At 64.6% G+C, this 55,113-nt stretch carries 55 protein-coding genes, 1 tRNA gene and 1 CRISPR repeat array (1 of these 57 only partly in view); of the genes, 28 read left to right on the top strand and 28 right to left on the bottom strand.

Annotation, left to right across the window (positions count from 1 at the left end; all coding sequences use genetic code 11):
* The first annotated feature begins 97 nt into the window (after positions 1–97).
* The 10 genes from KZZ07_RS18795 to allE all read left to right on the top strand — a co-directional run bounded on the left by KZZ07_RS18795 (position 98) and on the right by allE (position 10,095).
* The gene (locus tag KZZ07_RS18795) at positions 98–1,744 is read left to right on the top strand and encodes a thiamine pyrophosphate-binding protein (protein ID WP_219516403.1); all 1,647 of its coding nucleotides are present in this window, start codon (positions 98–100) and stop codon (positions 1,742–1,744) included.
* A 112-nt stretch (positions 1,745–1,856) separates the two neighbouring features.
* Positions 1,857–2,888, top strand: coding sequence for an ABC transporter substrate-binding protein (locus KZZ07_RS18790; protein ID WP_219516416.1), 1,032 nt, complete (start codon positions 1,857–1,859; stop codon positions 2,886–2,888).
* A 3-nt stretch (positions 2,889–2,891) separates the two neighbouring features.
* The gene (locus KZZ07_RS18785) at positions 2,892–3,956 is read left to right on the top strand and encodes an ABC transporter ATP-binding protein (protein WP_219516402.1); all 1,065 of its coding nucleotides are present in this window, start codon (positions 2,892–2,894) and stop codon (positions 3,954–3,956) included.
* Positions 3,953–4,807 carry an ABC transporter permease gene (locus tag KZZ07_RS18780; protein ID WP_219516401.1) on the top strand — a complete coding sequence of 285 codons (855 nt, stop codon included), beginning with the start codon at positions 3,953–3,955 and terminating at the stop codon, positions 4,805–4,807. Before KZZ07_RS18785 ends, KZZ07_RS18780 begins: the two co-directional genes overlap by 4 nt.
* Entirely contained in the window at positions 4,804–5,616 is an 813-nt protein-coding gene (locus tag KZZ07_RS18775; RefSeq protein WP_219516400.1) for an ABC transporter permease, read from the top strand. Before KZZ07_RS18780 ends, KZZ07_RS18775 begins: the two co-directional genes overlap by 4 nt.
* A gap of 36 nt (positions 5,617–5,652) precedes the next feature.
* Complete coding sequence (locus tag KZZ07_RS18770; RefSeq protein WP_219516399.1) at positions 5,653–6,399, top strand: aspartate/glutamate racemase family protein; 747 nt, start codon at positions 5,653–5,655, stop codon at positions 6,397–6,399.
* Positions 6,396–7,286, top strand: a complete 891-nt coding sequence (locus tag KZZ07_RS18765; RefSeq protein WP_219516398.1) for a polysaccharide deacetylase family protein — start codon at positions 6,396–6,398, stop codon at positions 7,284–7,286. Before KZZ07_RS18770 ends, KZZ07_RS18765 begins: the two co-directional genes overlap by 4 nt.
* Positions 7,287–7,289: 3 nt before the next feature.
* Positions 7,290–8,228: a polysaccharide deacetylase family protein gene (locus KZZ07_RS18760; protein ID WP_219516397.1), complete on the top strand. Its 939-nt coding sequence runs from the start codon at positions 7,290–7,292 to the stop codon at positions 8,226–8,228.
* A 9-nt stretch (positions 8,229–8,237) separates the two neighbouring features.
* Positions 8,238–9,356 carry a M20 family metallopeptidase gene (locus KZZ07_RS18755; RefSeq protein ID WP_219516396.1) on the top strand — a complete coding sequence of 373 codons (1,119 nt, stop codon included), beginning with the start codon at positions 8,238–8,240 and terminating at the stop codon, positions 9,354–9,356.
* A 1-nt stretch (position 9,357) separates the two neighbouring features.
* Positions 9,358–10,095 carry a (S)-ureidoglycine aminohydrolase gene (allE, locus tag KZZ07_RS18750; protein ID WP_219516395.1) on the top strand — a complete coding sequence of 246 codons (738 nt, stop codon included), beginning with the start codon at positions 9,358–9,360 and terminating at the stop codon, positions 10,093–10,095.
* A 5-nt stretch (positions 10,096–10,100) separates the two neighbouring features.
* On the opposite strand, the gene KZZ07_RS18745 is transcribed toward allE, so the two are convergent.
* Positions 10,101–11,021: a LysR family transcriptional regulator gene (locus KZZ07_RS18745; protein ID WP_219516394.1), complete on the bottom strand. Its 921-nt coding sequence runs from the start codon at positions 11,019–11,021 to the stop codon at positions 10,101–10,103.
* Between the two features lie 48 nt (positions 11,022–11,069).
* Here KZZ07_RS18745 and KZZ07_RS18740 point away from each other — a divergent pair, with 48 nt between their 5' ends.
* Entirely contained in the window at positions 11,070–12,494 is a 1,425-nt protein-coding gene (locus KZZ07_RS18740; RefSeq protein ID WP_219516393.1) for an FAD-binding oxidoreductase, read from the top strand.
* Between the two features lie 459 nt (positions 12,495–12,953).
* Positions 12,954–13,897: a CRISPR direct-repeat array (repeat unit 29 nt; unit sequence CGGTTCATCCCCGCGTGTGCGGGGAACAG).
* Positions 13,898–13,975: 78 nt separating this feature from the next.
* Here KZZ07_RS18740 and cas2e read toward each other — a convergent pair.
* From cas2e to KZZ07_RS18720, 4 genes are all read right to left on the bottom strand, one after another.
* The gene (cas2e, locus tag KZZ07_RS18735; protein WP_219516392.1) at positions 13,976–14,263 is read right to left on the bottom strand and encodes a type I-E CRISPR-associated endoribonuclease Cas2e; all 288 of its coding nucleotides are present in this window, start codon (positions 14,261–14,263) and stop codon (positions 13,976–13,978) included.
* On the bottom strand, positions 14,260–14,631 hold the full coding sequence (locus KZZ07_RS18730) for a site-specific integrase (protein WP_219516391.1): 372 nt from the start codon (positions 14,629–14,631) through the stop codon (positions 14,260–14,262). Before KZZ07_RS18730 ends, cas2e begins: the two co-directional genes overlap by 4 nt.
* A gap of 64 nt (positions 14,632–14,695) precedes the next feature.
* A complete protein-coding gene (locus tag KZZ07_RS18725; RefSeq protein WP_219516390.1) occupies positions 14,696–15,001 on the bottom strand; it encodes a site-specific integrase in 306 nt (101 codons plus the stop codon).
* A 413-nt stretch (positions 15,002–15,414) separates the two neighbouring features.
* Positions 15,415–15,499: transfer RNA gene (locus KZZ07_RS18720), tRNA-Leu, on the bottom strand.
* A gap of 151 nt (positions 15,500–15,650) precedes the next feature.
* Between KZZ07_RS18720 and KZZ07_RS18715 the strand changes: the two genes are divergently transcribed.
* Positions 15,651–16,145, top strand: a complete 495-nt coding sequence (locus tag KZZ07_RS18715) for a Hint domain-containing protein (protein ID WP_255564444.1) — start codon at positions 15,651–15,653, stop codon at positions 16,143–16,145.
* 6 nt (positions 16,146–16,151) lie between these two features.
* Here KZZ07_RS18715 and KZZ07_RS18710 read toward each other — a convergent pair whose 3' ends face one another.
* Positions 16,152–17,828 (bottom strand): NAD(P)H-hydrate dehydratase, encoded by a 1,677-nt coding sequence (locus KZZ07_RS18710; protein WP_219516389.1) that lies wholly within the window; start codon positions 17,826–17,828, stop codon positions 16,152–16,154.
* A 169-nt stretch (positions 17,829–17,997) separates the two neighbouring features.
* Between KZZ07_RS18710 and KZZ07_RS18705 the strand changes: the two genes are divergently transcribed.
* The 4 genes from KZZ07_RS18705 (at position 17,998) to KZZ07_RS18690 (ending at position 21,566) form a co-directional block, all read left to right on the top strand.
* Positions 17,998–18,336: a P-II family nitrogen regulator gene (locus KZZ07_RS18705; protein ID WP_219516388.1), complete on the top strand. Its 339-nt coding sequence runs from the start codon at positions 17,998–18,000 to the stop codon at positions 18,334–18,336.
* Between the two features lie 72 nt (positions 18,337–18,408).
* A complete protein-coding gene (gene glnA / locus KZZ07_RS18700; protein ID WP_219516387.1) occupies positions 18,409–19,812 on the top strand; it encodes a type I glutamate--ammonia ligase in 1,404 nt (467 codons plus the stop codon).
* 164 nt (positions 19,813–19,976) lie between these two features.
* Positions 19,977–20,777 carry a lytic murein transglycosylase gene (locus tag KZZ07_RS18695; protein WP_219516386.1) on the top strand — a complete coding sequence of 267 codons (801 nt, stop codon included), beginning with the start codon at positions 19,977–19,979 and terminating at the stop codon, positions 20,775–20,777.
* Positions 20,778–20,897: 120 nt separating this feature from the next.
* A complete protein-coding gene (locus KZZ07_RS18690; RefSeq protein ID WP_219516384.1) occupies positions 20,898–21,566 on the top strand; it encodes a hypothetical protein in 669 nt (222 codons plus the stop codon).
* On the opposite strand, the gene KZZ07_RS18685 is transcribed toward KZZ07_RS18690, so the two are convergent.
* A complete protein-coding gene (locus tag KZZ07_RS18685; RefSeq protein ID WP_219516383.1) occupies positions 21,547–22,287 on the bottom strand; it encodes a heme-dependent oxidative N-demethylase family protein in 741 nt (246 codons plus the stop codon). The genes KZZ07_RS18690 and KZZ07_RS18685 overlap by 20 nt on opposite strands.
* 159 nt (positions 22,288–22,446) lie before the next feature.
* Between KZZ07_RS18685 and dddP the strand changes: the two genes are divergently transcribed.
* Entirely contained in the window at positions 22,447–23,787 is a 1,341-nt protein-coding gene (gene dddP, locus KZZ07_RS18680) for a dimethylsulfonioproprionate lyase DddP (RefSeq protein ID WP_219516382.1), read from the top strand.
* A gap of 4 nt (positions 23,788–23,791) precedes the next feature.
* Here dddP and KZZ07_RS18675 read toward each other — a convergent pair whose 3' ends face one another.
* Positions 23,792–24,325 carry an NUDIX hydrolase gene (locus KZZ07_RS18675; protein ID WP_219516381.1) on the bottom strand — a complete coding sequence of 178 codons (534 nt, stop codon included), beginning with the start codon at positions 24,323–24,325 and terminating at the stop codon, positions 23,792–23,794.
* Positions 24,315–25,223, bottom strand: a complete 909-nt coding sequence (locus tag KZZ07_RS18670; RefSeq protein WP_219516380.1) for an endonuclease/exonuclease/phosphatase family protein — start codon at positions 25,221–25,223, stop codon at positions 24,315–24,317. Before KZZ07_RS18670 ends, KZZ07_RS18675 begins: the two co-directional genes overlap by 11 nt.
* An 85-nt stretch (positions 25,224–25,308) precedes the next feature.
* Between KZZ07_RS18670 and KZZ07_RS18665 the strand changes: the two genes are divergently transcribed.
* Together KZZ07_RS18665 and KZZ07_RS18660 are read left to right on the top strand one after the other, a co-directional pair.
* Complete coding sequence (locus KZZ07_RS18665; RefSeq protein WP_219516379.1) at positions 25,309–26,520, top strand: bifunctional alpha/beta hydrolase/OsmC family protein; 1,212 nt, start codon at positions 25,309–25,311, stop codon at positions 26,518–26,520.
* Between the two features lie 63 nt (positions 26,521–26,583).
* Entirely contained in the window at positions 26,584–27,831 is a 1,248-nt protein-coding gene (locus KZZ07_RS18660; protein WP_219516378.1) for an NAD(P)/FAD-dependent oxidoreductase, read from the top strand.
* A gap of 55 nt (positions 27,832–27,886) precedes the next feature.
* Here KZZ07_RS18660 and KZZ07_RS18655 read toward each other — a convergent pair whose 3' ends face one another.
* The 7 genes from KZZ07_RS18655 to KZZ07_RS18625 form a co-directional block, all read right to left on the bottom strand.
* Entirely contained in the window at positions 27,887–28,486 is a 600-nt protein-coding gene (locus KZZ07_RS18655) for a biotin transporter BioY (protein WP_219516414.1), read from the bottom strand.
* A 143-nt stretch (positions 28,487–28,629) separates the two neighbouring features.
* Complete coding sequence (locus KZZ07_RS18650; protein ID WP_219516377.1) at positions 28,630–28,935, bottom strand: hypothetical protein; 306 nt, start codon at positions 28,933–28,935, stop codon at positions 28,630–28,632.
* Positions 28,936–29,034: 99 nt separating this feature from the next.
* On the bottom strand, positions 29,035–30,468 hold the full coding sequence (locus tag KZZ07_RS18645) for an NAD(P)(+) transhydrogenase (Re/Si-specific) subunit beta (protein ID WP_219516376.1): 1,434 nt from the start codon (positions 30,466–30,468) through the stop codon (positions 29,035–29,037).
* 13 nt (positions 30,469–30,481) lie between these two features.
* Entirely contained in the window at positions 30,482–32,053 is a 1,572-nt protein-coding gene (locus KZZ07_RS18640; protein WP_219516375.1) for a Re/Si-specific NAD(P)(+) transhydrogenase subunit alpha, read from the bottom strand.
* A gap of 362 nt (positions 32,054–32,415) precedes the next feature.
* Positions 32,416–32,850, bottom strand: coding sequence for a methyltransferase family protein (locus KZZ07_RS18635; RefSeq protein WP_219516412.1), 435 nt, complete (start codon positions 32,848–32,850; stop codon positions 32,416–32,418).
* Positions 32,851–32,919: 69 nt separating this feature from the next.
* The gene (locus tag KZZ07_RS18630) at positions 32,920–33,351 is read right to left on the bottom strand and encodes a rhodanese-like domain-containing protein (protein ID WP_219516374.1); all 432 of its coding nucleotides are present in this window, start codon (positions 33,349–33,351) and stop codon (positions 32,920–32,922) included.
* Between the two features lie 90 nt (positions 33,352–33,441).
* Positions 33,442–34,395: an MBL fold metallo-hydrolase gene (locus KZZ07_RS18625; RefSeq protein ID WP_219516373.1), complete on the bottom strand. Its 954-nt coding sequence runs from the start codon at positions 34,393–34,395 to the stop codon at positions 33,442–33,444.
* 124 nt (positions 34,396–34,519) lie between these two features.
* On the opposite strand from KZZ07_RS18625, the gene KZZ07_RS18620 reads away from it, so the two are divergent.
* Entirely contained in the window at positions 34,520–35,269 is a 750-nt protein-coding gene (locus KZZ07_RS18620) for an SDR family NAD(P)-dependent oxidoreductase (protein ID WP_219516372.1), read from the top strand.
* Between the two features lie 332 nt (positions 35,270–35,601).
* Positions 35,602–36,291 (top strand): MORN repeat-containing protein, encoded by a 690-nt coding sequence (locus KZZ07_RS18615; RefSeq protein WP_219516371.1) that lies wholly within the window; start codon positions 35,602–35,604, stop codon positions 36,289–36,291.
* A 77-nt stretch (positions 36,292–36,368) separates the two neighbouring features.
* On the opposite strand, the gene KZZ07_RS18610 is transcribed toward KZZ07_RS18615, so the two are convergent.
* Positions 36,369–36,695 (bottom strand): hypothetical protein, encoded by a 327-nt coding sequence (locus tag KZZ07_RS18610; protein WP_219516369.1) that lies wholly within the window; start codon positions 36,693–36,695, stop codon positions 36,369–36,371.
* A gap of 253 nt (positions 36,696–36,948) precedes the next feature.
* Positions 36,949–37,527, bottom strand: a complete 579-nt coding sequence (locus KZZ07_RS18605; protein ID WP_219516368.1) for a TetR/AcrR family transcriptional regulator — start codon at positions 37,525–37,527, stop codon at positions 36,949–36,951.
* A gap of 90 nt (positions 37,528–37,617) precedes the next feature.
* On the opposite strand from KZZ07_RS18605, the gene KZZ07_RS18600 reads away from it, so the two are divergent.
* Both KZZ07_RS18600 and KZZ07_RS18595 read left to right on the top strand, forming a co-directional pair.
* Positions 37,618–38,073 (top strand): (2Fe-2S)-binding protein, encoded by a 456-nt coding sequence (locus KZZ07_RS18600; protein ID WP_043146821.1) that lies wholly within the window; start codon positions 37,618–37,620, stop codon positions 38,071–38,073.
* A gap of 3 nt (positions 38,074–38,076) precedes the next feature.
* The gene (locus KZZ07_RS18595) at positions 38,077–40,314 is read left to right on the top strand and encodes a xanthine dehydrogenase family protein molybdopterin-binding subunit (protein WP_219516367.1); all 2,238 of its coding nucleotides are present in this window, start codon (positions 38,077–38,079) and stop codon (positions 40,312–40,314) included.
* A gap of 228 nt (positions 40,315–40,542) precedes the next feature.
* On the opposite strand, the gene KZZ07_RS18590 is transcribed toward KZZ07_RS18595, so the two are convergent.
* Positions 40,543–41,319, bottom strand: coding sequence for a gamma-glutamyl-gamma-aminobutyrate hydrolase family protein (locus tag KZZ07_RS18590; protein WP_219516366.1), 777 nt, complete (start codon positions 41,317–41,319; stop codon positions 40,543–40,545).
* A gap of 446 nt (positions 41,320–41,765) precedes the next feature.
* On the opposite strand from KZZ07_RS18590, the gene KZZ07_RS18585 reads away from it, so the two are divergent.
* Together KZZ07_RS18585 and KZZ07_RS18580 are read left to right on the top strand one after the other, a co-directional pair.
* Complete coding sequence (locus tag KZZ07_RS18585) at positions 41,766–42,104, top strand: hypothetical protein (protein WP_219516365.1); 339 nt, start codon at positions 41,766–41,768, stop codon at positions 42,102–42,104.
* Positions 42,105–42,176: 72 nt separating this feature from the next.
* A complete protein-coding gene (locus KZZ07_RS18580) occupies positions 42,177–42,458 on the top strand; it encodes a hypothetical protein (RefSeq protein WP_219516364.1) in 282 nt (93 codons plus the stop codon).
* Between the two features lie 198 nt (positions 42,459–42,656).
* On the opposite strand, the gene KZZ07_RS18575 is transcribed toward KZZ07_RS18580, so the two are convergent.
* Positions 42,657–44,807 carry a malate synthase G gene (locus KZZ07_RS18575; RefSeq protein ID WP_219516363.1) on the bottom strand — a complete coding sequence of 717 codons (2,151 nt, stop codon included), beginning with the start codon at positions 44,805–44,807 and terminating at the stop codon, positions 42,657–42,659.
* A 154-nt stretch (positions 44,808–44,961) separates the two neighbouring features.
* Here KZZ07_RS18575 and KZZ07_RS18570 point away from each other — a divergent pair, with 154 nt between their 5' ends.
* Complete coding sequence (locus tag KZZ07_RS18570) at positions 44,962–45,591, top strand: chloramphenicol acetyltransferase (RefSeq protein ID WP_219516362.1); 630 nt, start codon at positions 44,962–44,964, stop codon at positions 45,589–45,591.
* A 98-nt stretch (positions 45,592–45,689) separates the two neighbouring features.
* On the opposite strand, the gene KZZ07_RS18565 is transcribed toward KZZ07_RS18570, so the two are convergent.
* Both KZZ07_RS18565 and KZZ07_RS28005 read right to left on the bottom strand, forming a co-directional pair.
* Positions 45,690–47,507 (bottom strand): ABCB family ABC transporter ATP-binding protein/permease, encoded by a 1,818-nt coding sequence (locus KZZ07_RS18565; RefSeq protein ID WP_219516361.1) that lies wholly within the window; start codon positions 47,505–47,507, stop codon positions 45,690–45,692.
* Between the two features lie 283 nt (positions 47,508–47,790).
* Positions 47,791–49,827, bottom strand: coding sequence for a LysM peptidoglycan-binding domain-containing protein (locus KZZ07_RS28005; RefSeq protein ID WP_219516359.1), 2,037 nt, complete (start codon positions 49,825–49,827; stop codon positions 47,791–47,793).
* 128 nt (positions 49,828–49,955) lie between these two features.
* Between KZZ07_RS28005 and KZZ07_RS18555 the strand changes: the two genes are divergently transcribed.
* Entirely contained in the window at positions 49,956–50,507 is a 552-nt protein-coding gene (locus tag KZZ07_RS18555) for an LOG family protein (RefSeq protein WP_219516358.1), read from the top strand.
* Here KZZ07_RS18555 and rarD read toward each other — a convergent pair.
* Entirely contained in the window at positions 50,450–51,364 is a 915-nt protein-coding gene (gene rarD, locus KZZ07_RS18550) for an EamA family transporter RarD (RefSeq protein ID WP_219516357.1), read from the bottom strand. The genes KZZ07_RS18555 and rarD overlap by 58 nt on opposite strands.
* Before the next feature lie 95 nt (positions 51,365–51,459).
* On the bottom strand, positions 51,460–51,984 hold the full coding sequence (locus tag KZZ07_RS18545; RefSeq protein ID WP_219516356.1) for a DUF3592 domain-containing protein: 525 nt from the start codon (positions 51,982–51,984) through the stop codon (positions 51,460–51,462).
* Between the two features lie 264 nt (positions 51,985–52,248).
* Between KZZ07_RS18545 and KZZ07_RS18540 the strand changes: the two genes are divergently transcribed.
* Complete coding sequence (locus KZZ07_RS18540) at positions 52,249–52,542, top strand: DUF1330 domain-containing protein (RefSeq protein WP_219516355.1); 294 nt, start codon at positions 52,249–52,251, stop codon at positions 52,540–52,542.
* An 82-nt stretch (positions 52,543–52,624) separates the two neighbouring features.
* Here the strand turns inward: KZZ07_RS18540 and KZZ07_RS18535 are convergent, their stop codons facing one another.
* From KZZ07_RS18535 to KZZ07_RS18520, 4 genes are all read right to left on the bottom strand, one after another.
* A complete protein-coding gene (locus tag KZZ07_RS18535) occupies positions 52,625–53,224 on the bottom strand; it encodes a superoxide dismutase (protein ID WP_219516354.1) in 600 nt (199 codons plus the stop codon).
* 92 nt (positions 53,225–53,316) lie between these two features.
* A complete protein-coding gene (locus tag KZZ07_RS18530) occupies positions 53,317–53,733 on the bottom strand; it encodes a hypothetical protein (RefSeq protein ID WP_219516353.1) in 417 nt (138 codons plus the stop codon).
* 72 nt (positions 53,734–53,805) lie between these two features.
* A complete protein-coding gene (locus tag KZZ07_RS18525; RefSeq protein WP_219516352.1) occupies positions 53,806–54,378 on the bottom strand; it encodes a sarcosine oxidase subunit gamma in 573 nt (190 codons plus the stop codon).
* A protein-coding gene (locus KZZ07_RS18520) for a sarcosine oxidase subunit alpha family protein (RefSeq protein WP_219516351.1) crosses the window boundary here: on the bottom strand, positions 54,371–55,113 show its 3' portion. 2,278 nt of this gene lie beyond the right edge of the window; only the last 743 of its 3,021 coding nucleotides appear in the window; its start codon lies off the right edge, out of view; it ends in the stop codon at positions 54,371–54,373. The genes KZZ07_RS18525 and KZZ07_RS18520 overlap by 8 nt, the downstream gene beginning before the upstream one ends.

The raw sequence follows: 55,113 nt of genomic DNA, 5'->3' as shown, positions 1-55,113 counted from the left end.
ACTTTATGGAACCTTATTCATTCCAATAATGATCTTTTTTCACCAAACCGGGCAAGTATAGTAACGGCTATCAGACGGCAACTTCGAACGGCACATCATGAAAGACACAGTCCAAACCATGAAGCTGCATCAGCGTCTCGCGCAGGCCATTTCGGGTCACGGAGTGACCCATGTCTACGGCCTTGTCGGAGATGCGAACCTGTTCATGGTGGACTCATATGTCGATGCGAGACTGGGGCGCTACGTGCCTTGCACCCATGAAGGGAACGCGGTTCTGGCCGCCATCGGGTTTGCCCAGACCACCGGGCGCACCGGGGTCGCCACCATCACCCACGGCCCGGCCCTTACAAATGTATCCACCGCATTGGCCGAGGCCGCGCGCGGCGGGATCCCCCTTGTGGTCCTTTGCGGCGACACACCTCCGGGCGATGTCCAGCACCTTCAGAAAATAGATCAGCGCGAGGTGGTCGCGGCCACGGGGGCCGTGTTCGTCGAGATGCGCCGCCCGGAGACCGCAATACATGACCTCGACCGCGCGTTTCGGATCGCCGCGCATCGCCGGTGCCCGGTCGTCTTCAACATGCGGGTAGACCTGCAATGGGAGGACGTACCGGACAGCGGGAATGTGACACCCGTTCCCGATATTACCACCGCCCCCGCCTCGGGTCAGGCGCTGGAAGACGCGGCTGGCATGCTCGCTTCGGCGCGCCGCCCGCTGATCCTGGCCGGCCGTGGCGCCATCGCTCCAGAGTCCCGCGCCGCTTTGCTGAAACTGGCCGCGCGGATCGAGGCCCCGGTGGCGACCACGCTGAAAGCTCAGGGGCTATTCCGAGGCGCACCTTTCGACTTGGGCATCTGCGGCGGCCTGAGCCACCCGACCGCAACCGATGTCATCATGCAGTCGGACTGCATCCTCGCCTTTGGCGCGAGCCTGAGCAAGCACACGACGGAAGAACGTGCCTACACCAAGGGCAAGCGCGTTGTTCAGGTTCTTGCCGATGCCGAAGAAAACCCGCGGCTGGATGACCCGACATTGCGCCTGATCGGTGACATCGCCGGCACGGCCCATGCCATGACCGAGTTGCTCGACATGGCCGAGATCCCGGGATCGGGCGCCTGTGACGCCGATCTTGCGGCCCGGCTGACAGCCGAAGCTGAGGCCTTTGCCCGTCTTCCCACGCCCTCTGTCACTGCACAGGGCACCTTTGATTTGGGTCCGGCCCTGCGCCGCCTGCACCAGGCATTGCCACAGGACCGCATTCTGGTGGCGGACCTTGGGCGTTTTGTCACCACCGCATGGCGCAACATGCCGGTCACGCGTCCGCAGGACCTTGTGTTTACCTCGCACTTTGGGGCGATCGGCTGCGCCCTGGGTCAGGCCATCGGGGCCGCGACAGCGATAGATGATCGGCCCACCGTTCTTGTTGCCGGCGACGGAGGCTTCGCGCTTTCGGGTCTCAGCGAATTGATCACCGCGGTGCAGGAAAACGTCGACCTCGTCGTGATCATCTGTAACGACGGCAGCTATGGCGCAGAGCATGTCCAGTTCACCAACAGAAAGATGAATCCCGGCCTCTCGATGATCGCCAGGATAGATTTTGCGGGCACCGCAACAGCCCTGGGGTTAAATGCGTTCCGGGTCGAAGATCCGGACAGCCTGAATGCGGCCTGCGCCGCCATCGCGACACGGACCGGCCCCATGTTGATCGACCTGCGGCTCGATCCGGAGAAAATCGAGATGTAGCCGCTCACCGTGATCCCGCCCTCACCAGGGGCGGGTCCCAAGGGGTATGCTGGCTCCTCCCCCGGCAGCCCCGCAATCTAGAATAAACGTGAAATCCAACAGGAGACATAGAATGACACTTTCCCGCCGAAACTTTCTCAAGACCTCCGCCGGTGCCGCCGCTCTCGGCGCCGTAGGCCTGCCCGCGCTTGCGCAGTCCGACACATTTATCGTCAACATGTTCGGCGGCCGCTGGGAACACGACTGGCGCCAACATGTGATGCCGAAATTCTCGGAACAGATCGGCCGCGACTTCGACCTGGACATCGGTCTCGGGATGGCCTGGATCTCGGGCTTCCGCGCGGCCGGCCCCGAGAATCCGCCTTTCCCCGCTGTCATGCTGAATGAGAAATACACGGCGATGATCCGCAATGACGGGTATTTCGCCGAGTTGACCCCGAAAAACGTGCCGAACATGGCCGATGTGATCGAACCGGCGATCCTGAAAGGCAATACCGCCGTCACCGGTATGCTGGCCCCGCTGGTCATCGCCTACCGCACCGACCTGGTGTCCGAGCCGCCGAAGGGCTGGGCAGACCTCTGGGACGACCGCTTCAAGGGACAGCTGGGTCTGTACAAGATCACCAACTCCGCCGCGACCATGATGGCCATGTGGGCGGGCGAGCACTTCGGCTCGGGGCGTGACGACGTCGAAACCGCCGTGGCAAAGTTCAAAGAGCTCGCACCCTTCCCGCAGATCGGCTACTCGGCCCAGCTGACCCCCTTGCTCACCCAGGGGCAGATCTCCGTCGCACCGATCGACCTGGGCGAGGTCAAGACCATGCAGGAACAGGGCGTGCCGATCGACTACGTCGTGCCGGAAGAAGGCATGCTGGTCTTCGATCACTCCTTCTCGGTCTTCAAGAACCACCCGGACAAGCAATTGGGCTTCGACTATATCAACTTCGTCCTGTCGCCCGAAATCCAGCTCTGGATGGCAGAGAACTGGCTGATTGCGCCGACCAACAAGACGGTGGAACTGCCCGAGGACCTGCAGAAATGGCCGCTGCAACCTGAAGTGGTCAGCCAGGCGATCCGGTTTGACTGGGACGAAACTCTGGCCATCATGCCGAGCTTGAACGACCTCTGGGAACGGACCATCTGAACTATGGCGACGGTTGAAGTCAGGGATCTGCGCAAGCGGTACCACAATTTTCTTGCGCTCGATGGCGTGTCACTCAAGGCCGAATCCGGCCAGTTGGTGACGCTGTTGGGGCCCTCCGGGTGCGGCAAGAGCACCACGCTTCGGTGCTTGGCCGGTTTCCTCGAACCCAACGGCGGGGAAATAACCGTCGAGGGGGTGTCCATCCTCTCCACCCCTGCCAACCGTCGCGGTTTCGGCGTGGTCTTTCAGAACTACGCCCTGTTTCCACATATGACCGTAGCCGAGAATATCGGCTACGGACTCAAGCTCCAGAAGGTGTCGAAGTCCGAGTTGACCACCCGCGTCAACGAAGTGATGGATCTCGTTCGCCTTGGCGGTCTGGGGGACCGTCTCCCACGCGAAGTTTCAGGTGGGCAACAGCAGCGTGTGGCCCTGGCCCGCGCACTGGTTCTGAAACCCAAACTGCTGCTTCTGGACGAACCTCTGGCCAACCTTGACGCCCGGCTGCGCGACGAGGTCCGCTGGCTGATCCGCGACCTGCAACAGCAATCGGGCATCACGGCATTCTACGTCACCCACGACCAATCCGAGGCCATGGCCATGTCGGACATGGTGGCGGTGATGAAAGCGGGGCGCGTGGCGCAATTCGCCACGCCGCGCGAGATCTACCAGAAACCGACGGAACGCTATGTCGCCGATTTCACTGGCGAAGCGAATTTCCTTCCTTGCACCGATGTCACGCCACACGGCGAAGGACACTATTCCATCGCTGCGGCGGGCACGACACTGGACCTTGACGGCGTGCCCGGGATTGCCGCTGGCGCTCCGGCCGAGCTGTTGTTGCGGCCCGAGGCGCTGGAGCTGACCGCGCCCGAGGCAGGCACCTTCCGGGGCATTGTGACAAAATCGGCGTTCCTTGGGTCCGCGCTGCACTGCGAGATCACCCTGCCCGATGACAGCGTCCTGAAACTGTCGGCAGAACCCAACACGCCTGTCACCAAGGGGGACACGGTCGGCATTGCAATCGACCGCAGCCACGCCTGGCTGATGCCCGAGGTCGCGCCATGAGACTGCCCAATCCGAGACTGCTTTTGGCGATCCCGGCCATCGCGCTGATCTTCGTGTTCATGATCCTTCCGATCACGAACATGGCCGAGATGAGCTTTCGCACGACCGGAACGAAAGATCCCTTCGGCGAGGATTACACCCTGGCGCACTACCTCCGTATCTTCGGCGATACCTACTATTGGGGCGTTCTTCTACGCTCTTTGTTGACTGCGGCCACGGTGACGGTGCTCTGCCTTCTGGTGAGCTACCCGATCGCCTGGCACATGTCGAAAGCCAAGGGGATGAAGGCGGTCTTCCTTTATGCCTGCATCGCATCGCCGCTGATGACCGGCGTGCTGGTCCGCAATTTCGGCTGGATGATCGTGGCCGCGCTCAACGGACCGCTGAATGAAACACTGATGGCCCTGGGCATTATCGAGCGGCCTTTGCGGCTGCTGTTCACCCAGGGGCTGGTGATCCTGGCACTGGTCCACGTCTTCGTGCCCTTCATGGTGCTGCCGATCAACAATGCACTGCGCAACATCTCTCCCACCCTGATCGAGGCGTCGACCGCGATGGGCGCCACCCGCCGCGACGTGTTCCGGGACATCATCCTGCCGCTCAGCTTTCCGGGCATCTATCCCGGCGTCATCCTTGTCTACGTGCTGGCCGTCGCCGCCTTCGTGACCCCTGCGCTGCTGGGTGGGCAGATGGTCAGCTATATGCCGACGCTCATCATCGGGGAACTGACGGGCACCTTCCAATGGCCCTTCGGCTCGGCCCTGGCGATTGTGCTCTCGCTCTCGACCGTTGTTGTCGTGGCGATCTTCACCGCACTGACCGCAAAACTGATGGAAAGGTCCAAGGCATGAGTGGTGCAACCTCCGCCTTCAGCCACCAGGGGCCTGTGAACATCGCCTTCGGCGCCCTGATCGTGTTGCTCTACGTCTTTCTGATGGCCCCGCTGGTGATGATCGTCGGCGCGTCCTTCACCGGCGGGTTGCTGATCGATTTCCCGCCACAGGGTCTTTCCCTGAAATGGTACTTCGAGTTCTTCGAGCGGCGGGACCTTGTCGATGGGCTGCTGATGTCGCTGCGCATCGGCGCGATCACCGCCGTGGTCACGATGACCGTCGCCATGATGGCGGCGCTCGCGGGGCAGGTCCTCTCTGGCCGGTTGTCGGGCTGGTTCCAGCTGGGCATGACCTTGCCGCTGCTGGTGCCCGAACTGCTGACCGCCGTGGGATTGCTGTTCTTCCTCTACAAGATCGAGCTGGGCAAGACCGTGGTCGGCCTTCAGATGGGCCACATCCTGATGTCCTTCCCCTATGCCTATGTCTCCATCGCTGCGGCCATGCGGCAGGTGCCGGCCTCGCTGGAAGAGGCGTCGGCCAGCCTGGGCGCGACCGGGTGGCAGACCTTCCGCCTGGTGATCTTGCCATTGGTGATGCCGGGACTGGCGATGGGCGGCATCTTTGCCTTCATCAACAGCTTCGATCTCTACACCATCTCGCTGCTGCTCAAGCCACTGGGGGGCAACACGCTGCCGCTCGCCCTGTTCGATTTCCTGACCTACGAGTTCAAGCCCACCGCGGCCGCCGCCGCCACCCTGTCGATCCTCCTGTCGATCCTGGGCGTGGCGATTGTCCAGAAACTCGTCGGCCTGCAACGCGCCTTCTGACCCGGTTTCAGTCGGCCACAACAGAAAGTTCACCCGATGCCCGATCCGTCGGACAGCCTGCCCGCGCGCCCGCGCGTCCTGTATCAGCTTGCCAGCCCGCTGCACCTGACCCGGGGGCCCGAGGTCGTGGCGCGCAGGCAGCGGATGATGCAGGCATGGGCGCCCGCGCTGCAGGTCGAAATCGCCTCACCCGACACCGGACCCGCGGCAATCGAATCCGCCGCCGACGCCACAGCGGTCTTTCCAGCCCTGCGCGACGCCGCCACCACATGGGCGGGCGCCAACTTAGAGGCGGTCCTGATCGGCTGCTTCAGCGATCCGGGCGTCGAGGCGCTGACAGAAGTTTCCGGCCTGCCGGTCATCGGTCCGGGTGAAGCCGGCATTCTGGCAGCGGTGCAACTGGGCGAGCGTTTCTCTGTCTTGTCCTCTGACCCAACGCCGCCGGGCCTGCGCCGCCGCATTCGCGGCATTGGGGTCGAGGGCAGTTTCCTCTCTGAGGTCACGTTGGGCTGTTCGGTGACCGATCTCAACCGAGATCCGGAAACCCACCTGCCCGTGATCATCGACCGCGCCCGCGCCTGCGTGGCGCAAGGAGCCGATGTGCTGGTGCTGGGCTGCTTTGCCCTTTCCTTTACCCCGGGCCTGCCGGAACGGCTCGCACGGGCCACCGGCGTGCCCATCGTAAACCCGGTCATCGCCGGACTGAAAGCTGCCGAGGCCGTGATCCAGTACCGCGCCGGCCTGCCCCGTGCCGCAACCCCTTATCTCAGGAGTGCAGAATGAACCAAACCACCCCCGCCGATGCGTTCCAGAGCCTTGTCGACACCGCACGCTTTCAGCGCCAGCGACGTATCCCGATCCCGGATTTCGCCTACCCCGAGGGTGTGAAGATCGCCGTCAACTTCACGCTCGACTTCGATGCCATGCTGCTGCGGCGCCTGCTGAACGAACCCTGGGGCCAGAGGGCCAAGGGAGAGTTCGGTGGCCGCGTCGGTGTCTGGCGCATCATGGAGATGTTCGACGAAGAAGACGTGAAGGTCACGCTCTTCACGCCGGGGCGTATCTGCGAGCTGTACCCGGACGTGCTGCACCATGTCGTCGCGCGGGGGCACGAACTGGCCGACCATATGTGGGAACACGAGGTTTATCCCGATCCGGCCATTGAAGACGCGCATTTGTCCCGCACGCTAGCCGCGCTGTCCTCGATTGCCGGAAAGCCCGTGACCGGCACCCGTTCCAGTCACACGCCGGGGCTGCTGACGTCCAAGGGCGTTGTCTACAACTCCTTCACCTCCGCCAGCTACATGCCATTCTACGAAATGGATGCCGGGGGCGAGAACGCGATCCTGCAACTGCCCTTCCACTACGCGCTGGACGACGCGATGTTTTTCAGCTTCGGCTGGCTCGACACGCCAAACCAGGCCCAGCGCGTCATGGACGTGGACGAGGTGTTCGAGATCTGGTGGGACGCTTTCGAACAGCAATACCGGCAGGGCGGATACGTCAACTTCCTGCTGCACCCATTCGTTTCCGGCCACGCCATGCGGGTCGACATGATCCAGCGTCTGATCCAGCGGATGAAAACCCTGCCCGGCGTCTGGTTTCCCACATGTGACGACCTCGCCCAGCATGTGCTCGCTCAGCACCCTTTGAAAGACCTGTCGGAGTAACCCATGCCCTGGAAAGACAACTACACCACTTCCGACGAAATCGGCATCCGTGATGGCGACGTGATCTGGCCCGACGGGCAGCAGATGGCGCTTGGCCTGACGGTCAATCTGAATCCCGCCGCAACGGCCAAGGGCATTGCGGCCAAGGACCTCGCCTATCCGACATGGCACTTTGCTCTGAACGAAGGTCTCGATGCCTTTCTGGCGCTTTTCGCCGAACTGGGACTCCGCGCCACCTTTGCCACCCCTGCCCTTGTGGCCGAGGCCTACCCGGACGTCATCGCGCGCATCCTTGACCAGGGGCATGAGATCGCCGCACAGGGGCTTTTGGGCGAGGATCCCGCGGCACTGGCCCCCGGTCAGGAGGCGGCGCACATGGAGCGTGCCACCGAGGTCCTGACCCGCGTCACCGGAACCGCGCCAAAAGGCTGGTTTGCCCTGTCGCGGCCCGATGATCGCGCCGCCACCGGATGTGCAACAGATGAGACCGTCGCCCTGCTGAAGGCTCAAGGCTACGCCTATATCGGGAACGGGCTTGCGGACGATGCCCCCTATTACTGGGTCACCGATGCCGCAAAGGCCGAGGCGCTGCTCGCCCTGCCCTATTACTATCATTTCGACGACACCTTCTTCCTGATGTTCCCTCGCGAGGGCACCGGGCTGGAACGGCCCGGGGCACTTCTGCGCAACTGGCGGGCCGAGTTCCGCGCGCAGTACCGGCGCGGACGCTATTTCAACCTGTGCGTCTCGCCCGCCCGGTCCGGCTGGGGGCACCGCTTTGAAAATCTGGCGTCCTTCCTGCGCGAGGCGCTGGCGCATCCCGGCGTATGGGCGGTCACCGGGGCCGAGATCGCTGAACACTGGACAGCGCACTATCCCTCCTCGACCCACCTGAAACTCGCGCCCTCGATCTGGCGCGACTACGCGGACAGCCTGAGCTGAACAATGAAAATGGATAGCGAAGACATCCTGAACGGCCTGCTGCGCTGGGTCGAGATCGACACACCCACCGGGTCGGTCGAAAACATTGCGTCACTCATCGACCTGATCGCCAGCGAGCTGGAGCCGCTCGGCTGTGAGATCGACCGCATCCCCGGTCGCGACGGGATGGGCGATCACCTGGTTGCCCGCTTTGCGGGTGGCGATGGACCCGGCGTGCTGGTGACCAGCCACATCGACACGGTCTGCGCCCCCGGCACGGTCGAGATCCGGCGCGACGGCGACCGGCAATACGGCCCGGGCATCGCCGACATGAAAGGGGGCGGGTATCTCGCGCTCTGCGCGATGCGTGACATCGTGGCAAGCGGCACCACCCTGCCCGGCCCGGTCACGCTGATCTACAATTCCGACGAGGAGATCGGCTCGCCCACCTCATACGAACTGATCCAGGCAGAGGCGCGGAAACACGGCGCGGCGCTGATCCCGGAACCGGCACGCGGCGACGAGGCGATCACCTTTCGCAAGGGCCGGGCCAAGTACACGCTGGACTTTCACGGACGCGAAAGCCACGCAGGCTCCGCCTTTGCCGACGGGCGCTCGGCCATTCTGGAAATGGCGCGCACCATCGGCACATTGGCAACCCTGACCGACCTCGAGACGGAAACCACCGTGAACGTGGGACGCGTGCGCGGCGGCACAAAACCCAACGTGGTTGCGGGTCATGCCGCCTGTGACATCGACGTGCGCTTTGCCGATGACGCGCTTGGCGAGGCGGTAGAGGCCCGTTTGCGCGGGCTGACCGGCTCAGACCCTGACGTGGCCATCGCGCTGTCCGGCGAGATCGAGAAACCCTGCCTTGCCCGCACGCCGGAGACATTGGCGATGTTCACGCGGGCCGTGGAGATCAACGCGGATCTCGGGGCACCGATGTTCGAGACCCGCTCCGGCGGCGGCAGCGACGGCAATTTCACCTGCGCCGCCGGCGTGCCCACTCTGGATGGCCTGGGGGCCATCGGCAACGACTGGCATTCGTCCCGGGAGCATATCCTTGTCCCGCCTCTGGCCCGCCGCGCTGCCCTGCTGCGCGGGCTGATCCTGACCTATGCGGGCACGCGCCCGACGGAGAGCTGACATGACACCGAATTTCGGCCAGACCCGATCCGACATCCAGCGCAATCACGCCCTTTTGACGCCGGAAAGCCATGAATGGATCACCCAGCCGGACTGGCCGGGAGCCGAGCTTGCCTTTCTCATCAGTCCCGACATGGGCGCAAAGTTCGCGATGGCCCTTGTCCGCGCCGAAGCCGGACTGACAGACATCGGACCCGCCGCCGAGGGCGTGGCGCGCTTCGTCTTTGTTCTGCAAGGGGCCCTGTCCTTTGAAGGGGGCAAGACCCTGCGCCCAGAGGGCTATGCCTTCCTGCCGCCCTCCCACGATGCCCTGTTGTCCACATCCCCTGAGACGCGCTTTGTCCTGTTGGAATGGCGGTTCCTGGCGCATGGAGACATCCCCGCTCCCCTGTTCGGCTCTGTCAGCGGGATCGAGGGCACACCCCTGCGCGGGGACGACTGGCTGATCGTGCAGAAGATGCTGCCCACGGACCCGGCCTTCGATGGCGAGTTCAACATCATGAACTTTCACCCCGGCGCCTCGCTTGCCTATGTCGAGACTCACTTCATGGAACACGGATTGCTCATGCTGGACGGGGGCGGCGTCTACCGGCTGGACAACCGATGGTATCCCGTGGGCGCGGGCGATGCGATCTGGATGGGGCCGCATGTGCCGCAATGGTTCGGGGCGCTTGGGCGCACGCCGTCACGTTACCTGATCTACAAGAACTATAACCGCGCGCCGCTGGCCGAGAGATGATCGGATCACCCGCCGTATTGCGCGAAGACCGTCTTGATTGCCGCTGCGAAGGCAACCGAGGACGCCGTCGGAGTACGTCCGGCCATACGACAACAAGACAAAGGCTTGTTTATGAAGGACGGGTTCTCCAGCTCGATGAAGGCGATGTTCTCACGTTTGTACTGGAGGAACCGACCGATGACGATGCTGATGCCCATTCCGTCCTCCACCATCTGCCGCAAAAGGGAAAAGCTGTTGGTGCTCAGAACCTCTTGAACATCGACATTGTTGCGCACCAGGGCGTCCTGCAACATCTGATGCAGCCCGATGGAGTGGTGGGGAAAGATGAACCTTTCGCCTGCAATGTCTTCCAACCGGATTCTGCGCATCCGCGCCATCGGGTGATCCATCGCGGTGATCACGTAGGTGCGCCTGTGCAAAGTCGCCAGCGTTTCGAGATCCGGGGAGGAGGGAAAGTTGTACCCCAAAGCGATGTCGATGTCGCCCTCGTGCATCCGCCTGAGGATTTCCGGAGTGTTCTCGACGAAGATCGTGAACATCAGGTTCGGGTGATTTCGGTTCATGTCCCGCAGGATGCCCGGCAAGAGATCCGAGGCCAGCACCTCGTTGACGCCCAACCGCAGATGGCCGCGCTGCAACCCCTGCAACTGGCCGATCTCGTCTGTCGCGATGCTGAGCTCGTTGAGCACCGAGGCGCAGCGATAAAGCAGGATTTCCCCGGCCTCGGTCAGCTCCAGCCCCTTGCGGCCCCGGTCCCGGCTGAAAAGCTCGACCTCAAGGCTCAACTCGAGGTTCTTGATCTGCTTGCTGACAGCCGAGGGCGCCACATGCAGCTTTTCCGCCGCCGCCCGGAACGAGCCCAGCCGCGCAACCTCGACGAAATGACGAAGCCCGGGCAAGCGGCTGAGGATCTTGGTGGACGACATGGCGGGCCCTCTGCCTCCGGCGGGAAAGTTACAAGGAGCGCATCATAGATGAAGAAAGCTGGCGTACAACTCGACGCCGATTGCGCGATCGGTCTGAAAGAACTTGCCGCAGCGCTCGGGACAAAGGCTTTTCTGACTGACCCGGCAGATTGCGACCGCTACGCGTCGGACCAATCGGGCCTGGTCGGGACACGCCCACTCGCTGTGCTGCGGCCGGCGACCACCGAAGAGGTGGCCCAGGCGCTGAAGATCTGCACGCGCCATCGCATCGCCCTGGTGCCACAAGGTGGCCGGACCGGCCTGTCCGGCGGCGCCTGCAGTCCGGCCGGCGCCGTGGTTCTCTCGACAGAGCGCATGACCGGGGTGATCGAACTTGATCCCGAGGGCATGACGATGACGGTTTGGGCCGGTACGCCCCTTGAGACCGTTCAGATCGCGGCCCGCGAGGCGGGGCTGGACTATCCGGTCGACATCGGCGCCCGGGGCACGGCAACCATCGGCGGCACCATTGCCACCAATGCCGGGGGCATCCGCGTGCTGCAGCACGGCATGACCCGGCAGAACGTGTTGGGACTCGAGGCGGTGCTGTCGGACGGCACCATCCTCTCGCGCCTCGGCAAAACGGTGAAGGACAATTCCGGCCTTGACCTGAAACACCTCCTGATCGGGTCCGAAGGCACATTGGGCGTGGTGACGCGGGCTGTGCTGCAATTGCGCCAGAACATTCCCGACAGTGCACTGGCGCTGATCGCCGTTCCGGATCACGCCGCGGCGCTGTCCTGTCTGTCCGTCGCACGCAGGTGGTTCGGATCGCGTATCTCCGCCTTTGAAGGCATGTGGCCGGACTATTGGGAGTTCGTGTGCCGTCAATCCCACCTCGCCAAGGCACCGATCAGCGGGCAGCACGGTTTCTACGTACTGATCGAAGTCGAAACCGATCATGCGAACCGCGAAGACGCGCTGGAGGCCTTCGTCGCCGAACTCTTCGAAAACGGCATCGCCGAGGACGGCGTCCTTGCCAAGTCTCTGGCGGAAACGCTGTCCCTGTGGAAGATCCGCGAGGCCATCGGCGAAGTCGACACGGACTTTGGCCCCCACATCAATTTCGACATCGCTGTTGCGCCGTCAGACCTCGGAAAGTTCTGCAATGCCGCCGACGCTTTGCTTGCGGGTCTGAAGGACGCGGCGGGTACGCTGAAGGCCGGCCATGTCGCGGACGGGAATGTGCATCTGCTGGTGGCCCATGACGGCAGTGCGGAAGCAGAGGAAAGGATCGAGGCGGCCATCTACGCGCTGCTCGGCAACTGGAATGGCGCCGTGACTGCGGAACATGGAGTTGGCCGTCTGAAAGCGCGATGGATCACTCACAGCCGCAGCCGCGAAGAACTAGCGGTCATGTGCGCGCTGAAAAAGCAGCTCGACCCTTTGGGGATTCTGAACCCGGGTGCGCTCTACGGGGACCTGGAGAAATAGGGCTTACTGGCTCGCCAGAGGCCTCCACTGGCGAGTTTCCATCCAGGATGCGGACTCATACTGCCTTGCCCACAGCCGTGCGCAGGCCATGAGCACTGCCGCCATCTGCATGGGCCCGGATGTCGCTGTCTTTCAGCGCATATTCGGCGGCGCCGTGACCGTGGCAGATGCGACGCCCGCTGAACTACCGCGCGGCTTTGCTCGCCTGAGCGCGGCCCCAAGCGTGGCGGAAACGTGGCTTCCCCCAAGGCGTCACGCAACTGCGCAAGCGGGTCAAATGATCAGCAGACAGCTTGATCATTTTGGTCTCGCGCACCGTTGGAAAACTCATTCCACTTGCCCGGAAACACAAAGGTAAACCCATTTGAGAGCACGAAACATGTGCAGCGCGGGTGACATCCGGGAACGCACACGTCCTGTGGTTTCGCAAGCCACAACGTCTCCGACAACGACTGTCGACGGTTCATCCCCGCGTGTACGGGGAACAGAGCGACGGCGCCGCCCTGCGGATCGGATACCACGGTTCATCCCCGCGTGTGCGGGGAACAGTTCGGACGCCGGGGCAATTCCTGTGAATGTCACGGTTCATCCCCGCGTGTGCGGGGAACAGCGCAACCGCCGAAACGACGCCTCCGGTAGCTCCGGTTCATCCCCGCGTGTGCGGGGAACAGAAATCGCCAAGGTTTTCGGCGCCGGGCAAGCGCGGTTCATCCCCGCGTGTGCGGGGAACAGGCCAGGTCATCCGGTGACCCGGCGCTGGTCACCGGTTCATCCCCGCGTGTGCGGGGAACAGGAGGGTGCGCTGCGTGGCATCGTCGGCCACCGCGGTTCATCCCCGCGTGTGCGGGGAACAGTTGAGCGACGGACCGCTGGCCTTCTCCTTTTGCGGTTCATCCCCGCGTGTGCGGGGAACAGGGCCCCGACCGCGCCCGCCTGCGCAGCCGGTCCGGTTCATCCCCGCGTGTGCGGGGAACAGAGGCGAGACGACAGCCAGCGGTCGTGCCAGAACGGTTCATCCCCGCGTGTGCGGGGAACAGGCGCTGCAACTGACCGCTGTTCCCTGCGTGATCGGTTCATCCCCGCGTGTGCGGGGAACAGACCCTCTGGGACAGCCTGAACGCCTCTGACGGCGGTTCATCCCCGCGTGTGCGGGGAACAGGCACAGACAGCGACGGTTTCGCCACCATCGCGCGGTTCATCCCCGCGTGTGCGGGGAACAGCCTGCGGGATAAGGTGGTGTAATGCGTGACACCGGTTCATCCCCGCGTGTGCGGGGAACAGTCGACCCAGGACAACATCAACATTCAGTTGCGCGGTTCATCCCCGCGTGTGCGGGGAACAGCGCCGGTCATAGAGCACATTCCCCCCGTCGCGCGGTTCATCCCCGCGTGTGCGGGGAACAGTCTTCCTGCAGACACTTGATCTACCGAGATTTCCTCGATGTCAAAGAATGTACCGACTGATCGGTGGCATTTGCCGCTTCACTTTGAACGCTCAGCGAGAAAGCTGACCAGCTTCAATCCATCGAAATCCACCGGCGGTCTCCGATTGGCTCCGGCCGTTCTGAAATCATTTCCCTGATCGGTCAGCGCTTTCCAGACCATGACCGCATCTCCCGCCTCAATACCGCCAAGGACCTGCTCCCGGATCATCTGGCGTCTGCACGCGGAATAGGTGCCGACGTAGACCCCGGCGCGAACCTCGACCAGCCAGGCCGCCAGCCGACCGCGCAGCCGGGGCGGCGCGCTGGACACGACGACGACCATCATCCCCGGTGCCCCTCGTCACCGGATTGCGGGTCGTCAAAGGCCTTGGGCGTCGCTTCGGGCGGCGCCTCGGGACGCGCGAGCCCGCCTGCGCTGAGAACCTCGTCAATCGCCGGGATGATACGGTTGAGCAATCCGGACGTTTTCGGGGTCAGCCCGCTGCTGCGCAGCCAGTCAGACAGCTTGTTGCCCACAATCTTCGCGGCCGTTTTGTACTTCACCGGGTCGGTCTCATTGTGAAACAGGGTCCCTTCGGCGGCCGCCCGCACAACGTCGACGAAGCCCTGCTCGATGATCTGGTCGTGCAACGGCACGTCGCGACAGCCACCGGCCTTGACCGTTCCCGCGCCTGGAGGGACCGCGGCACGCACCTGCCGTCCACCTGGCGAATATCGGCCTTGCGCAGCTGGACACTCTCGCCGACGCGCGCGCAGGTTACGCAAAGAGCAACGGCCCCCATCGCTTCCTATTCACCGATGTCTCCTCCTCACGGAGGCTTCGGAAGGTGTCCGTCATCGGCGCGCAAGCGCGCAGAACTTGCAGGGTTTCCTGGGCCGTGTATCCGCGCGCAGGGCTGTAGACCTTTTTCGGCTTGGGTTGCTTCACCCTGGCGGCCACGTTCTCCGGCAGCTGATCGTTCTCGACAGCCCGGGCAAACAGGGAGCGAACCGTCGACAGGCAGATGTCATTCACCGTCTTCGGCGACACCTCCTTCAACAGGTCGTCGCGCCAGGCGCTCAAAGCTCACGCGCTCCGGTGCGCTCTCCGGCGGCTGGACGTTCACGGTGATCCCTGCCGTAGGAGTACCGGTGTCCCCCTCGTCACGTTCGGAAATACGTGCCAGCGCCTCCAACTCGGCCTGGCACAGCGCGCGGACGATCGACCAACTGAACAAGTTCACCATCCCCAGAACGGCCCGCCGTGGCAGCGCGAAGGCGGTCTACCAGAAGATCGTCACTCCCGACCGGCGCGCCGCGCGGCTCGTTGCGCGGTTCTTCGTCGAAAGCGAGCCGCCGGTTGTACAGGCTCAACGCAAGTTGATCTGGCGCCGTATTGCCTGCCATCCGCGGCCCCGGATTGTAACCACCGATGCAACCACAGAACGGACTACACCCCATGTTTGCAGGGCATTCCTTAATTTCAAAGGCTTGAGATGGTGCGGGTGGAGGGACTTGAACCCCCACGCCTTGCGGCGCCAGAACCTAAATCTGGTGCGTCTACCAATTTCGCCACACCCGCAACGACGCGCTGAATAGCAAAGCGCCGGGACCGAGGCGAGCGGAAAATTCCTGTAAAAGCCTATGCAATTCCGGGCGACATAAACCGGATCTTGGCCTATCCTGCCGCAAAACAAGAAAAGACCGGCAGTAACATACAGGAATAAGAGACGATGGCCCATGACATGGTCCGGCGTGGCAGCGGCGTGGAATCCCAGCGCCGATCCCCCGCCAATCCCGCTTGCAATGCGCTTCCGCTCGGCACGGTTGTGCTGACGCTCGATGGCGCGTTGCCAGTCGAATATCTCGCCCCGGGGGACCGGATCATCACACGAGACAGCGGGACGGCGCGGCTGGTCGCCCTGCGGCCCCGGCGCAGGCGCCTGCCAGCGGTTTTCGTGGCACCCGGCAGCTTGGGGCACATGCGGCCCGACCTGACGCTGGTCCTGCCCGCCGCGCAAGAGGTGCTCTTGCGCGACTGGCGGGCACGGGCGCTGTTCGGCAAGGACCGGGCGCTGGTGCCCCTGTCGCGGCTGATCGACGGCCAGTTCATCCGCAGCGCGGGCGAGATCGACATGCAACTGGTCGAGCTGGCCTTTGACAGGCCGCATATCCTCTATGCGGACGGGCTGGAATTGGCCTCTGCCACAACCGGCGTCACCGCCTGACAGGCGTCACAGCCCCAGCGCGCGAAACACCTTGGGCAGTTCCTCGGGCAGGTCCTCGGCGATCAGGCCGGGGCCGAAACTGCGCGCAGCCTCGACGTGCAGCCATGCCGCCGCCTCCACCGCTTTGTGAACGCCAAACTCCGCCATCGGATGCGCAAGCAACCCGCCGATCATACCCGCCAAAACATCCCCCGCACCAGCGGTGCCCAGCCAAGGGGCCGCGCGATGATAAAGCGCCGGGTGCAGGCCAGTCGTCCCGTCGGGCGAGGCGATCACGGTGGCGGGACCTTTGAGGAGGACCGTTGCCCCACAGCGGGCCGCAGCCGCCTGCGCGGCGTCGATCCTGGACATCGGAGGCGCGGCCAAGGATGAATGCCTGGCGCTTTCCGACAGGTCGGGGAAAAGCCGAGCAAACTCGCCTTCGTGTGGTGTCAGAACCGCCGACGGTCCCAGTGCCTCGAAAAGCGGTTCGGGGTCATCGGCGAAACTGCTCAGCGCATCGGCGTCCAGCACCACCCGCCGGTTCACGCTGTTCAGGGCGGCCAGCACCAATTCCCGCGTTTTCGCACCGACGCCGAGGCCCGGGCCAAGCACGACGCAGCTGAGCCGGGTATCCTCCAGCATGGCGCGCAGCTCATCCGCGCCCCCAACCGGGCGCAGCATGATCGCATTCAACTGGGCGGCGTTTTCTTGAACTGCGGCGGGCGGAACCGCCAGTGTCACCAGACCGGCGCCAACGCGCAGGGCCGCGCGGGCGGCCATCCGGGCCGCACCGCCGCGCCCGACCCCGCCCCCGAGGATCAAGGTATGGCCACGATCGTATTTGTGCCCGCCCGCGCCCAGATGGGCGACATGGCGAAGCCAGAGTTTTCGCGTGCGGCCGGGCTCCGGATCGATCAACCGAATCCGGGCGGGGTCGTCGAGTGCCCCTGCAAGAAACGCCGCATTCCCGGACGACGGGCCTTCGGGAAGTCCGATGTCGACCACGACAGGAGCGCGACGCCCGGTTTTCGCCAGGTAGTGCCCCCGCTTGGCACGGTGGAAGGTGACGCAGAGGCCACACGTCAAGTTGCGAGGATAGACCTCGCGTTGCAGGAAGGTTTCGCTGCCAACTTCATCTTGGAAGTTTGGGTACAGGACTTCGCCGGAATCCATGTCCATTCCCGAGGGCGCGTCCACGGCGACAACATGGCAAGCCCTCTGGGTTGTACCCGAAACTCGTTTCCGTTGGGTGACGGCCTGAAAGGCCTGCGCGCAAATCAAGGGGATCGGGCGGGTCAGCCCGGTGCCAAACATGGCGTCGACCAGCAGGACGGGCCGCGGCCCCTGCCCGGCCTGGCCCGGTTCCATCGGCAAGATCTCTCCCGTCGCCGTCCATCGGTCATGCATGGCGCGGGCATCAGGTGACAGGCTTTCGGACTGGCCGAAGAAAAACACCTCCACGTCCCACCCGCGCTCATGCAACAGCCGCGCGACGACAAACCCGTCACCGCCATTGTTCCCCGGCCCGCAAAGGACGACCGCCCGATGCGCCCCCTGCCCCAGGTCCGGCCATTCCTCGAACACCGCCTCGACCACGCCGGCGCCTGCGCGCTCCATCAGTTCCAGGCCCGTCACGGCGCCGCTGTCGATCGCTGCCTGCTCGATCTGGCGCATCTGCGCCGCGGTCAGAAGCTCTGTCATTTTGCCCCGCGATTCAATTCTGCACAGTTATTGCGCACTTCGCTCAAAAATTGACCGCACCCGAAAAATCGCTCTGCGCTTGTGGCCCTCACAGGGCCTATCGGATTGTGGCGATCATCCAGAAGTGATCTGCCAAGTCCACGAAGAGCGCAAGGGAGAGCGAGGTCTCATGAAAAAGATCGAAGCGATCATCAAGCCATTCAAGCTTGATGAGGTGAAGGAGGCGCTGCAAGAAGCGGGCATCCAGGGTCTGTCCGTCGTCGAGGTGAAGGGCTTTGGCCGTCAGAAGGGCCATACCGAGCTGTACCGTGGCGCCGAGTACGTCGTCGACTTCCTGCCCAAGGTTAAGATCGAGATCGTGCTTGATGACGACCAGGTCGATTCCGCCATCGAGGCCATCGTCGAGGCCGCCAAGACCGACAAGATCGGCGACGGCAAGATCTTTGTCAGCCACGTCGAACAGGCCATCCGTATCCGCACCGGCGAAACCGGCTCGGACGCGCTGTAATTCCAGAAATTGACCGCGGCACAGCTGGGCCGCAGGCATCCCAACAGTATGACAGAAAGGGACTCAACAGTTATGAGCAACGCTGTTCTCGACATGATGAAGGAAGAGGACGTCGCCTACGTCGACATCCGGTTCACCGATCCGCGCGGCAGACTGCAGCACGTGACCGTGATCGCAGATGAAGTCGACGAGGATTTCCTCGACGAAGGCTTCATGTTCGACGGCTCCTCGATCGCCGGCTGGAAATCGATTGAAGCCTCGGACATGAAACTCATGCCCGACCTGGAAAGCGCCTATATCGATCCGTTCTACGCCGAAAAGACGCTCTGCCTGCACTGCTCGGTCGTCGAGCCCGACACCGGCGAACCCTACGAGCGTGACCCGCGCGGCACCGCCGAAAAGGCAGAGGCCTACCTGAAGTCCTCCGGTATCGGTGACACGTCCTTCTGGGGTCCGGAAGCCGAGTTCTTCCTGTTCGACGACGTGCGCTTCTCGAACACGATCAACAAGGTCTCCTACGAGGTCGACGCGGTCGACGCCTCCTGGAACACCGACACCGAGTACGAGACCGGCAACATGGGTCATCGTCCCGGCGTCAAGGGCGGCTATTTCCCGGTCAACCCGACCGACGACGCGCAGGACCTGCGCTCGGAAATGCTCTCGACCATGAAGCGCATCGGCATGAAGGTCGACAAGCACCACCACGAGGTGGCCTCCTGCCAGCACGAGCTTGGCCTGATCTTCGGATCGCTGACCAAGCAGGCGGACGAACTGCAGAAGTACAAGTACATCATCCACAACGTGGCGCATGCCTACGGCAAGTCGGCCACCTTCATGCCCAAGCCGATCTACGGCGACAACGGCACCGGCATGCACTGCAACATGTCGATCTGGAAGGACGGCAAGCCGCTCTTTGCGGGTGACAAGTACGCGGACCTCAGCCAAGAGGCGCTGTATTTCATCGGCGGCATCCTCAAGCATGCCAAGACGCTGAACGCCTTCACCAACCCGTCCACCAACTCGTACAAGCGCCTGATCCCCGGCTTCGAAGCCCCGGTTCTGCGCGCCTACTCGGCCCGCAACCGGTCCGGCTGCGTCCGTATTCCGTGGACCGAAAGCCCCAAGGCCAAGCGCGTCGAGGCCCGTTTCCCCGATCCGTCGGCGAACCCCTACCTGTGCTTCGCAGCTTTGCTGATGGCCGGTCTGGACGGCATCACCAATAAGATCGATCCCGGCGAGGCGATGGACAAGAACCTCTACGACCTGCCGGCCGAAGAGCTGGAAGGCATCCCCACCGTCTGCGGCAGCCTGCGCGAAGCCATCGACTGCCTGAAGGCCGACCACGAGTTCCTGCTCGCCGGCGACGTCTTCACCAAGGACCAGATCGACGGCTACATCGAGCTGAAGATGGAAGAAATCGAACTGTTCGAACACACGCCGCACCCGGTCGAGTTCGGCATGTACTACAGCTGCTGATCGCCGCGCGATCTTCAGCGGAACGGGCGCCCCCTTGGGCGCCCGTTTTCATTTCTGCGCCCTTGGCCCGCGGCGGGTGCCCGCCACCCCGCACCTTCCCCCCTTGGCGCCTCCTCTTTGCGCGGCTAACCTTTCGGGGAAACCGTCCGTACCGGAGCCCTGCCATGCGCCGCCTCGCCCCTGCCCTTGCCCTTGCCATTCTGACCGCTGTCCCCGCCTTTGCCGCGGGCTGCGGCAACACCGCCTCGGGCTTTGACGCCTGGAAAGGCGACTTTGCCGCCGAAGCCCGCCGCGCCGGGGTCGGCGACCGGGGCATCAACGCCCTCATGAACGCCCGCTATTCCACCAAGACGATCGGCGCCGACCGGAATCAGAAAGGCGTGAAATACAGCTTCGAACGGTTCGTGCAGATCCGCCTCGGCTCGCTCGACAGTTTCGCCAATGGCGCCCGCAAGCGGATCAACCAGAACAAGGCCTTTTACGACAGCCTCGAACAGCACTTTGGCGTGCCCGCGGGTGTCATCGTGGCCATTCACGGCATGGAAACGGGTTATGGTCGCACGATGGGGACCGAACCGGTGATCAACTCGATCCTGACGGTTGCCTATGACTGCCGTCGCCCGCAACTGTTCCGGCCTCACGCCATCGCCGCGCTCAAGATGGTGGATCGCGGGATGCTCTCGCCCGGCCAGAAAGGCGCCTTCCACGGAGAGCTGGGCCATACCCAGTTCCTGCCCGGCAACGCCATGCGCTATGGCGTCGATGCCAATGGCGACGGTCGGGTCGATTTCTACAACCAGGCCGATGCGCTGGCCTCGACTGCCAATTTCCTGCGCCAGAAGGGCTGGAAGCGCGGCCAGCCCTTCGGCCCCGGCACCCATAACTTCCGCGTGTTGAACGAATGGAACGCCGCCACGGTCTATCAGCAGGCCATCGCCGCGGCGGCAGAAAGGATCGGCCGCTGAGGCCGATCCGGAAACAAAGCGCCCAAAACCGCGTAATTTTCCCCGAATCGCCCGATTGTTAACATGTTTCGGGGTCAGTCTTTCCTTGTGCGGACAAAAATGCCGCCACAGGAGAGCAGAATGACCTTCGAATACCCCTACGCGGGGATGATCCTGCCGGATGTGCGGGATCTGCACCCCGATCCCTATCTCGACAGCGCCGCAAAGGTGCTGGCTCGTCTCGATCCACGCCCTGACGCCAAGGCTCCGACACGACGACAACCGGGCCGGGTCATGGGCCACCACCTGGGCATTGCCGTACTCGCCGAAGAGCAAAGCGACTATGGCCCCCGCGTGGTGCTGGAGGTCGTGACCGTGGATGGCACGCCCCCCGACGAGACCGATGCCGCGCGCCTTCTGTCAGACACGGTGCGGGCGGCGCTGGATCATTCCTCGGCCGATATCCTGGAATGGTTCGCCCCCGATACGCTGATCGACCGCGAGGATTTTATCCGCCTGCGGAATTTCGTCTCGCCGCGCCGCATCGGCCGGGTCGATACGGAAATCGAGGATGCGCTCTTTGAAAGCGCCGCCGCGGCGCAGGGCATCTGCGGCACGCTGTACCCCAAACGCCCAAAGCCGGCCGAGATCCCCAACCTGCCCGCCGTGGTGGCGGATAATGCGATGAAGCCCCGGCTTTCGCGTTTCGGCCTGAGGCGCGCCAGCCAGATGATGGCCGTCACGAGCCTGATCGCCGTGCTCGGCACGACCGGGCAGATGGACTATTTCCTCAGGCAGTTCCTGCAGTGAGTGCCGCGCTGCGCACCAGGTAGGTGTGAATCGAGAAAACCACCGCGCGGGTTCGCGGCAGGCGCAGGATGCATTGCCGCTCTGACCGCCAGAAAGGCGCAGTGGCGGGATCGACCGGCGCGCGCGGAGCGTGCAGCGAACGCGGCTGGAACAGCTCGGGCTCGGCGTAGCGCAGGGCATTGAACCGCCACAGCGGGCGCCCCGGCTGCACCCCATCGAACAGCCTTTGCACCCGGCGCGCGATGTTTTCGTCAAAACTGTCGACAGGATCGTGAATCGCCGTCATCGGACGCATGAATTTCTCGTCCAGCCGCCAGCTGGCGGGGAAACACAACACGGCCCCGGTCAGCACATGCTGATCGCCGTGCTTTTCCATCAGGCACAGGTCTTCCTGCACGATACGCCCCAGCGTTCCCAGCGGATCGGCCCGATCCAGCGCGATGCGCGCGCCGTCCGGGCAGGATACACTGTCTTCTGCCCGCGAAAACCCGTCGGGCAATGACCCAAGCACCGTTTCCAGCAGTTCTTCCGCCGCCGGAATGGCGCCAACCGACAGGGCCAGCACCTCGTCTCGGTGGTCGGACAGCAGGCGGCGGCGCTCTGCCATCTGCCCGGCATAGGCCTCGTCCACGATCAACCAGTCCGACGGATCCAGAGGCGCGATCCCAGGCAAGGGGCGCGGCGCGGTGACATCGTAGGGGATTCGGTCTTGCAGGATCATGCGCGCAGGCTAGGCCCGCCACGCGGCCATCGCCAGTCGCGCGACCCGACGTCACGCCGGTCCTTGCGGTCAAAAAACGACGCGCTGTACGGTCGCAATTCCACGCGCCAGCCATTGTGCGCCCCGGCAGGCTGACAGGATCAGCGACCGGATGACGCCATGAACACCCATTTCCGCGATACCCGCAAGATCGACCCCACCCGTGGCGCCGTCACCGGCGACAACACCCCCAACGACATGGACCGGATCGAGATCGGCCCCACGCGCCTTGCCCTGGCCGAATGGGCCGCTGTGGGGCTGGACCTGCCCGATCTGCAGGAGATGCGCCGCTATCGCTGGCAGCGGCTGACCGATCACGTCGTGGCGCGTGACCTTGCGGGGCTGCTGGTCTTCGATCCATTGAACATCCGCTACGCGACCGACAGCACCAACATGCAGCTCTGGAACACCCACAACCCGTTCCGGGCGGTGCTGGTCTGCGCCGACGGCTACATGGTGATCTGGGATTACAAGAACGCGCCCTTCCTGTCCTCGTTCAACCCGCTGGTGCGCGAGGCCCGCTCTGGCGCGGACCTGTTCTATTTCGACCGGGGCGACCGCGTCGACCTGGCCGCAGACAGCTTTGCCGCCGAGGTCGCGGACCTGCTGGCGCAGCACGCCCCCGGCAACACGCGGCTGGCGGTGGACAAACCCATGATCCACGGGCTGCGCGCGCTGGAGGCGCAGGGCCTGACCGTCTTCCCCGGCGAGGAAGTCACCGAAAAGGCCCGGTCCGTGAAAGGCCCCGACGAGATCAAGGCCATGCGCTGCGCCGTCCACGCCTGTGAGGCCGCGATGCACGAGATGGAGCGTTTCACGCGTCTGAACGTCCCCCTTGCCGACGTGTCAGAGAACGACATCTGGGCCGTCCTGCACGCCGAGAACATCCGCCGGGGCGGCGAATGGATCGAGACGCGGCTGCTGACCTCCGGCCCTCGTACCAATCCCTGGTTCCAGGAATGCGGCCCCCGGATCGTGCAGACCAATGAGATCGTCGCTTTCGACACCGATCTTGTCGGCAGTTATGGCATCTGCGTCGACATCTCGCGCACCTGGTGGGTCGGTGACCGGGCGCCCCGGCCCGACATGATCGACGCCATGCGGCACGGCCATGACCACGTCATGACCAACATGGAGATGCTGCGCCCGGGCGTGAACATTCAGGATCTTTCACGGAACACTCACCTGCTGCGGCCCGAATTCCAGCGGCTGAAATACGGTTGCCTCATGCACGGGGTGGGTCTGTGCGATGAATGGCCGCTTGTGGCCTACCCGGACCACATGGTCGAGGGCGCCTTCGACTACGAGCTGGAGCCGGGCATGACCCTCTGTGTCGAGGTTCTGGTCTCGCCCGACGGGGGCGATTTCTCGATCAAGCTGGAGGAACAGGTGCTGATCACCGAGGACGGCTACGAGAACCTCATTTCCTACCCTTTCGACCCGCAACTGATGGGGCACTAGGGCGTCACGCCCAGGCCCTCACCCGCCGCGCCATGCGCAGGACCGACTCTGCCTGCGTGTAGTCCTGTAGTCTGTCCAGCCGCGCCCATGCCAGCGCCTTCGACTCTGCCGTGGCGTTTGGCTCACCCGCCTCGGCCCGCATCAGGAAACGGACGTCGTAGTGCAGGTGCGCCGGTTCCGCACCGCGCGCCGGGATTTCGTGGATATCGATGTCGAAAACATCCTCCGACAGCAGCGCTATCCGCGTCAGCCCCGATTCCTCGTAGGCTTCTTTCAAGGCCACGAACCGCACATCCGCGATGCCGTCGCAATGTCCACCCAGTTGCAGCCAGCGGTCGAGCTTGGCGTGATGGGTCATCAGAACCGCTTGTCCATCCGGCGACAGGACAAAGGCCGAGCCGGTGACATGACCACCGATGAAGGGATCGCGCGAAAAGGCGGCAAGCCCCCACCGTGCACAAAAATCCCTCAATCGGTCCCATTCCGCCCGATCCCGCGCGTCATGCGGCACGAAACGCCCGATCCTGTCAATCCGCATCCAGGTGCACCCTTGCTAGAACGCCCGCGTGATCCGATCCCCAGAGCGGCCGGGTCTCTGCCCGCCCGCCGCCGGGCGCCCAGACCTGATCCAAGGCCAGCGGGATCGGCAACGCCTGCCCGGCGGGCCAGCCATGCGGCGCCAGCCAGTAGGTCGGTTGCAGCGGCCCGGCGCGCCGCACATCCGCCGCCCGTGTCAGGCGCCGCACCGAATGCCCCCAGGGCATCATGTTGAAATCCCCGGACAGGATCACCGGCCCCTCCAGCCCGGCCATCACCTCTTCCAGCGCCGCCGCCTGAGCCGCCTGAGGATGCGGCCAGGGCCAGCGCAGGTGCACCGACAACACCCAGACCGGCCCCTGCGGCGTGTCCAGGTGCAGCCCTGCCACTCCCTGCCCCGGCAGGCAAAGCGTCCCGCCCGGCAGAACAGGATGGCGAGAGAGCACGGCATTCCGGCTCCAGCTATAGAAAGGACAGGTGGCGCGATGCGGATACACCGGCGCCAGCCGGTCGAGGATGTCGCCGTTGCGGCTGGTCAGTTCCTGCAAGGTGATCACGTCCGGGGCCTGCGCCAGCATATCCGCCGCCAGTTCGGGAATCTGCGCGTTTCGGTACAGCAGGTTCTTTTGGTAGACGGAAAAACTGCCCGGTGACGGCGTTGCCAGCTTCATCACAACCGCCTGCCCCAGCACCACCAGCGCCGCACCCGCCAGCCCCCAGCGCAGCCAGCGCGCCCATCCGGTCCAGATCACAACCAGCGCCGCCAGCGCCACCAGCGGCAGGCGCGCCACTGCCAGCGAGTCCCCTGCGGGATGCAGGACCCCGCCCCAGGTTGCCAGCGCGGCCAACACCAGGAAACCTGCAACAATGCTCACCAGCGCGCGCATCAAACTCACCATGCCGTGACGCTCCTGACAGTTTGCTTGTGAGCCGCCCCGGCACGACCCATTCTCTGACCCAACAACAGAACGTCAGGACGCCCCAATGCCCACCGAACGCATCACATTCCCCGGCCATGCCGGCGACAGGCTGGCCGCCCGGCTGGACCTGCCCGAGGAAAAGCCGCTGGCCACAGCTCTCTTCGCCCATTGCTTTACCTGCGGCAAGGACATCGCCGCCGCGCGGCGCATCGCTCAGCGGCTTTCCGCGATGGGGATCGCCGTGCTGCGCTTTGATTTCACCGGGCTGGGCCATTCCTGTGGCGAGTTTGCCAATACCACCTTTCACAGCAACGTGGGCGACCTGAAGGCGGCCGCCGACTACCTGGAAGGGCGCGACATGGCCCCCAGCCTGCTGATCGGCCATTCGCTGGGCGGGGCGGCGGTGCTGCGCGCGGCGCCCGACATCGACTCGGCCAAGGCGGTTGCGACCATCGGCGCGCCCTTCGATCCCGATCACGTCACCCACAACTTTGCCGACGCGCTGGACCGGATCGAGGAAGAAGGCCAGGCCCAGATCGACCTGGGCGGGCGGCCCGTGACCATCGGGCGAGACTTTGTGCGGGACGTGAAGGCGCAGGAGCTGGCCCCGATCATCGGCTCGCTGAAGAAGGCGCTGTTGGTCCTGCACGCACCGCGCGACGCGGTGGTGGACATCTCCAACGCCACGCGGATCTTCACCGCCGCCAGACACCCCAAGAGCTTTGTCACGCTGGATGATGCGGATCACCTCGTTTCGTCCCCCAAAGACGCGGAATATGTCGCCGAGGTGATCGCCGCCTGGGCCGACCGCTATCTTGACCTGCCCGCGCCCGCCCCGCCGATCGGCGCGCCCGAGGGCGTGGTGCGGGTGACGGAGGCCGCGGCAGACGGTTTTCTGCAGGACATCCAGAACGGGCCGCATCACCACGCCCTTGCGGACGAGCCCGAGGCCTATGGCGGCAGCAACCGGGGCATGTCGCCTTACGGGTTCCTTTCGGCGGGCCTGGGTGCCTGTACCTCGATGACCATCCGCATGTACGCGCGGCGCAAGGGCTGGCCGCTGACCGGGATCAGCGTGGACGTCATCCATGACAAGGTTCATGCCCAGGACGCCGGGACAAGCGCGACGACCCGCGTCGACCGCTTTGTCCGGCGGATCACCCTCGAAGGCGACCTCGACGCCGACCAGCGCGCCCGCCTGCTGGAAATCGCGGACAAGTGCCCGGTGCACAAGACGCTGGAAAAGGGCGCCGAAATCGAGACCGAACTGGCCTGATGCCCCCTTGCCTCCGGTCCCCGTTCCGCGCCACTGTCGCGCCGCAAAAGGGGGACCAGGGGCATGAAGGCATATCGTCAGGTGGCCGTGATCGGCGCGGGTATGGTGGGCGTCTCTACCGCGCTCTGGCTGCAACGCATGGGTTGCGAGGTCACGCTGATTGACCGCGAAGGCCCCGCAGCGGGCGCCTCGACCGGCAACGCGGGCATCATCGCGGCGGGGGCCGTCGTGCCCCTGCCCGTCCCCGGGCTGCTTTGGAAGGCGCCCGGGATGCTCTTCGACCCGCGCCAGCCGCTGTTCCTGAAATGGGGCTACCTGCCCCGCCTCGTGCCTTTCCTGATGCGCTACATGGGACATGCCCGCCGCGAGAAGGTGGAACAGATCACCACGGCGCTGACCGCCCTGCTGCATGACAGCGCCGACCAGCACCAGGCCCTGGCAGAAGGGACCGAGGCCGCGCAGTTCATCCAGCCCGGCAGCTACCTGCACGGCTATGCCAGCAAGCAGGCCTTCGAGGCGGATGCCTATGGCTGGGACCTGCGGCGGCGCAACGGCTACACGGTCCGCGAGATGACCCCCGAGGACATGGCCGCCTTCGACCCGGCGCTTGCGGGCCGCTTCGGCTATGGGGTCGACAGTCCGCAGCACGGCACGATCACCGATCCGGGCGCCTATGTCCGCACGCTGGCCGCCGCCTTTGAGGCCGGCGGCGGGCGGATCGTACAGGCCCGCGTGACCGGCTTTCGCGAGGAAGACGGACGCGCGGTGGCGGCCCTGACCGACAAGGGAGAGGTCGCGGCAGAGGGGTTTGCCGTCACGCTTGGCGCCTGGTCGGGCGGGATCGCCCGCGCTCTTGGCGTCACGGTGCCGCTGGAAAGCGAACGCGGCTATCACGTCGAATTCCATGCCCCCAATATCGAATTGCGCGCGCCGGTCATGGTGGCCTCCGGCAAATTCGCTGCCACCTCGATGCGCGGGCGCCTGCGGGCTGCGGGGATCGTGGAATTCGGGGGGTTGAAAACCCCGGCCTCGCGCGCGCCCTTCAAGCTGATGCGGCGCAGCGTAGCGCGGATCTTTCCCGATCTCACTTACAGCCATACCAGCGAATGGATGGGCCACCGGCCCGCCACGTCGGATTCCCTGCCGGTGATCGGCCCCAGCCCGCGCCTGTCCAATGTCTTTCTTGGCTACGGACACCAGCACGTCGGTCTGACAGGCGGTCCGCGCACCGGGCGCTGGCTGGCGCAGATGATGGCGGGCGAACCGGTGAATGCCGATCTCGCGGCCTTTGCCGCCGACCGCAGGGGCTGAAACGCAAAAGGCCGGGCACATGGCCCGGCCTTTCCGTCACTCGGATCTCTGGGGATCAGTCGCGCGCGCGGCCCACGAGTTTCCACGCCAGCGGCAGGATCACGGCGGCCAGGGCCAGCTTGATCGCGTCACCGACGAGGAACGGCGTCAGCCCCCATTCCAGGATCGGCTTGTCCCAGCCGTAGAGCATGCCCAGCCAGATCAGGCCCGGAACATAGATCATGGCGTTGCCCAACAGCATGGCGCCGGCCATCTTGGGTGCCGAACGATCCCAGCCGGCGCGGGCAAGGACACCCAGCGCGACGGTCGCCAGCACGTAGCCGACAAGGTAGCCGCCGGTGCCACCCATCATGTATTCGATGCCGAATGCCTCAGCCGAGGAACCTGCGAAGACATCGAATCCCAGCGCGCCGACGATCATGTAGCCAAGGATCGTCACCAGCCCCAGGCGGGGACCATAGGCGGCGCCGACGGTCAGCACGGCAAAGGTGCCCATTGTGATCGGGACGGGCCACATCGGCACCTTGATCTTGGCGGCGGCGGCCAACACGGCGATACCGAGCACCACCAGCGCCACCTGCTTGAGGCGCAGCGCGGCGCCTTCGTTGGCGCCGAAAGCTTCGGCCAGCACGTTGCGGTTCATCGTCAGGTTCATGGGGTGCCCCCTCGTCATGAATATCTCCCTCATGTTTTTGCCCGACTTGCTGCGCCGCCGCAAGGGAGCACCAAGTAGATGTACAAAACCTGCTAACCCATTCATTTGCAAACAGTGCGGGCCGAGGTTGCAAATTCGGCCGCTCAGAGCGGTCCCAACCGCCCCAGCAACCCCGGCATCTGGCGCAGCAGGTCCAGCGCCATGTTCGCGTCGCGCACCTTGATATCGACCAGCGGATGCTCCCAGTCCTCACCGCGCACGGCATGAATCCGGAACGCCCCGTTCTCGGCGTCGTTCTCGGGGTAATACCCCAGGTCGACCACCACCGCGCGCTTGGAATACTGCGCGAGATCCTCGAGCAGGCGATCCGGCGTCAGTGGCTCCAGCGGCTTGACGATCTGCCAGCCCGCCACGCGAAACACCGAATTGATCTGCAATGCCAGTTCCATGAGGTCCCCTCTTTTCGCGCCAGACTAAAATGGGGCCGCCGAAACGGCGACCCCAATGATCTTGTCGAGATGTGACAATGGCGGAAACCCGCCAGACGGTCACGAGATGCGGTTAAGCAGCTCGCCCAGCGACTGTTTCGCGTCGCCGTAGTACATCCGCGTGTTCTCTTTGTAGAACAGCGGGTTCTCGATGCCCGAGTAGCCCGTGCCCTGGCCCCGCTTGGAGACGAAGACCTGCTTGGCCTTCCAGCATTCCAGGACGGGCATCCCCGCGATGGGAGAGTTCGGGTCTTCCTGTGCCGCCGGGTTCACGATGTCGTTCGAGCCGATGACGATGGCGACGTCCGTGTCCGGGAAATCGTCGTTGATCTCATCCATCTCCATCACGATGTCATAGGGCACCTTGGCCTCGGCCAGCAGCACGTTCATGTGCCCGGGCAGACGGCCCGCGACCGGGTGGATGGCGAACCGCACCTCCTTGCCCTGGGCACGCAGGCGGCGCGTCAGTTCGGCCACGTTCTGCTGGGCCTGTGCAACCGCCATGCCGTAGCCGGGGATGATGATGACGCTGTCGGCCTCTTCCAGGGCCTGCGCAACACCGTCCGCGTCGATGGCGATCTGTTCGCCCTCGACTTCCATCGCCGGGCCGGACGAGCCGCCGAAGCCGCCTAGGATGACGCTCACGAACGACCGGTTCATCGCCTTGCACATGATGTAGGACAGGATCGCACCCGAGGAGCCGACCAGTGCGCCGACCACGATCAACAGGTCGTTGCCAAGGCTGAAACCGATGGCCGCCGCCGCCCAGCCCGAGTAGCTGTTGAGCATCGAGACAACGACCGGCATGTCGGCGCCGCCGATGCCCATGATCAGGTGGTAGCCGATGAACAGCGCCATCACGGTCAGGACGAACAGCGGGAAAAGCCCGCCCGAGCCCAGATACCAGAACAGGCAAATCAGCGAGATCAACGCCGCGCCTGCGTTCAGCAGGTGCCCGCCGGGCAGTTTCGTCGCCGCCGAGCTGACCTTGCCCGCCAGCTTGCCGAAGGCGATGATCGAGCCAGTAAAGGTCACCGCCCCGATCCAGATGCCCAGCGAGGCTTCGACGCGCAGGATGTTCTGTTCGACCCCGCTCTTGTGCGCGAGGAGGGCGGCAAAGCCCTCAAGCGCGTCACGCGCGGTTTCGTCCATCGCCAGAACGCGGCCCAGTTCGAAATGCGCGTTGTAGCCGACGAAGACCGCAGCAAGGCCCACCAGCGAGTGCATCGCGGCGACAAGCTGCGGCATCTCGGTCATCTGGACGCGCTTGGCGACGACAAAACCGATGATACCGCCCGCAGCGACGAGGATGACCGAGAGCAGCCAGAGGCCCGAGCCCGGTCCGATCAGCGTGGCAAAGACCGCCAGCCCCATGCCGAAGATGCCATACCAGACCGCGCGCTTGGCGCTTTCCTGACCGGACAGGCCACCCAGCGACAGGATGAAGAGGACGGCTGCGACCACATAGGCCGCTGTCGTGAATCCGAATTCCATAGTCCCCGTCTCCTTACGATTTCTGGAACATGGCGAGCATGCGCCGTGTCACGAGGAAGCCGCCGAAGATGTTGATCCCGGCCATGAAGACCGAAAGCGCGGCAAGGATAATCACCAGCACCGAGCCCGAGCCTATCTGCATCAGCGCGCCCAGGATGATGATCGACGAGATCGCGTTGGTGACGGCCATCAGCGGCGTGTGCAGCGAGTGGCTGACGTTCCAGATCACCTGGAAACCGACAAAGACCGAGAGCACGAAGACGATGAAGTGCTGCATGAAGCTGGCCGGGGCGACAAGACCCACCAGCAGCAGCAGTCCGCCACCGACGGCAAGCAGGGTCACCTGCTGCCGGGTCTGGGCCTTGAAGGCGGCGACTTCCTGCGCGCGCTTCTCCTCCGGCGTCAGCTCCTTGGGCTTTTCCTGCTTCTTGGCCGCAATCGCCTGCACCTTGGGCGGCGGCGGCGGGAAGGTGATCTCGCCTTTGTGGGTGACGGTGGCGCCACGGATCACGTCGTCGTCCATGTTGTGATTGATCTTGCCGTCCTTCTCGGGCGTCAGATCGGTCATCATGTGACGGATGTTGGTGGCGTAAAGCGTCGAGGACTGCGTCGCCATGCGCGAGGGGAAGTCGGTGTAGCCGACGATGGTCACGCCGTTGTCGGTGACGACCTTCTCGTCCTTGACGGTACCCTCGACGTTGCCGCCCTTTTCGGCAGCGAGGTCGATGATGACCGAACCGGCCTTCATCGACTTGACCATATCCTCGAGCCAGAGCTTGGGCGCTTCGCGGTTGGGGATCAGGGCGGTGGTGATGACGATGTCCACCTCGGGCGCCAGTTCGCGGAACTTGGCCAGCTGCGCCTCGCGGAACTCAGGCGAAGAGACAGAGGCGTAGCCGCCGGTCGCGGCGCCGTCCTGCTGTTCTTCCTCGAAGTCGAGGTAGACGAATTCGGCGCCCATGGATTCGACCTGTTCGGCCACTTCGGGCCGCACGTCGAAGGCATAGGTGATCGCACCCAGCGAGGTCGAGGTCCCGATGGCGGCCAGACCGGCAACACCTGCGCCGACAACCAGCACCTTGGCCGGCGGGACCTTGCCCGCGGCGGTGATCTGGCCGGTGAAGAAACGGCCAAAGTTGTTCGATGCCTCGATCACCGCGCGATAGCCGGCGATATTGGCCATCGACGACAGCGCGTCCATCTTCTGGGCGCGGCTGATGCGCGGCACCATTTCCATCGCGATGACACTGGCGCCCTTCTCCTTGGCGATGTCCAGGCCTTCCTGGTTGCCGCCCGGGTTGAAGAAGGTGATCAGCGTCTTTTCGGGTGTCAGGTAATCCAGCTCGTCCAGCGTCGGAATGCGGACCTTGGCGATGATGTCCGCCTCGCCCCAGAGATCGGCGGCAGAGCCGACAACCTTGACGCCCGCAGCCTCGTAATCCGCGTCGGAGAACTCTGCCCGCGACCCCGCGCCGGATTCGATCAAACATTCATAGCCCAGCTTTTGCAGCTGGCGGGCCGAATCCGGGGTCATCGCAACGCGATTCTCTCCAGCTTCGACCTCTCTTGGCGTCCCTATCTTCACGGTATTCCCCTTTGTTCTCAGGTACTCCTACGCCCCTGATGAGGCGTTAATTCGCATTTCAGCGCAATCATGCGGCTCTGCAGCGACAGGCAGCGCGGGTTGTAAAACACACCATGACGCGAAGTTAAAGTCGGACAATTATTATTGCGCAACGTGCAGCACTGCCGAAACAATATTGCGCACGATCGTATACCAGCCTGGACCATGTATAGAATATTCCTCATGGTTTCCGTAACTTGCCCGCTCCACCCTGTGCCGAAGCGTCGGCCAAGGAACACCCGCGCTTGGCATAGGGCGGGCGCCATGCGACCACAGGTCACCTCTACCAAAGGATTAGTGCTGAATTTTCAGGCAATCGAGGATCAGACCCACCGCCGCACATCCTTTTCGTAGCGGGCAAAGGCGGCGCGGAATTTCCGGCGCAGGCGATCCTCTTCGGGCGTGATAAAGCGCCGTTCGATCACCCAGACAAAAATCGGCACAAGCGGCAGCGCCAATACCGCATCCCAATACAGGATCATTCCCAGAAGGATCATCGAGTCGCCAAGGTAGATCGGGTTGCGCGACCGTTTGAAGATTCCGCTTGTCACAAGGCGGTCCGCCTCCTGGTGCGGGATGATGGTGGTCCGGTGGCGCCGCATCTCGTAGAAGGCCAGCGCCATCAAGATCACCCCGCCCCCCACCAGCAGCCCGCCCAGCAAATCGGCGACAACCGGGCCAAAACTCAACCCGTAGCCGAAATGGGTCTTTTGCACCCAGGCCACACACAAGGCCCCCAGCAGCCAGACCGGCGGCATGTCGATCCATTTCAGCACCAAGCACTCTCCTGCAATTGCGGTTGTTCCGACTGGCGGTGGCCCCGTGTCCTAGTCGGGACGATAGGCGCCGTCCCTCAGCCATCCCTCATAGCCCGACTGCATGACAAGCACGTTTTCCCGCCCCATCACCCGGGCCGCGAAGGTGGCCTGTGACGACCGGACACCGGTGTTGCAGAACAGGATGACCATACCCTCCTCGGGAATCTCGTCCAGCCGGCCCGGAACCTCGCGCCACTCGATGTGGCGCGCGCCGGGAATCGTTCCCGCCTCGAAATCCGCAAGGCTGCGGGTGTCGATGAAATGGACGCCCTCCCAGACCTCGCGCGTCAGCTGCTGCGGCAGGATGATCCCGGCGGTCGCGGTGGCGAAATCCATGTATCCGATGATTTCATCCTCCAGCTCTCCGGCCAAGGCTGGGGCTATGGGCGCAAGCGCGGTGAAACCGATCGCGAAAACCACCGCTTTGAAACTGGAATCCATGGCAGGGCTCCCCTCGTCGTTTCGGCACAGGCCAGAGGCGGGCCAGACATCTGCCAGGCGCCGCTTCCCTTATCCTACACCCGAAACGGGTTATTCCCACTCCATCTCTTCAAAAACGCGTCCCGCGTTCTTGGTGGCCAGTTCCTCGAAAGTGTCGAGATGCGCCCAGTTGGATTGGTCGATGTAATAGGCCTCGGACAGGTCGCCGCCCGCGTCGATATGGTCGCCGATCTTGGCGCGCAGGTCCTTGAGGTACTCCGAGGTATAGCGCGTCACCTGCGCCATGTTGGTCGGATGGCCGTGGCCGGGAATGACATAGGTCGCGCCCAGCCCGGCAAAGGGGCCGTCGAAGGTCTCGATCCAGCAGCTGGTGCAGGTGTCGGCAAAGATCGGCGGCATGCGTTCGTGAAAGGCGATGTCGCCGGCGATCACGATGCCCCATTGCGGAATCCAGACCTGCGTGTCGCCCGGCCCATGCGCAGAGCCAAGATGCAGGATGTGGAATTCGACCTCGCCCAGGGTAAAGGCGTATTCATCGTCGAAGGACATGTTCGGCACGACAACACGGGTGCCCTCGGCCTTGTCCTGGTTGTAGCGCTGCATCCCCTGCAGGATGAAATCGCCGTTTTCCTCGACCTCCTCGATGGCCTCTGCATGGGCGAGGATGTCGACCCCCAGGTCGGCCCAGTAGGAATTGCCGAGCATGGCATGGCCCTGCCCGTTCTCGTTGATGACCAGTTTCACCGGCTGGTCGGTGACGGCCTTGATCTCGTCATGCAGGGCCTTCGCCAGCCGCGCCGAGGCGCCACCGTTGACGACCACCACCCCGTCGCTGGTCACAACAAAGGACAGGTTGTTGTTGTGGCCCGAGTTTTCATAGGTCGGCGGCGCCGTCGCGCCGATGGCCGAGAAGACATGCGGGATGACTTCGACCGGCTTGTCGTAAAGCTCGGACTGCGGGTACTTGTCGGCGATATCCTCGCTGGCCTGTGCGGCAGCGGCCGCCAGAACCAGTGCCGTGGTCAGGGCAAAACGTGTGTTCATGAGATCCTCCCGAAAATCCAAATCATATTCGCATGCGTGAATAGCATTGCCAAGCAACCTGTCGCGGACCTCTTGTCACAGCGCGGCGGCGCGGTAGGGTTCACCCCGCAAGAGGGAGGCAGAAATGATTGAAGGCAAACACGCGCTGATCACCGGCGGCGGCAGCGGCATCGGGCTGGCCATCGCGCAGGCGCTGGCGGCCGAGGGCGCCCTGGTCACGATCACCGGCCGCAACGCCGAGCGGCTGGAGGCCGCGCGGGGCGACCGGATCTTTCCGATCTCGATGGACGTGATGGATGAAACCGCGGTCATTCATGGAGTGGGCGAGGCCGTCGCCGCACGCGGGCCGGTTCAGATCTGCGTGCCCAACGCCGGGATCGCCGAGGGGCGGTCGATCCTCAAGACGGACATGGAATTCTGGCGGACCATGATGGCCACCAATGTCGACGGCGCCTTTCTGACCATCCGCGAATGCCTGAAAAGCATGGTCGAAACCGACTGGGGCCGGGTGATCGCGGTGTCCTCGATTGCCGGGATCAAGGGGCTGAAAGGCGCACCGACCTATACCGCCTCGAAACACGCGCTCATGGGGCTGATCCGGGCTCTGGCCGCAGATTACGCCAGAAAGCCTTTTACCTTCAACGCGCTGTGCCCCGCTTACGTGGACACGGATATCGTGACCATGAATGTCGGCAACATCATGGAGCGCACCGGCTGGTCCGAGGCAGAGGCCCGCGCCGCGATGGTGGATGTGAACCCGCATGGCCGGTTGATCGCGCCGGAAGAAGTGGCGCAGGCGGCGGTCTGGCTCTGCCACGAGGCCTCGGGCAGCGTGAATGGACAGGCAATCCAGATCGCGGGCGGCGAGATCTGACGCCCCATTTTCGCTTGCGGCGGTTGGCCCGAGACGCCTCAGCGCAGGTGGCAGACCCGACACTTGACGCAGGTCAATGTGACGGACGCCGCTGCGCGACATCCTGTGACAAGATCAAGGACCTTGCCCGGTTTGCACCCTGAGCCGGGTCCGCCCTTGGCGCGAAATGTCACCCGCCGTTCTCCAGACGGGGCCTGTCACCGCCCGTCCGTCGTACGGCGGCGGACAAGGGTTTGTCGCCGGGCCGGGTCAGCGCCCTGATCCAAAGGCCGGACGGCGACAGGGACGGGGCGAATACGACCCCGTAGCGCGAGATTGAGGAGGAGACTTCGATGTCTGGACTGTTTCGGAACGGGCTGATTGCGCTTGCGGTACTGATTGCCGTCACCGTGATGGGAAACGGCGTCGCGCGGGCCGAGGACGATGCCGCGCGGCTTGTGGTGATCAACAGGACGGATGCCAGTCTGCATGTTTGGGGAAATGCGATCTTGCCCTTTTCCAAGGGCGTGATGCTGGCCCCGCACAGCGAAGCCTCATACCGGACCTTTCCCGGCTATGAATTCTACACGGCCATCGCCCCCTGTGTGTCCAAGGCCCCGAAGGTCGTGAAATCCGTCGTCGTCTATTCCGGAAAATACTACGAAGTGACCTTCGACGCCGTCGATTTTGGCCTGTCCTACATGGTCGACGCGCCGCATTGCGACGACTCGACTGCCCGGGATCATCAGCCCTACTGCAGTTTTGCTGGCGACTGGAAAACCTCCTGGACGCAGGGCGAAGGCTCGACCACGCCGATGCGCATCGACGACAAGGGGACGGTGTTTGACGGCACCTATGACTGGAAAAACGGACATATCACCGGCACCCTTCAGGACGGGACCCGCCTTGTCGGGGAGTGGCGGCAGGACGACGGCAAGGGAACCTTCGACCTGCAGTTGAAGAGCTGCGACCACTGGGAAGGCACCTGGGAAGACCCGATCAACGGCCGCAAGGGCGAGTGGTTCGGCGACCGCGCCTACTGACACCCGACGTGGCGACCGCCCGACCGGGTCGGCCCGGCAGCTTCAATCAGCAGCATTCAGGCCCGTCCCAGCCTTCGTCAGGGGCAGAGCACAAACCCCGAGTCGGACATGATGCAAGCCCCTTGGCTCACGCAAACGTCCCGACATTGGCTCAGTGTCAAACTGCACTCTTCGTAGACGACTTCGTCATCGGCCACCGACTGCGCCGCCAGTCCGTTGGCCACACATTGATCGTAACCGTTCATGCACCTGTCATCGCATTGCGATGCACCGGCGGCCAGGATGATCGACAGTCCGTCGACCGACAGGGCAGCCGCACCGGTCGGCGGACCTGCCAAAGCCGGGGCAATCGGCAAGACGGCCAGCAACAGCGTCGCGATGAGGCGGGAAAATCCAAGAGGCATGTCGTGTTCCTTCGCAGTCGCACCACCAGATGAAACCTGGAAAGATGCGCAATGCATCGCACGACATGGGGGTTTCATCCCCGCAATGACTTGGGCGTACGACACGGGCAACAGAACAGCAAACCAAAGGCCTGCCGGGACGACCACCCGCAAGGCAAGACTACCCCGAGCGGACGCGCTTCCCTAAGATATTCGCCTTGTTCGTCCGAAATCATGCGCAAACGACCCGATAATCGGGATCTGTGCGCCAGCATCACTCTGTCAGACCGCGCGCCAGCAACCGCGCAAGCCGGGCGCGCTGTGCTTCGAACTGTTCGAACGGCGGCTGCTTGATGCCGTCGAGCGCGCCAAGGATCAGCGCCGCCGTCTCCTCGGGCGTGCCCTCCAGCACCACCCTGCCCCTCTGGACCTCCCGCGCCAGCCAGGCCGCGAAGACGCCGGTCAGGCGCACGGTGCCCGCCGCGACCTCGTCCCGGGCATGGCTGTCCTTGAGGTCAAGCAGGTCGGCGCCATGCGGGCTTTCGAGCATCTCGCGGAGCAGCGGCCCGGTCTTGGCCGCGAAGGCCCGCGCCAGCAGGTCCGCAACCGGGCCATCCTCCGCCAGCACCTCGGCCACGGCTTTTGCGGCGGTCTCGAAATAGACGTCGACCATGCGGCGGGCGATGTCTTCCTTGTTGCGGAAATGCTGGTAGAGCGCAGGGCGGGACATGCCAGCGGCGCGGGCTATGTCCTCCATCGAGGTACGGCGGAAGCCATATTGGCACATCACCGCCATGGCGGCCGCCATGATCGCCTCTTGCTTGACCTGATCGCCTTGCGGTGCATCCATCATGAAACCAGTCCTGACAAAAATACGCAAAACTGTCAATTGACACCCTGACACATTTCTCCCATTTTGTCACAAACCGACCAGGAGGACGACATGGCCACCACGCTCACCGTCAACGGCACCTCGCATGAGGTGGACCTGCCCGACGAGGTGCCTCTGCTCTGGGCGCTGCGCGATGCGCTGAACCTGACCGGAACCAAGTTCGGCTGCGGTGTCGCGGCCTGCGGCGCCTGCACGGTGCATATCGACGGCGAGGCGGTGCGCAGCTGCCAGGTGCCGGTGGGCGATGTCTGGGGCGAGGTCACGACGATCGAGGGGCTGGGCACGCCGGATGCCCTGCACCGGCTGCAACAGGCCTGGGTGGATCACCAGGTGGCGCAATGCGGGTACTGCCAGTCCGGCCAGATCATGCAGGCCGCCGCGCTGCTGGCGGAAACCCCGAACCCCACGGATGACGACATCGACGCGGCCATGAACGGCAACCTCTGCCGCTGCGGCACCTACCCGCGCATCCGCGCCGCCATCAAATCCGCCGCCCAAGGAGCCTGAGCCATGTCCCGGATCGGAAAGATCGCCCGCCGCACGTTCCTCTTCGGCGCCGTGGCCGTCGCCGGGGGCGCCGCCTTTGGCGCCTGGTACGTCAGTCGCCCCGCCCCCAACCCGCTGAAACCCGCCGAAGGCGAGACCAGCCTCAACGCCTTTGTCCTGATCGACGGCGAGGGCGTGACCCTTGTCGCCCCCCGCGCCGAGATGGGACAGGGCACCATGACCACTTGGGCCGCCCTGATCGCCGAGGAGATGGACCTGGCCTGGGAGGATGTGCGCGTGATCCACGGCCCGCCCGCGCAGGCCTATTACAACAGCGCCCTCATGGGCGAGGGCCAGACGCACAAAGGTTATGACGCCTCCGCCTTTCAGAATTCGCTGGGCGAGATGATGGGCGTTCTGGGCAAGGTGTTCTCGATGCAGGTCACCGGCGGGTCCACGGCCATGAAGGACGGGTACGAGCGGATGCGCGTCACCGGCGCCGCCGCCCGCGAGATGCTGAAGACCGCCGCCGCCAAGCGGCTGAACGTCGGCGTGGTCGAGTTGCGCACGGAAAACGGCGCCGTGATCGCCCCGGACGGCACCGCGATCCCCTATACCGAGCTTGCCGCCGAGGCGGCGGAGGTCGAGCCGCCCCGGATCGAGCTGCGCGAGCGCAGCGAATGGAAGCTGCTGGGCACTTCGCTGCCGCGGGTCGACATGCTGGGCAAGTCCACCGGGACCGCACAGTTCGGCATCGACACCCGCCTGCCCGGAATGCGCTTTGCCGCGGTACGCCAATCGCCCACGCGCGGCGGGATGAAAAGTTATGACGCCTTCGATGCCGGTCGCATGCCCGGTGTCGAAAAGGTGGTCGACCTGGGCGACGGGCTGGCGGTGATCGCCACCAACACCTGGCTGGCCCAGCAGGCGGTCGATGCCATCGAGGTCGAATGGGACCCCGCCCCCTACCCCGAAACCACCGAGGCCCTGGTGGCGGCGGTCGAGGCGGCATTCGATGCCGAGCCGGATTCGGTGCTGCGCGACGACGGCAATCCCGAAAGGCTGCCCTCGGGCGCGACCTCGGTCGAGGCCGAATACCGCGTGCCTTTCCTGGCCCATGCCACGATGGAGCCGATGAACGCCACCGCCTGGTTCGACGGTCAGCACCTTCGGCTTTGGTGCGGCAACCAGGGGCCGACCTTTCTGCGCGATGCCTGCGCCGCAGAGGCCGGGATCGACCCCGAAGAGGTCGAGGTGAACGTGACGCTGATGGGCGGCGGCTTTGGCCGCCGGGGTGAATTCGACTACGCGGTGGTGGCCACCAAGGTCGCCAAGGCCATGCCCGGCACGCCGGTCAATGTCACCTGGTCGCGCGAAGAGGACATGACCCACGACTACTATCGCCCGCCTGCCATCGCGCGGATCACGGGCGCCGTGGCCGATGGCGCGCCGGTGGCCTTCGATGCGAAGGTCGCCTCGCCCTCGATCGCGGAACAGGCGCTGCAGCGTTGGGTCGGCTTTGCGCCGGGCGGTCCGGACAAGGGCATCGTCGACGGCATCTACAACCAGCCCTACGGCATTCCGAACTACCGCGTCGCGGGCCACAAGGCCGAGATCGTGCCGCCGCTGGGGTTCTGGCGTTCTGTCGGGGCCAGCTTCAACGGGTTCTTCCACGAGTGTTTCATGGATGAACTCGCACATGCCGCCGGGGCCGATCCGCTGGAAATGCGGCTGAAGCTGACGCGCGACGAATGGCTGCCCGCCTTCTACGCGCTGGAGGCGGTGCGCGACATGTCCGGCTGGACCGGCAAGACCGAAGACGGCGTCGGGCGTGGGCTGGCGATGGTCTACAGTTTCGGCACGCCCACGGCGATGGTGATCGAGGTGCGCGACGAGGACGGCCTGATCCGGCTGACCGATGCCTGGATCGCCGCCGACCCGGGCGTCGCACTGGACCCGTCGATCATCGAGGCGCAGCTGACCGGGGCGATGGCCTATGGCCTGTCTGCCGCGATGGGCGAAGAGGTGACATTCGCGGGCGGCGTCGTGGAACAGAAGAACTTCCCGGATTACGAGCCGCTGCGCATGGCGCAGATGCCGCGCACGCAGGTACAGATCCTGGAAAACCAGGAGCGGTTGAACGGGATCGGCGAGGTCGGCACACCCCCTGCCGCACCGGCGCTGGCCAACGCGCTCTTTGACCTGACGGGCAAGCGTGTGCGGGACCTGCCGCTGAACGAGGCCTTTGATTTCTACGTCTGATCGCCCGCGCCCGGCCCCATGTCGGGCGCCCTTCCGCCCCCGGAGCGGCGGAAAACCGATTTTCCGGGGGGACGCCACGGCAATGCCAGATTGGCTAGGCAAATCGGGAAATATACCCTAAAGTATAGGACAGACCCGTAAGACTGTTCTCGGGCATTTTTTAACGATTTCCAGCCCCTGTCGTCCCGGCAGGGGCTTTTTCGTGACCTGTCAGTGGTTGACCGGGCCTCAGCCCGCGACGCGCAGCCCCTCGGCGCCCTTTTTCGCCCAGTCATGGACGGCGGCACCGAAAGCCTCGAACAACGGCCGCGACACCGGATCGCTGGCGGCGTTCCATTCCGGATGCCACTGCACCGCCAGGGTAAAACCCGGAGCGTCCTTGATGTAGATCGCCTCGGGCGTGCCGTCGGGCGCAAACCCGTCGATCACGATGCGCGACCCGGCGGTCTTGATCCCCTGCCCGTGCAGCGTGTTGGTCATCACCTCGGTGGACCCGAACAACTGTTGGAAGGGTCCCCCTTCGGTCAGCGAAACCTTGTGGCGCAGGGCGAATTTCTCTTCCAGTGTACCATCGGGCGGCATCCGGTGGTTCATCCGGCCCGGCAAGTCGCGGATTTCGGGATACAAAGAGCCGCCCATTGCCACGTTGACCTCCTGGAAGCCCCGGCAGATTCCCAAGAATGGCTGGCCGCGCTGAACGCAGGCACGTACCAGCGGCAGGGTGATGGCATCGCGGTTGCGGTCGGGCTGGCCGTGCGCCTCTGTCCATTCCTCGCCGTATTCCTCGGGGTGGACGTTGGGGCGCCCGCCGGTCAAAACGAACCCGTCGAAGGATTCGAGCAATTCGTCGACGCTGACCAACCTCGGGTCCGATGGGATCACCACCGGCAGGCAATGGGACACCTCGGAAACGGCCTCGGAGTTCATCGTGCCACCCGCGTGGGTCGGGTACTGATCGTTGATCAGGTACTGGTTGCCGATGATGCCGACGAGGGGGCGCGCCATGTGTCTGCTCCTTATGAACAGACCATATGTAGACCACCTGGACCCGCGCGAAAAGTGTCCGCCCGCACAGAACAGCCTGCGGGCATACACAGGGCGCACACACTGCCTCTCACGCAGGCAAGCGGCCGGGGGCCCGTCTTCTTCGGCGCTGGCGGCGGGTCACTGTCGGTCGCGTTCCCGCCAATTCGCCGAAGTGGGCCTGGAGGCTGGAACAGCCTCCCGCCCCAGATCTGAACGGAGTCGCTATACATCACGCTTTCCTGTACCGTCTTCCCAAAGGGCGGTCATGAGACGCACACAACAGGATTACTCTGTGTGTGCAACCGGACGCCTCCGTCGCATGGACGGCATTCCGCTTGGGGAATTTCGGCCCAGACCGGACTATGCGCGGCTGTTGGTGGGTGCATATTGGTTTAGTTCAAAACAAAGAATTGGAAACGGATGTCATGACCTTCACACTGAGAGCTGCCCTGTTGATCGGGGCTTTAGCATCATCGGCAGCAAACGCGGAATGCTGGGAAGGCGGGGCCTATACCGAAAACCTCGAAGGCGTTTACTCTCAGAGCTGGTGGGTCGATAACGTGAGATCCAACGGCGATGGCTCTTGCACTGTCAATTTCAAAGGCGAGGGAAAAATCGGGGACTTCGGTGGCGTCCTGACCATCAAATGTGGCGGTTCACCGACCTGGAGGTGGGAGGCTATCCACCAGGATTACCCGGGCAAGCAATCTGTTCCTCGTGAGGCGCTCGTCGCGCTAAGCGCTTCCGTTTGCTTCGGAAATTGAGTGCTGAGAGTTTGAGAGGCCCGCTCACCCGGGGTCCGTTATAGGGGACAGTCCCCGTCGAAAGGAAATTGCATGTTCAGGAAATTTCTATCATTGGCGGTGCTCGCGGCGTCCGGCGCTGCGATGCCCGTTCCGGCGACAGCCCAGACCTGCCTCGAAGCGGGATGCGCAGATTTCTGCGGGCCGGGCTTTGTCCAGATCGCCGGCACCTGCCTGCATGTCACCGAAAAGGGTGACCGGTGTGTGAACGAGTCGTTTCGCACACCTCTGAGTGGTCCGTTGCGCACGGTCGGCAGCCCCTGCACGGCCAAAAATGACGAAGGCGAGAGCTATACAGGCTGGGTCGGAAAGTAAGGCGGTAGGAGCAGCCCCCGACGTGCAGACACTGCCGTGATCCATGCGAAGGGTCGCTTTGCACCCACATCTCGCCTGTCAGCAATCGGCTTGCTGGCAATGCCTTGGGCGTGACCTCGACGGATAAAGGACACGAATTAAGGGCAAAGGGCACGCCGACAGCATGCCCCCGCCCGATCCATACCGATGGCGCGGACTTCAGCCCGCCGCCTTCAGCTCCAGCCGCCGCTTGTGCAGCACTGGCTCGGTGTAGCCAGAGGGTTGCACCCGCCCCTCGAAAACAAGGTCGCAGGCCGCCTGGAAGGCGATGCCGTCGAACCCCGGCGCCATCGGCTGGTAAGACGGATCACCGGCATTCTGGCCATCCACCACCTCGGCCATGCGCTTCATGATCTCCATCACCTCTTCCCTCGACACCACGCCGTGGTGCAGCCAGTTGGCGATATGCTGGGCCGAGATGCGGCAGGTGGCGCGGTCTTCCATCAGGCCGACATCGTTGATGTCGGGCACCTTGGAACAGCCGACCCCGGCGTCGATCCAGCGCACGACGTAACCGAGGATACCCTGGGCGTTGTTTTCCACCTCGCGGCGGACCTGTTCGGGGCGCCACTTGCGGAAGGTGGCCAGCGGGATTTCCAGCACCGCGTCCACATGAGCGCGGCGGCCCCCGGCGCGCAGGGCCTTCTGCACGGCAAAGACATCGACCTTGTGGTAATGCAGCGCATGCAGCGTGGCGGCGGTGGGTGACGGCACCCAGGCACAGTTGGCCCCCGCCTTGGGGTGTTCGATCTTGGCCTCCAGCATGGCGGCCATCTTGTCGGGCATGGCCCACATGCCCTTGCCGATCTGCGCCTTGCCGGACAGGCCACATTCCAGCCCGATGTCCACGTTGCGCGCCTCATAGGCGCCAATCCAGCCCTTGCGCTTGATGAAGTCCTTGCGGCTGAAGGGGCCGGCCTCCATCGAGGTGTGGATTTCGTCCCCGGTTCGGTCGAGGAAGCCCGTGTTGATGAAGGCGACCCGGTGTTTCGCGGCCCGGATGCATTCCTTGAGGTTGACCGAGGTCCGGCGCTCCTCGTCCATGATGCCCAGCTTGACAGTGTATTGCGGCAGGTTCAGCGCCTTTTCGACGAAGGTAAAGACCTCGTCGGCAAAGGCGACCTCATCCGGTCCGTGCATCTTGGGTTTCACGACATAGACCGAGCCGGTGTGCGAGTTGCGCAGGCCCCCTTCCGTCCGCTGCAGGTCGTGCCGCGCGATCAGCACGGTGATCAGCGCATCCATCAGCCCCTCGAAGATCTCAGAGCCATCGCGCAGCAGGATCGCCGGGTTGGTCATCAGGTGGCCGACGTTGCGCACCAGCATCAGAGCGCGGCCCTTGACGGTGAAAGGTGCGCCCTCGGGGCCGGTGAACTCGTGGTCCGGGGTCAGTTTACGGGTGACGGATTTGCCCCCCTTCTCAAAGGTTTCCGACAGCGTGCCCTGCATCAGGCCCAGCCAGTTCGCATAGGCCAGGGTCTTGTCCTCGCCATCGACGCAGGCGACGGAATCCTCGCAATCCATGATCGCCGAGACGGCGGATTCCAACCGCACATCCGCCAGACCCGCCTGATCGCGGGCGCCGATGAAATGGGTGCGGTCAAAGACCAGTTCGACATGCAACCCGTTGTTGCACAGCAGGACGGCCTCGGGTGCCTTGGGGTGGCCCCGGTAGCCGCGGAACTTCGACGGGTCGATCAGCGGGTGGTCATCGACCAGCAAAGCGCCGTTCTGGACGTGATAGCGGCGGGCGTCGGCGTGGCTGACACCCTCGACCGGGAAAGCCTCGTCCAGGAAGACGCGGGCGCGGGCGATGACGCGGGCGCCGCGGCCGTTCTCGTAGCCGCCTTTTGGCGGCAGCGAGCCCATCGCGTCGGTGCCGTAAAGCCCGTCATAAAGGCTGCCCCAGCGGGCATTGGCGGCGTTGAGCGCATAGCGGGCATTGGTGATCGGCACCACCAGCTGCGGGCCCGGCACGGTGGCGATCTCTGGGTCGGTGTTGGCGGTCTCGATCTCAAAGTCGCCGCCTTCGGGCAGCAGGTAGCCGATTTCCGCCAGGAAAGCCTTGTAGGCCTCGTGATCATGCGGCTGGTTGGCACGCGCCTTGTGCCAGTCGTCGATCTGTTTCTGCAGCGCCTCGCGCTTGTCCAGCAAGGCGCGGTTGCGCGGCCCAAAGTCATGCGCGAGTTCGGACAGCGCCTGCCAGAACCCTTCCGCCCCGATGCCCGTGCCCGGCAGGGCCTGCTCTTCGATAAAGCTGGCCAGTCCTTCGTCGACGTTCAGCCCGGCGCGTTCCACTCGGTCGACCATAGTATACCTCTCATGATGGCTTGACGGAGACCCTAGCATCCTGTTTCCGATAGGCAACAAGTGACACCCTCCGGATTGCCCCCGCGCGGCCTGAAACAGTTTCAAGACGCGTTTGAAACCGGCATTCAGGTCGGGCTTTACCGGAGTTTCCCAGATGGCCGAACACCCCGTCGACCTTGAGACATGGCCGCGCACAGCGCAGTTCCGCTGGTTTCGCAGCTTTGAAAAGCCGCACTACGCGGTGACCGTGCGGATGGACGCGACACATCTGATGAGGGTGCGGAAACCGGCGGGGCACTCGCTGTTCCGCGCCTGCCTGCATGCCATTGGCTGCGGGCTGCACGGGGTGCCGGAACTGGGCATGCGGTTTCGCGGTGACAGCGTCGTGCGGCATGACAGGGTGATGCTGTCGACCCCGGTGCCGCGCCCGGATGGCGGGTTCAACTTTTCCTACGTGCCTTTCGACCCCGACTTCGACCAGTTCGACACGGGTGCAAAGGCGGCCATCGAGGAGGCGCGCAACCGCGCGACGCTGGCCGGCAATTCCGAGGGGATGGACGGCGTGGCCTACATGTCCTGCCTGCCCTGGCTGGATTTCACATCGCTGGACAATGCCATGCCCAACGCGCAGGACTGCATCCCCCGGGTGGCCTGGGGCAAGATCGTGGCCGAAGGCGACGGCTGGCGCATGGCGATGGGGATCCAGGTGCATCACGCGCTGGTGGACGGCGAACACCTGGGCGGGTTCTTCGAGGGCGTTCAAAGGGCGCTGGACGCCGGGTGAGAGAGAACGCGCTTCCAAGCGCGTTCGGATCGCCTTGGACAAGGCGATCCCAAGCGTTTTCGAAAACGCTTGCAAGACGCGGCGCCGCGTCTTGACCCTCAGGCCGCCTCGTCCTCGCTGGCCTGCTGGCGCGCCCAGAGCGCGGCATAGCGCCCGCCCTTTGTCAGAAGCGCATCATGCGTGCCCGTTTCGACCACTTCACCATCCTGCAGGACGACGATCCGGTCAGCGTCGGCGATCGTGGACAGGCGGTGCGCGATCGTGATGACCGTGCGCCCCTCACCCGCGCGGCGCAGGGCGTCCTGGATGCTCGCCTCGGTCTCGGTGTCCAATGCGCTGGTCGCCTCGTCCAGCAGCAGGATCGGCGGGTCCTTGAGCAGGGTGCGGGCAATCCCCACGCGCTGTTTCTCGCCCCCGGACAACTTCAGGCCCCGCTCACCGACCTGGGTGTCGTATCCCTCGGGCAGGCTCTCGATGAAGCTGTGGATCTGCGCCGCCTTTGCAGCGGCGACGATCTCTTCCTCACTGGCGCCGTCCCGGCCATAGGCGATGTTGTATCGGATCGTGTCGTTGAACAGGACCGTGTCCTGCGGCACCACGCCGATGGCGGCATGCAGGCTGTCCTGGGTCACGTCGCGCAGATCCTGCCCGTCGATGCGGATCGCCCCGCCCTCGACATCGTAGAAACGGAACAGCAACCGTCCGATGGTGGACTTGCCAGAGCCAGAGGGGCCGACCAGCGCCACGTTCTCGCCCGCGCCCACCCTCACGTCGATGCCCTTGAGGATCGGGCGGGTGGGATCATAGCCGAACCGCACTCCGGCAAATTCCACCACCCCGCCTGACACCGCCAGCTTCGGCGCGCCCGGCTTGTCCGAAACCTCACGCGGCTGTTCGAGCAGCTCGAACATCTCGCCCATGTCCACCAGGGCTTGCCGGATCTCGCGGTAGACCGTGCCAAGGAAGTTGAGCGGCATGGTGATCTGGATCATGTAGGCGTTGACCATGACGAAATCACCCACGGTCAGCGCGCCGTTCTGCACGCCCACAGCCGCCATGACCATGACGGCCACCAGGCCCGAGGTGATGATCAGCGACTGGCCTGTGTTCAGCATCGCCAGCGAGGTCGCCGTCTTGATCGCCGCCTGTTCGTAGCCCTGCATGGCACGGTCATAGCGGGCGGCCTCGCGCGCCTCGGCGCCGAAATACTTGACCGTCTCGAAGTTCAGCAGGCTGTCGATCGCCTTCTGATTGGCGTCGGTGTCCTGCTTGTTCATCTCGCGGCGCAGTTTCACCCGCCATTCCGTCACCTTGAAGGTAAAGGCCACGTAAAGCGCGACGACCCCGACCACCACGGCAAGGTACCAAACGTCGAAGAGATAAAAGAGCACCCCCGCCACCAGCATCAGCTCCAGCATCAGGGGGCCGATGGAAAACAGCAGGAAGCGCAGCAGGAACTCCACCCCCTTCACCCCCCGCTCGATGATGCGGCTGAGCCCCCCGGTCTTGCGCGTGATGTGATAGCGCATCGAAAGCCGGTGGATATGGGTGAAGGTCTCCAGCGCCAGCCGCCTCAGGGCGCGCTGGCCGACCTTGGCAAAGACCGCGTCGCGCAGCTGCTGGAATCCCACGGTCATCAGCCGCGCCATGCCATAGGCCAGGGTCAGCCCCACCGCGCCCAGCATCAGGTCCGAGACATCGCCCGACAGCGTGTCGACCGCCTGCTTGTAGAGGATGGGCGTGCCGACGGCGATAAGCTTGGCCAGAACCAGGAATCCCAACGCGATGACGACGCGGCGCTTGGCCCAGGTCTGCCCCTCGGGCCAGAGATAGGGGCCGACGCGGCGAATCGTGCGCCATCCCGAACGGCGTTCGTCGCGGGCGATCTGGGCGTCGGTAGAAGTGTCGGGAGGCATGAACGGTTTTCCTGTTTGACCCTTTCACCTAGGCCGCGGCGCCCGGATCTGCAAGCGGCGCCCGGCCTTGCGCGGGTCCGGGGGCGTCTTGTCCGAGGCATACGTTCGGCGTGCCCCCGTCTCCCTTCGGCCACCGCCAGCATGGATATCGGGCGCCCCGGGGAAACAGGCGCGCTGTCGCCCGCTTCTTTGGGCAGGAAAATACCTCCGGGGGTGAGGCCAAAGGCCGAGGGGGCAGCGCCCCCTGCCCGCCCGGCCAAGGGCGGGCAGCGCGGAAACCGCGTCAGTCGGTCGGTGTCTGCGGTAGGTCGAAGATCTGTCCGGGATAGATCAGGTCGGGGTCACGAATACGGTCGCGGTTGGCGTCGTAGATGCGGACATATTGCATCCCGTCACCGTAGCGTTGGCGCGAAATGCCCCAAAGCGTGTTGCCCGGCTGAATCGTCACGCTGCGCACCGGGCCGGTCCCCTTGGAGACCACCCGTTCCAGCACCGTGGCGCTTTCGCGCAGAAAGGGGCTTTCGACACGGGCGATGACCTGGCCGCGTTCGTTGATCTGGTCGACGCGCAGGACATAGGTGCCCTGGTCGACCTCGGGCAGTTGCACCCGCCAGCGGCCATCCTCGCGGATGCGCGAGGTGGTGACGGGCGTATTGTCCAGGTAGATGCGCACAAAGGCGGCGGTCTTGCCCCGGCCTGAGAGCAGCACGTCCCCCTCGTCGTCATAGCTGATCGAGTCGAGCGCCACGTCGCCCGGTGCGATGGGCGCGGTCGACAGCGCCTCGACCCCGCGCGGCGAGGACAGAAGGACGGCGGGCGGCAGCGCGGTCGGAGGCGCGTCACCCACGTCCGGTTCGGCGCGCGCGGTGATCACCGGATCGTCCCCGGCACGCGGAGCGGCGGTCCCTGCGGCGGGCACGGCGCCATCGGGGCTGGCCGGATCACGCACGCTGGCGCGGGGCGCGGTCGGGTCCTGGCTGTCCACCGGGGCCTGTGTGCCCGGCAGGCCACCGGGAGGCAGCGGCGCACCGGCGATGGACGGCACCGGGTCAGTGCCCGGCAACGGGCCGCGCTGCGGGGCGCCGTTCCACTTGGGCGCGCCCAGCGGGTCGGGGCCGTTGCCCACCACGGGCTGCGGATCGACGCGGGCGATCTGGTCGCGCGGGACCTCAGGCGGGCTCTCGGGATCGACGGGACCGGCATCGGGGCCAGTGGTGGCCAGCGGACCATCGCTTTCGGGCCCCTCGGGCGCGTCGGCATCGGGTTTTTGCTCGAGGATCGGGCCTGTCACCACCGGTTTTTTCGGCTGCCGTTCCGGCGTCAGGTCGGCGGCGGCCACCTGGCGCGGCGCGACGATCACCTCTCCCTCGGAGAGAACGGTGCGTTCCTTGGCGGTCTGGCGCAGGGTGATCACCGCGCCCTGGTCCGGCGGCAGGTTGAGGAAAGTCGTGAACTTGCCGTCGCCGCCGATCTTGAGCTCTTCGACCGGCTCGCCGTTCACGATCACTTCGACCAGCGCCCCCGGCTCACCGCCCCCCGCGATCAGCGAGAAGCCGTCGGTCTCGGCGCGCACCACGTCGAAGCTGGGCCGGATCACCGCCTCGTCCCCGTCCAGCAGCAATTCCTGCACCGGGGCCGCGTCGGGATCGAAGAGCGGCAAGAGCGCGCCTGCGGCCTCCGGCGCCTCGGAGTCGGGCCTGTCGGGATCGGGCCCCTCTGCCACGGGCGCCGCGGCGGCCACGGTTTCATCCGGGGCCGGGCCGGGCACGGTCTGGTCCGGCTCGGGCCGGTCCGGCGCGGGGCCATCGGGGTCCACCGCCGCAATCGAGATGTCCGTGGCCGGTCCCTCGGCACCCTCTGCCGGGATCGGTGCCACCGGGTCCTCGGCCGGTTCGGGTACATCTGCGGTTTCGACCGGCGGCGTCACCGGATCGGGTTTCTCCACGGTCTCCACCGGATCCACAGGCTCATCAGCGTCCACCGGCTCCGCAGCGTCCACCGGATCAGGGGCATCGGCGGTCTCGACCGGGCGGGTTGCGGGATCGGGCTTGTCCACCGTGGCCGAGGGTGCGGGCACCGGATCGTCGGTCTTGACCGGATCGGCCGGCGGCGGCGCCACCGTCGACGAGGCCAGCGGCGTGTCGGGTGCATCGGCGCTGGGAACCGGCGGTGCATCCGGCGCGGCGACCACGGGATCGGGGGCCGGCCCATCGGGTGTGGTCCCCCAGGGCGGGTCGATCATGCCGGTGGCGACCATGACAGTCACCGCCCCGGCAGTGCCTGCGCCGGCGAGGGCCAAGTAGAGTGCGATCTTGCTCATGGCAGCCTTCCGAATGACAGCACCTGCGGCCTCGGCCCCCCAGCGGGGCCACAGGATGGTTGAGCGTTTATAAACCACAGGCTACGAAGCGTCAAAAGTCGTTTTTTCTACAAGCCTTGGAGCCTGAAATGCCCACCATGTCCATCTGCGTCTACTGCGGCTCCCGCAAGGGGGGAAATCCCGACTATGCGGCAGAGGCCACCGCACTGGGAGAGGCCCTGGCCCATGAGGGCTGGCGGCTGGTCTACGGCGCGGGCGACGTCGGCCTGATGGGGCTGATCGCGCGGGCGGCGCAGGCGGCGGGCGGCGAGACATTCGGCGTGATCCCCACCCACCTCTTGCGACTGGAGGTCGGCAAGACCGATCTCACCAGTTTCGTCATCACCGAGACCATGCACGAGCGCAAGAAGGTCATGCTGATGAACGCCGACGCGGTGGTGGTCATGCCCGGCGGCGCCGGGTCGCTGGACGAGTTCTTTGAGGTGCTGACATGGCGTCAGCTGGGCCTGCATGCGAAACCCATCATCCTGCTGGACGTGGCGGGCTATTGGGCGCCGCTCAAGGCGCTGATGCAACATGTGGTCGACACCGGTTTTGCCGACCCCTCGCTGATCGAATTCGTTCAGAGCGGCGGTTCGGCCGAGGAAGTCATGGCGCTCTTGCGCCGCGCCCTGTCCTGAACAAAGCCCGAGGCCGAGTAGATCGCCAGCGCGGCCCAGATCAGGCCGAAGGCGATGAGGTGGAAAGGGGTGAGCGGCTCTTTGAAGATGACCACGGCGCAAATGAACTGCAGCGTCGGGTTGAGGTATTGCAGCACCCCCAGCGTCGTCATGTTGACCCGCTGCGCCGCGGCCGAGAACAGCACCAGCGGCAGCGCCGTCAGCAGGCCGGAAAAGACCAGCAGGCCCGAGGTATAGAGGTCATCGCCAAAGATGGCCTTGTCCTGTGCTTCCAGCGTCAGAAGCCAGCCCAGGGCAAAGGGTGCCAGCAACAGGACCTCTCCGGTGACGGACACGACCGGCCCGACGGAAAGCCGTTTTTTCACAATGCCGTAGATACCAAAGGTCGTGGCCAGGATCAGCGCGATCCAGGGTGCTGTACCCAGTCCCCAGGTCAGCTGCGCCACCGCCAGCGTGGCCAGGCCCACCGCCACCCATTGCAGCGCCGACAGCCGTTCGCGCAGGACGACGACGCCCAGCAGCACGGCAACCAGCGGGAAGGTGTAATAGCCCAGCGAGGTTTCGCGCACCTGCCCGATCTGCACCGAGAGAATGAAGAGGAACCAGTTGGCGGTGATCATCAGCGCCGCGACGGCGGTGATCAGCGCGGGCCTTGGCCGACCGACCGCGCCGCGCAGCTCGCGCAGGCGGCCCTGCACCGCCAGCAGCCCGGCAAAGACCACCAGCGACCAGAAGGTGCGATGCGCCAGCAGTTCCAGCGGCGGGACGTGCAGCAGCAGCTTGTAGTAGAGCGGCGAAAGCCCCCAGATCGAACAGGCGCCGATCATCAGGAGGATGCCTTGGGTCTGGGGGGGCATGGTCGTCTCCGGTCAGTCCCCCTGCCCTACAAAGCGGCGCGCCCGGCTGCAAGCGCGTTGCTGCTCTGCCCCCCGGCGTCGAAACGGACCCTGTCTCAGCCAGCCGTCCCGCCACGCAGCCAGCGCCGCACCCGCCAGGCCGCGAACAGCGCCGGGATCAGGGTGATCAGCCCGATGTAGAAAATCGTCAGAGGCAGCGCCCAGAGATGTTCGAACACGGGCAGTCTGACATTGCCCTTGGTCTGCGGGTTGAACAGGATCTCTTGCCGCGATCCGATCTCGAATCCCCAGTTGGCAGAGGACTGCCCCAGGCTGGCCTCGGTCATGTCGCCCTCGCGAAACTCATAGCGAAAGACGGGACCATAGACGGTATGGCTGCCCTTCCACGGCGTCCAGTCCTCCCATTCGTAGACGCGGACAACCTCTCCGGTGGTGCGCTCCGCGCGCGAGACGAAACTGACGCTGTCATAGGCAAAGAGAGCCGCCGCCGCCAAGAACAGCACGGGCGTCACAAAGATGAGAAGCCAGACGCGCCAGGACACCTGCCGCCGCCCGTCCGGCAAGGTGCGCCACAGGAATTGCTGTGTCTGGTTCACTTGAATGATCAGGTTGCGCAGCATCGTAGCCCCCTCGCCTGTCGGGTTCCCGAATTCACCGGATTGCCCCGCGGGCGGTCCGCGAAAGCCCTGTCTTTATCCATGATGTGAACAACCTCTCGAAAAATTGCCGACGGTCCGGACGGACCCGCGCCCAATGACAAAGATACCCGCATCATAGGATGTCTTAGCGCTTTTGTGAATCGCGGGGACGCGGGCGACGCGCGGATTGCCGCAGGGCCCGATCCCCCCTAGCCTGTCAGGTGAACAAATCGGGAGAACAGCGATATGGGGGCTTTCGTCATCGGACAGATGCAAATCCACAGTCGGGACTGGATGGAAGAGTATTTCGCCAAGATCCCGGAGGTTGTGGCCGCCCACTCGGGCGCATTTCTTGTCCGGGGCGGGGCGCCGGAGCCAATGGAGGGGGACAATCCCCTGCCCGACGCCGCCTTCGTCATTGCTTTTCCGGACCGCCAGCACGCCCGGGACTTCTGGAATTCCGCCGAGTTTCAGGCCCTGGCCAAGCTGCGGCGCAGCGGCTCGACCCTGAACGCCGTTCTGGTGGATCGGCTTCCCTAGCCCCGCACGAAAAACGCCCCCGCAGCATCCTGCGAGGGCGTCTTGGCATCTGGCCGGGGCGTGAATGGCCCCGCACATGGGATTACAGGCGCGAGGCCACGTTTTCCCAGTTCACCAGGTTGTCCATGAAGTTGGTCAGGTAGGCCGGACGCTTGTTGCGGAAGTCGATGTAGTAGGAGTGCTCCCACACGTCGCAGCCCAGCAGGGCGGTCTGACCAAAGCACAGCGGGTTCACGCCGTTCTCGGTCTTGGTGACCTTCAGGCCACCGTCGGTGTCCTTGACCAGCCAGCACCAGCCCGAGCCGAACTGGCCCGCGCCCGCGGCGGCGAACTGCGACTTGAACTCGTCGACGGTGCCGAAGCTGTCCTTGATCGCGGCTTCCAGTTCGGACGGCATGGAATTCGGGCCGGGGCCCATCATTTCCCAGAACTGCGTGTGGTTCCAGTGCTGCGAGGCATTGTTGAAGATGCCCGATTGCGCCACGGCGCCCGCGTCATAGGTGCCCTTGACGATCTCTTCGAGGCTCTTGCCTTCCCACTCGGTGCCGGAAATCAGCTTGTTGCCGTTGTCGACATAGGCCTTGTGGTGGATGTCGTGGTGATATTCCAGCGTTTCCTGGCTCATGCCCTGGCTGGCCAGAGCGTCGTGTGCATAGGGAAGATCGGGAAGTTCGAAAGACATGGTTCACCCCTTCGTGATGTGGCGGTTCATTGCCCAATAGGTGTCCCCCTTCCCGCCGAAGGTCAACCCTGCCTCGGCGCTCAAAGGTGACTTCAAGGAGAAAGTTTTGTCGCCAGACAACTCCCCGACCTGTTGAAAAGCGCACCTTTCCCACGGGGTTGGGCGGTCACATTGACCTTGCCGCTGGCCTTGAGGAAGGTTGCGCGATAATCCAGCAGCACACGCCGGTTCCCGGTGGACCGCAGCTCCAGCTCCCATGAGACCGTCAGCCGAGAGCTGTTGTCCCTGACCAGCGTCCCCTCGACCGGAACACCGTCGTTGGCCCCCAGGATCGAGGCGTCAGAGATCACGACCCGGTCGATGGCCCGGTCGAGCGCGATGAAGATCACCGGCTGGATCCACTGACGTTCCGAGGTGCCGTCGATCCGGCAATGATAGGCCATCTTTTCCGCCACCGCGCCCCCGGAGAGGGCAGCCCAGAAAAGGCCCGACAGGATGAGGCGGCGCATGACGGCTCCGTTGCGGCGAACAGCCCCGGCACTATCGGCAGAGCCGCCCGACAAGGCAACCGTCCCCAGCGCTTAACCGGTATGAAAGCCGACAAATGCGTCGGGATCGGCGGCTGTACGGAGCAGGTTGAACATATACTCCGCAACCGAGCGGAAGCAGAAGACCTGCGCCGTGGTGTCGTCGCTCAGCCAGACGCCCGCCGCCACCTGGGCAAAGCGGGTGCGGCGCAATTCGCCCACCGGCAGGGCATCGCGGGCAAAATCCACCGGTGCCAGCTTGGCCAGCACGTCGCGCACCTGCGTCCCGCGCAGCCGGAACATCGCCCGCATGTCCGAGACATTTTCGACCAGCGCGTGCTGGCCCTGCAGTGCCTCAGCCAGTTGTGCGCGCGCCCGCGCCGCCTGCCGGTAAGGTACCAGCACCAGGAGTTCGTCCGGCGACATCCAGAGCAATCCGCTTTCCCCCATGACCTGCGCGCCGCGCATATCGGGCATCGGAACCCCGGTCAGACCAGTCACGGCCTCCTGCAGGCCAGCATCCGACAGATCGCCGCGCAGGGCGATCATGCCCTGCGGCCCTGTCTCGCGGACGTCCGCCAGACCCTCGTAATGTGCGCCGCCGAGCGGCAGAACCGGATCAGACATTCTGCTTCTCTCCTTCGGGGTCAAAGAAGACCGGGCTGACGATCTTCGCCTCGACCACGGTTTCGCCATCGTCCTTGATGAAGGGAATGATCTCTCCCATCCGGTCGGGGCCGTGATGGACAAGGCCCATGGCGATCCCCTTGCCCAGCGTCGGCGAATGGTAGGTCGAGGTCACCCTACCTTGGGTGTTGCGCTGGCCGTTGGCGTTCTTGCCGGCCGCCACGGCATAGGCCCCATCCGGCAGGACCGAACCGTCAACGGTTTCCAGCCCCACCAGTTGCCATCGGTTCGGATCGGCCATGTGGCTGCGGGTCTGCGCGCGCTTACCCAGGTAGTCCTCTTTCTTCTTCGAGATCGCCCAATGCAGGCCCAGGTCCTGCGGGATCACCGTGCCGTCGGTTTCGTCCCCGATCATGATAAAGCCCTTCTCGGCCCGCATCACGTGCAGCGCCTCTGTGCCGTAGGGGGTGATGTTCCACTCCTGCCCGGCCTCGACGATTTTGTCCCAGAAGGCGCGGCCGAGGTTCGCGGGCACGGCGATCTCGTAGCTGAGTTCGCCAGAGAAGGAGATCCGGTAGACCCGCACCGGGAAACCGGCCAGCGTGCCATCGGCCCAGGCCATGAAGGGCAGCATGTCCTTGCCGACATCCATACCCCCCAGCTTTTCCAGCAGCTTGCGCGCGTTGGGGCCGACCACGGCAATCTGGGCGAATTGCTCTGTCGCGTTGGCGGTAT

The sequence above is a fragment of the Mameliella sp. CS4 genome (genome assembly GCF_019392335.1).
Lineage (GTDB): Bacteria > Pseudomonadota > Alphaproteobacteria > Rhodobacterales > Rhodobacteraceae > Antarctobacter.
Note: the sequence above shows the minus strand (reverse complement) of the source record. Positions and strands in the feature narration are given on the sequence as shown.

Excerpts from the sequence above, each read along its gene's own strand:
- KZZ07_RS18795 (WP_219516403.1), top strand. The coding sequence starts at position 98 with ATGAAAGACACAGTCCAAACCATGAAGCTGCATCAGCGTCTCGCGCAG.
- KZZ07_RS18790 (WP_219516416.1), top strand. The coding sequence starts at position 1,857 with ATGACACTTTCCCGCCGAAACTTTCTCAAGACCTCCGCCGGTGCCGCC.
- KZZ07_RS18785 (WP_219516402.1), top strand. The coding sequence starts at position 2,892 with ATGGCGACGGTTGAAGTCAGGGATCTGCGCAAGCGGTACCACAATTTT.
- KZZ07_RS18780 (WP_219516401.1), top strand. The coding sequence starts at position 3,953 with ATGAGACTGCCCAATCCGAGACTGCTTTTGGCGATCCCGGCCATCGCG.
- KZZ07_RS18775 (WP_219516400.1), top strand. The coding sequence starts at position 4,804 with ATGAGTGGTGCAACCTCCGCCTTCAGCCACCAGGGGCCTGTGAACATC.
- KZZ07_RS18770 (WP_219516399.1), top strand. The coding sequence starts at position 5,653 with ATGCCCGATCCGTCGGACAGCCTGCCCGCGCGCCCGCGCGTCCTGTAT.
- KZZ07_RS18765 (WP_219516398.1), top strand. The coding sequence starts at position 6,396 with ATGAACCAAACCACCCCCGCCGATGCGTTCCAGAGCCTTGTCGACACC.
- KZZ07_RS18760 (WP_219516397.1), top strand. The coding sequence starts at position 7,290 with ATGCCCTGGAAAGACAACTACACCACTTCCGACGAAATCGGCATCCGT.
- KZZ07_RS18755 (WP_219516396.1), top strand. The coding sequence starts at position 8,238 with ATGGATAGCGAAGACATCCTGAACGGCCTGCTGCGCTGGGTCGAGATC.
- allE (WP_219516395.1), top strand. The coding sequence starts at position 9,358 with ATGACACCGAATTTCGGCCAGACCCGATCCGACATCCAGCGCAATCAC.
- KZZ07_RS18745 (WP_219516394.1), bottom strand. The coding sequence starts at position 11,021 with ATGTCGTCCACCAAGATCCTCAGCCGCTTGCCCGGGCTTCGTCATTTC.
- KZZ07_RS18740 (WP_219516393.1), top strand. The coding sequence starts at position 11,070 with ATGAAGAAAGCTGGCGTACAACTCGACGCCGATTGCGCGATCGGTCTG.
- cas2e (WP_219516392.1), bottom strand. The coding sequence starts at position 14,263 with ATGATGGTCGTCGTCGTGTCCAGCGCGCCGCCCCGGCTGCGCGGTCGG.
- KZZ07_RS18715 (WP_255564444.1), top strand. The coding sequence starts at position 15,651 with ATGGCCCATGACATGGTCCGGCGTGGCAGCGGCGTGGAATCCCAGCGC.
- KZZ07_RS18710 (WP_219516389.1), bottom strand. The coding sequence starts at position 17,828 with ATGACAGAGCTTCTGACCGCGGCGCAGATGCGCCAGATCGAGCAGGCA.
- KZZ07_RS18705 (WP_219516388.1), top strand. The coding sequence starts at position 17,998 with ATGAAAAAGATCGAAGCGATCATCAAGCCATTCAAGCTTGATGAGGTG.
- glnA (WP_219516387.1), top strand. The coding sequence starts at position 18,409 with ATGAGCAACGCTGTTCTCGACATGATGAAGGAAGAGGACGTCGCCTAC.
- KZZ07_RS18695 (WP_219516386.1), top strand. The coding sequence starts at position 19,977 with ATGCGCCGCCTCGCCCCTGCCCTTGCCCTTGCCATTCTGACCGCTGTC.
- KZZ07_RS18690 (WP_219516384.1), top strand. The coding sequence starts at position 20,898 with ATGACCTTCGAATACCCCTACGCGGGGATGATCCTGCCGGATGTGCGG.
- KZZ07_RS18685 (WP_219516383.1), bottom strand. The coding sequence starts at position 22,287 with ATGATCCTGCAAGACCGAATCCCCTACGATGTCACCGCGCCGCGCCCC.
- dddP (WP_219516382.1), top strand. The coding sequence starts at position 22,447 with ATGAACACCCATTTCCGCGATACCCGCAAGATCGACCCCACCCGTGGC.
- KZZ07_RS18675 (WP_219516381.1), bottom strand. The coding sequence starts at position 24,325 with ATGCGGATTGACAGGATCGGGCGTTTCGTGCCGCATGACGCGCGGGAT.
- KZZ07_RS18670 (WP_219516380.1), bottom strand. The coding sequence starts at position 25,223 with ATGGTGAGTTTGATGCGCGCGCTGGTGAGCATTGTTGCAGGTTTCCTG.
- KZZ07_RS18665 (WP_219516379.1), top strand. The coding sequence starts at position 25,309 with ATGCCCACCGAACGCATCACATTCCCCGGCCATGCCGGCGACAGGCTG.
- KZZ07_RS18660 (WP_219516378.1), top strand. The coding sequence starts at position 26,584 with ATGAAGGCATATCGTCAGGTGGCCGTGATCGGCGCGGGTATGGTGGGC.
- KZZ07_RS18655 (WP_219516414.1), bottom strand. The coding sequence starts at position 28,486 with ATGAACCTGACGATGAACCGCAACGTGCTGGCCGAAGCTTTCGGCGCC.
- KZZ07_RS18650 (WP_219516377.1), bottom strand. The coding sequence starts at position 28,935 with ATGGAACTGGCATTGCAGATCAATTCGGTGTTTCGCGTGGCGGGCTGG.
- KZZ07_RS18645 (WP_219516376.1), bottom strand. The coding sequence starts at position 30,468 with ATGGAATTCGGATTCACGACAGCGGCCTATGTGGTCGCAGCCGTCCTC.
- KZZ07_RS18635 (WP_219516412.1), bottom strand. The coding sequence starts at position 32,850 with ATGCCGCCGGTCTGGCTGCTGGGGGCCTTGTGTGTGGCCTGGGTGCAA.
- KZZ07_RS18630 (WP_219516374.1), bottom strand. The coding sequence starts at position 33,351 with ATGGATTCCAGTTTCAAAGCGGTGGTTTTCGCGATCGGTTTCACCGCG.
- KZZ07_RS18625 (WP_219516373.1), bottom strand. The coding sequence starts at position 34,395 with ATGAACACACGTTTTGCCCTGACCACGGCACTGGTTCTGGCGGCCGCT.
- KZZ07_RS18620 (WP_219516372.1), top strand. The coding sequence starts at position 34,520 with ATGATTGAAGGCAAACACGCGCTGATCACCGGCGGCGGCAGCGGCATC.
- KZZ07_RS18615 (WP_219516371.1), top strand. The coding sequence starts at position 35,602 with ATGTCTGGACTGTTTCGGAACGGGCTGATTGCGCTTGCGGTACTGATT.
- KZZ07_RS18610 (WP_219516369.1), bottom strand. The coding sequence starts at position 36,695 with ATGCCTCTTGGATTTTCCCGCCTCATCGCGACGCTGTTGCTGGCCGTC.
- KZZ07_RS18605 (WP_219516368.1), bottom strand. The coding sequence starts at position 37,527 with ATGATGGATGCACCGCAAGGCGATCAGGTCAAGCAAGAGGCGATCATG.
- KZZ07_RS18600 (WP_043146821.1), top strand. The coding sequence starts at position 37,618 with ATGGCCACCACGCTCACCGTCAACGGCACCTCGCATGAGGTGGACCTG.
- KZZ07_RS18595 (WP_219516367.1), top strand. The coding sequence starts at position 38,077 with ATGTCCCGGATCGGAAAGATCGCCCGCCGCACGTTCCTCTTCGGCGCC.
- KZZ07_RS18590 (WP_219516366.1), bottom strand. The coding sequence starts at position 41,319 with ATGGCGCGCCCCCTCGTCGGCATCATCGGCAACCAGTACCTGATCAAC.
- KZZ07_RS18585 (WP_219516365.1), top strand. The coding sequence starts at position 41,766 with ATGACCTTCACACTGAGAGCTGCCCTGTTGATCGGGGCTTTAGCATCA.
- KZZ07_RS18580 (WP_219516364.1), top strand. The coding sequence starts at position 42,177 with ATGTTCAGGAAATTTCTATCATTGGCGGTGCTCGCGGCGTCCGGCGCT.
- KZZ07_RS18575 (WP_219516363.1), bottom strand. The coding sequence starts at position 44,807 with ATGGTCGACCGAGTGGAACGCGCCGGGCTGAACGTCGACGAAGGACTG.
- KZZ07_RS18570 (WP_219516362.1), top strand. The coding sequence starts at position 44,962 with ATGGCCGAACACCCCGTCGACCTTGAGACATGGCCGCGCACAGCGCAG.
- KZZ07_RS18565 (WP_219516361.1), bottom strand. The coding sequence starts at position 47,507 with ATGCCTCCCGACACTTCTACCGACGCCCAGATCGCCCGCGACGAACGC.
- KZZ07_RS28005 (WP_219516359.1), bottom strand. The coding sequence starts at position 49,827 with ATGAGCAAGATCGCACTCTACTTGGCCCTCGCCGGCGCAGGCACTGCC.
- KZZ07_RS18555 (WP_219516358.1), top strand. The coding sequence starts at position 49,956 with ATGCCCACCATGTCCATCTGCGTCTACTGCGGCTCCCGCAAGGGGGGA.
- rarD (WP_219516357.1), bottom strand. The coding sequence starts at position 51,364 with ATGCCCCCCCAGACCCAAGGCATCCTCCTGATGATCGGCGCCTGTTCG.
- KZZ07_RS18545 (WP_219516356.1), bottom strand. The coding sequence starts at position 51,984 with ATGCTGCGCAACCTGATCATTCAAGTGAACCAGACACAGCAATTCCTG.
- KZZ07_RS18540 (WP_219516355.1), top strand. The coding sequence starts at position 52,249 with ATGGGGGCTTTCGTCATCGGACAGATGCAAATCCACAGTCGGGACTGG.
- KZZ07_RS18535 (WP_219516354.1), bottom strand. The coding sequence starts at position 53,224 with ATGTCTTTCGAACTTCCCGATCTTCCCTATGCACACGACGCTCTGGCC.
- KZZ07_RS18530 (WP_219516353.1), bottom strand. The coding sequence starts at position 53,733 with ATGCGCCGCCTCATCCTGTCGGGCCTTTTCTGGGCTGCCCTCTCCGGG.
- KZZ07_RS18525 (WP_219516352.1), bottom strand. The coding sequence starts at position 54,378 with ATGTCTGATCCGGTTCTGCCGCTCGGCGGCGCACATTACGAGGGTCTG.